The sequence below is a fragment of the Paraburkholderia caffeinitolerans genome, assembly GCF_902859945.1.
GTDB lineage: Bacteria > Pseudomonadota > Gammaproteobacteria > Burkholderiales > Burkholderiaceae > Paraburkholderia > Paraburkholderia caffeinitolerans.
The window spans coordinates 1-57,671 of sequence record NZ_CADIKL010000046.1; the positions used below are offsets into that span (position 1 = coordinate 1).

The 57,671-nt window shown below is 61.1% G+C and carries 53 protein-coding genes and 1 pseudogene (1 of these 54 running past the window's edge); 35 read left to right on the top strand and 19 right to left on the bottom strand.

The genetic code is table 11. From position 1 onward, the window contains the following. From HV773_RS30815 to HV773_RS30835, 5 genes are all read left to right on the top strand, one after another. Positions 1-474 (top strand): DUF2345 domain-containing protein (locus tag HV773_RS30815; RefSeq protein ID WP_175197821.1); only part of this gene is annotated, 474 nt, incomplete at its 5' end. Positions 475-547: 73 nt separating this feature from the next. Next, positions 548-2,683, top strand: coding sequence for a M23 family metallopeptidase (locus HV773_RS30820; protein ID WP_160113488.1), 2,136 nt, complete (start codon positions 548-550; stop codon positions 2,681-2,683). Further along, positions 2,683-3,252 carry a hypothetical protein gene (locus tag HV773_RS30825; RefSeq protein WP_129563916.1) on the top strand — a complete coding sequence of 190 codons (570 nt, stop codon included), beginning with the start codon at positions 2,683-2,685 and terminating at the stop codon, positions 3,250-3,252. The genes HV773_RS30820 and HV773_RS30825 overlap by 1 nt, the downstream gene beginning before the upstream one ends. Positions 3,253-3,326: 74 nt before the next feature. Then, on the top strand, positions 3,327-3,581 hold the full coding sequence (locus HV773_RS30830) for a PAAR domain-containing protein (protein ID WP_129563917.1): 255 nt from the start codon (positions 3,327-3,329) through the stop codon (positions 3,579-3,581). Positions 3,582-3,677: 96 nt separating this feature from the next. Further along, complete coding sequence (locus HV773_RS30835; protein ID WP_129563918.1) at positions 3,678-4,286, top strand: hypothetical protein; 609 nt, start codon at positions 3,678-3,680, stop codon at positions 4,284-4,286. 56 nt (positions 4,287-4,342) lie between these two features. On the opposite strand, the gene HV773_RS30840 is transcribed toward HV773_RS30835, so the two are convergent. Together HV773_RS30840 and HV773_RS30845 are read right to left on the bottom strand one after the other, a co-directional pair. Next, positions 4,343-5,389, bottom strand: coding sequence for an AraC family transcriptional regulator (locus tag HV773_RS30840; protein ID WP_129563919.1), 1,047 nt, complete (start codon positions 5,387-5,389; stop codon positions 4,343-4,345). 231 nt (positions 5,390-5,620) lie between these two features. Then, entirely contained in the window at positions 5,621-8,347 is a 2,727-nt protein-coding gene (locus tag HV773_RS30845) for a winged helix-turn-helix domain-containing protein (protein WP_129563920.1), read from the bottom strand. A gap of 334 nt (positions 8,348-8,681) precedes the next feature. Here HV773_RS30845 and HV773_RS30850 point away from each other — a divergent pair, with 334 nt between their 5' ends. From HV773_RS30850 to HV773_RS30890, 9 genes are all read left to right on the top strand, one after another. Then, a complete protein-coding gene (locus HV773_RS30850; RefSeq protein ID WP_129563921.1) occupies positions 8,682-9,662 on the top strand; it encodes a quinone oxidoreductase family protein in 981 nt (326 codons plus the stop codon). Positions 9,663-9,672: 10 nt separating this feature from the next. Then, positions 9,673-10,521 carry a TauD/TfdA dioxygenase family protein gene (locus tag HV773_RS30855; protein ID WP_129563922.1) on the top strand — a complete coding sequence of 283 codons (849 nt, stop codon included), beginning with the start codon at positions 9,673-9,675 and terminating at the stop codon, positions 10,519-10,521. Positions 10,522-10,541: 20 nt separating this feature from the next. Next, positions 10,542-11,153, top strand: a complete 612-nt coding sequence (locus HV773_RS30860; RefSeq protein WP_129563923.1) for an RBBP9/YdeN family alpha/beta hydrolase — start codon at positions 10,542-10,544, stop codon at positions 11,151-11,153. A 139-nt stretch (positions 11,154-11,292) separates the two neighbouring features. Next, complete coding sequence (locus HV773_RS30865; RefSeq protein ID WP_129563924.1) at positions 11,293-12,582, top strand: MFS transporter; 1,290 nt, start codon at positions 11,293-11,295, stop codon at positions 12,580-12,582. Between the two features lie 153 nt (positions 12,583-12,735). Further along, positions 12,736-13,860, top strand: a complete 1,125-nt coding sequence (locus tag HV773_RS30870; protein ID WP_129563925.1) for a porin — start codon at positions 12,736-12,738, stop codon at positions 13,858-13,860. A gap of 30 nt (positions 13,861-13,890) precedes the next feature. After that, on the top strand, positions 13,891-14,295 hold the full coding sequence (locus HV773_RS30875) for a BON domain-containing protein (protein WP_227875526.1): 405 nt from the start codon (positions 13,891-13,893) through the stop codon (positions 14,293-14,295). Positions 14,296-14,486: 191 nt separating this feature from the next. Next, positions 14,487-17,432 (top strand): molybdopterin oxidoreductase family protein, encoded by a 2,946-nt coding sequence (locus HV773_RS30880; RefSeq protein WP_129563926.1) that lies wholly within the window; start codon positions 14,487-14,489, stop codon positions 17,430-17,432. A gap of 15 nt (positions 17,433-17,447) precedes the next feature. Beyond that, the gene (locus HV773_RS30885) at positions 17,448-18,194 is read left to right on the top strand and encodes a 4Fe-4S dicluster domain-containing protein (protein WP_129563927.1); all 747 of its coding nucleotides are present in this window, start codon (positions 17,448-17,450) and stop codon (positions 18,192-18,194) included. 27 nt (positions 18,195-18,221) lie between these two features. Next, positions 18,222-19,175 carry a dimethyl sulfoxide reductase anchor subunit family protein gene (locus HV773_RS30890; RefSeq protein WP_129563928.1) on the top strand — a complete coding sequence of 318 codons (954 nt, stop codon included), beginning with the start codon at positions 18,222-18,224 and terminating at the stop codon, positions 19,173-19,175. A gap of 153 nt (positions 19,176-19,328) precedes the next feature. Here HV773_RS30890 and HV773_RS30895 read toward each other — a convergent pair whose 3' ends face one another. Then, positions 19,329-20,489, bottom strand: coding sequence for a PI-PLC domain-containing protein (locus HV773_RS30895; protein ID WP_129563929.1), 1,161 nt, complete (start codon positions 20,487-20,489; stop codon positions 19,329-19,331). 324 nt (positions 20,490-20,813) lie between these two features. On the opposite strand from HV773_RS30895, the gene HV773_RS30900 reads away from it, so the two are divergent. From HV773_RS30900 to HV773_RS30955, 12 genes and pseudogenes are all read left to right on the top strand, one after another. Further along, positions 20,814-21,932 (top strand): ABC transporter substrate-binding protein, encoded by a 1,119-nt coding sequence (locus tag HV773_RS30900; RefSeq protein ID WP_129563930.1) that lies wholly within the window; start codon positions 20,814-20,816, stop codon positions 21,930-21,932. Positions 21,933-21,952: 20 nt separating this feature from the next. Beyond that, positions 21,953-22,891: an ABC transporter permease gene (locus HV773_RS30905; RefSeq protein ID WP_129563931.1), complete on the top strand. Its 939-nt coding sequence runs from the start codon at positions 21,953-21,955 to the stop codon at positions 22,889-22,891. Next, entirely contained in the window at positions 22,888-23,679 is a 792-nt protein-coding gene (locus HV773_RS30910; protein WP_129563932.1) for an ABC transporter permease, read from the top strand. Before HV773_RS30905 ends, HV773_RS30910 begins: the two co-directional genes overlap by 4 nt. 19 nt (positions 23,680-23,698) lie before the next feature. Then, on the top strand, positions 23,699-24,769 hold the full coding sequence (locus HV773_RS30915) for an ABC transporter ATP-binding protein (RefSeq protein ID WP_129563933.1): 1,071 nt from the start codon (positions 23,699-23,701) through the stop codon (positions 24,767-24,769). Positions 24,770-24,896: 127 nt separating this feature from the next. Then, positions 24,897-25,036: pseudogene (locus HV773_RS30920) on the top strand (MurR/RpiR family transcriptional regulator); the annotation flags it as partial. Between the two features lie 5 nt (positions 25,037-25,041). Next, positions 25,042-25,608: a D-alanyl-D-alanine dipeptidase gene (ddpX, locus tag HV773_RS30925; RefSeq protein ID WP_129564458.1), complete on the top strand. Its 567-nt coding sequence runs from the start codon at positions 25,042-25,044 to the stop codon at positions 25,606-25,608. Positions 25,609-25,677: 69 nt separating this feature from the next. Continuing rightward, positions 25,678-27,285, top strand: coding sequence for an ABC transporter substrate-binding protein (locus HV773_RS30930; RefSeq protein ID WP_129563934.1), 1,608 nt, complete (start codon positions 25,678-25,680; stop codon positions 27,283-27,285). An 11-nt stretch (positions 27,286-27,296) separates the two neighbouring features. Next, positions 27,297-28,367 (top strand): ABC transporter permease, encoded by a 1,071-nt coding sequence (locus HV773_RS30935; RefSeq protein ID WP_129563935.1) that lies wholly within the window; start codon positions 27,297-27,299, stop codon positions 28,365-28,367. A gap of 58 nt (positions 28,368-28,425) precedes the next feature. Next, a complete protein-coding gene (gene nikC, locus HV773_RS30940) occupies positions 28,426-29,340 on the top strand; it encodes a nickel transporter permease (RefSeq protein WP_129563936.1) in 915 nt (304 codons plus the stop codon). Between the two features lie 25 nt (positions 29,341-29,365). Beyond that, positions 29,366-30,247 (top strand): ABC transporter ATP-binding protein, encoded by an 882-nt coding sequence (locus tag HV773_RS30945; protein ID WP_129564459.1) that lies wholly within the window; start codon positions 29,366-29,368, stop codon positions 30,245-30,247. Beyond that, positions 30,244-31,011, top strand: a complete 768-nt coding sequence (locus HV773_RS30950; protein ID WP_129563937.1) for an ABC transporter ATP-binding protein — start codon at positions 30,244-30,246, stop codon at positions 31,009-31,011. The genes HV773_RS30945 and HV773_RS30950 overlap by 4 nt, the downstream gene beginning before the upstream one ends. Positions 31,012-31,111: 100 nt before the next feature. After that, positions 31,112-32,362: an MFS transporter gene (locus HV773_RS30955; RefSeq protein WP_129563938.1), complete on the top strand. Its 1,251-nt coding sequence runs from the start codon at positions 31,112-31,114 to the stop codon at positions 32,360-32,362. Between the two features lie 10 nt (positions 32,363-32,372). Here HV773_RS30955 and HV773_RS30960 read toward each other — a convergent pair whose 3' ends face one another. Together HV773_RS30960 and HV773_RS30965 are read right to left on the bottom strand one after the other, a co-directional pair. After that, the gene (locus HV773_RS30960; RefSeq protein ID WP_129563939.1) at positions 32,373-33,281 is read right to left on the bottom strand and encodes a LysR family transcriptional regulator; all 909 of its coding nucleotides are present in this window, start codon (positions 33,279-33,281) and stop codon (positions 32,373-32,375) included. A gap of 145 nt (positions 33,282-33,426) precedes the next feature. After that, a complete protein-coding gene (locus HV773_RS30965; RefSeq protein WP_175197822.1) occupies positions 33,427-33,645 on the bottom strand; it encodes a hypothetical protein in 219 nt (72 codons plus the stop codon). Between the two features lie 257 nt (positions 33,646-33,902). Here HV773_RS30965 and HV773_RS30970 point away from each other — a divergent pair, with 257 nt between their 5' ends. The 3 genes from HV773_RS30970 to HV773_RS30980 all read left to right on the top strand — a co-directional run bounded on the left by HV773_RS30970 (position 33,903) and on the right by HV773_RS30980 (position 36,629). Beyond that, positions 33,903-34,886, top strand: coding sequence for a DUF1852 domain-containing protein (locus tag HV773_RS30970; protein WP_129563940.1), 984 nt, complete (start codon positions 33,903-33,905; stop codon positions 34,884-34,886). Between the two features lie 27 nt (positions 34,887-34,913). Then, complete coding sequence (locus tag HV773_RS30975; RefSeq protein ID WP_174220095.1) at positions 34,914-35,942, top strand: methionine synthase; 1,029 nt, start codon at positions 34,914-34,916, stop codon at positions 35,940-35,942. Between the two features lie 207 nt (positions 35,943-36,149). Then, positions 36,150-36,629, top strand: a complete 480-nt coding sequence (locus HV773_RS30980; RefSeq protein ID WP_246282531.1) for a flavin reductase family protein — start codon at positions 36,150-36,152, stop codon at positions 36,627-36,629. Positions 36,630-36,972: 343 nt separating this feature from the next. On the opposite strand, the gene HV773_RS30985 is transcribed toward HV773_RS30980, so the two are convergent. The 4 genes from HV773_RS30985 to HV773_RS31000 all read right to left on the bottom strand — a co-directional run bounded on the left by HV773_RS30985 (position 36,973) and on the right by HV773_RS31000 (position 41,469). Continuing rightward, positions 36,973-38,058, bottom strand: a complete 1,086-nt coding sequence (locus HV773_RS30985) for a porin (RefSeq protein ID WP_129563942.1) — start codon at positions 38,056-38,058, stop codon at positions 36,973-36,975. Positions 38,059-38,178: 120 nt separating this feature from the next. Then, on the bottom strand, positions 38,179-39,495 hold the full coding sequence (locus HV773_RS30990; RefSeq protein ID WP_129563943.1) for an MFS transporter: 1,317 nt from the start codon (positions 39,493-39,495) through the stop codon (positions 38,179-38,181). Further along, complete coding sequence (locus HV773_RS30995) at positions 39,492-40,664, bottom strand: M14 family metallopeptidase (protein WP_129563944.1); 1,173 nt, start codon at positions 40,662-40,664, stop codon at positions 39,492-39,494. Before HV773_RS30995 ends, HV773_RS30990 begins: the two co-directional genes overlap by 4 nt. Positions 40,665-40,680: 16 nt before the next feature. Next, positions 40,681-41,469: a gamma-glutamyl-gamma-aminobutyrate hydrolase family protein gene (locus HV773_RS31000; protein ID WP_129563945.1), complete on the bottom strand. Its 789-nt coding sequence runs from the start codon at positions 41,467-41,469 to the stop codon at positions 40,681-40,683. 112 nt (positions 41,470-41,581) lie between these two features. On the opposite strand from HV773_RS31000, the gene HV773_RS31005 reads away from it, so the two are divergent. After that, the gene (locus tag HV773_RS31005; protein WP_129563946.1) at positions 41,582-42,493 is read left to right on the top strand and encodes a LysR family transcriptional regulator; all 912 of its coding nucleotides are present in this window, start codon (positions 41,582-41,584) and stop codon (positions 42,491-42,493) included. 72 nt (positions 42,494-42,565) lie between these two features. On the opposite strand, the gene HV773_RS31010 is transcribed toward HV773_RS31005, so the two are convergent. The 5 genes from HV773_RS31010 to HV773_RS31030 form a co-directional block, all read right to left on the bottom strand. Continuing rightward, complete coding sequence (locus tag HV773_RS31010; protein WP_160113514.1) at positions 42,566-43,324, bottom strand: amino acid ABC transporter ATP-binding protein; 759 nt, start codon at positions 43,322-43,324, stop codon at positions 42,566-42,568. 14 nt (positions 43,325-43,338) lie between these two features. After that, positions 43,339-43,998, bottom strand: coding sequence for an amino acid ABC transporter permease (locus HV773_RS31015; RefSeq protein ID WP_129563948.1), 660 nt, complete (start codon positions 43,996-43,998; stop codon positions 43,339-43,341). A gap of 10 nt (positions 43,999-44,008) precedes the next feature. Beyond that, the gene (locus HV773_RS31020; RefSeq protein ID WP_129563949.1) at positions 44,009-44,662 is read right to left on the bottom strand and encodes an amino acid ABC transporter permease; all 654 of its coding nucleotides are present in this window, start codon (positions 44,660-44,662) and stop codon (positions 44,009-44,011) included. Positions 44,663-44,724: 62 nt separating this feature from the next. Next, positions 44,725-45,513 (bottom strand): transporter substrate-binding domain-containing protein, encoded by a 789-nt coding sequence (locus HV773_RS31025; protein ID WP_129563950.1) that lies wholly within the window; start codon positions 45,511-45,513, stop codon positions 44,725-44,727. A gap of 181 nt (positions 45,514-45,694) precedes the next feature. Then, entirely contained in the window at positions 45,695-48,742 is a 3,048-nt protein-coding gene (locus HV773_RS31030; RefSeq protein ID WP_129563951.1) for an aminotransferase class III-fold pyridoxal phosphate-dependent enzyme, read from the bottom strand. Between the two features lie 308 nt (positions 48,743-49,050). On the opposite strand from HV773_RS31030, the gene HV773_RS31035 reads away from it, so the two are divergent. Beyond that, entirely contained in the window at positions 49,051-49,491 is a 441-nt protein-coding gene (locus HV773_RS31035) for an Lrp/AsnC family transcriptional regulator (protein WP_129563952.1), read from the top strand. 88 nt (positions 49,492-49,579) lie between these two features. Here HV773_RS31035 and wrbA read toward each other — a convergent pair whose 3' ends face one another. The 4 genes from wrbA to HV773_RS31055 form a co-directional block, all read right to left on the bottom strand. Beyond that, a complete protein-coding gene (gene wrbA, locus HV773_RS31040) occupies positions 49,580-50,179 on the bottom strand; it encodes an NAD(P)H:quinone oxidoreductase (RefSeq protein WP_129563953.1) in 600 nt (199 codons plus the stop codon). A gap of 65 nt (positions 50,180-50,244) precedes the next feature. Continuing rightward, complete coding sequence (locus tag HV773_RS31045; protein ID WP_129563954.1) at positions 50,245-50,610, bottom strand: nuclear transport factor 2 family protein; 366 nt, start codon at positions 50,608-50,610, stop codon at positions 50,245-50,247. A gap of 75 nt (positions 50,611-50,685) precedes the next feature. Next, on the bottom strand, positions 50,686-51,108 hold the full coding sequence (locus HV773_RS31050) for a DoxX family protein (protein ID WP_129563955.1): 423 nt from the start codon (positions 51,106-51,108) through the stop codon (positions 50,686-50,688). Between the two features lie 51 nt (positions 51,109-51,159). Beyond that, complete coding sequence (locus HV773_RS31055) at positions 51,160-51,873, bottom strand: pirin family protein (RefSeq protein ID WP_129563956.1); 714 nt, start codon at positions 51,871-51,873, stop codon at positions 51,160-51,162. A 133-nt stretch (positions 51,874-52,006) separates the two neighbouring features. On the opposite strand from HV773_RS31055, the gene HV773_RS31060 reads away from it, so the two are divergent. The 4 genes from HV773_RS31060 (at position 52,007) to HV773_RS31075 (ending at position 56,781) form a co-directional block, all read left to right on the top strand. After that, positions 52,007-52,924, top strand: a complete 918-nt coding sequence (locus HV773_RS31060; protein WP_129563957.1) for a LysR substrate-binding domain-containing protein — start codon at positions 52,007-52,009, stop codon at positions 52,922-52,924. Positions 52,925-53,498: 574 nt separating this feature from the next. Further along, entirely contained in the window at positions 53,499-54,449 is a 951-nt protein-coding gene (locus HV773_RS31065) for a choline ABC transporter substrate-binding protein (RefSeq protein ID WP_129563958.1), read from the top strand. Positions 54,450-54,612: 163 nt separating this feature from the next. Then, on the top strand, positions 54,613-56,259 hold the full coding sequence (locus HV773_RS31070) for a trimethylamine N-oxide permease (protein WP_129563959.1): 1,647 nt from the start codon (positions 54,613-54,615) through the stop codon (positions 56,257-56,259). 204 nt (positions 56,260-56,463) lie between these two features. Next, entirely contained in the window at positions 56,464-56,781 is a 318-nt protein-coding gene (locus tag HV773_RS31075) for a helix-turn-helix domain-containing protein (protein WP_377730546.1), read from the top strand. 83 nt (positions 56,782-56,864) lie between these two features. On the opposite strand, the gene betA is transcribed toward HV773_RS31075, so the two are convergent. Then, a protein-coding gene (gene betA / locus HV773_RS31080; protein WP_227875436.1) for a choline dehydrogenase crosses the window boundary here: on the bottom strand, positions 56,865-57,671 show its end. Its footprint extends 945 nt past the window's final position; 807 of the gene's 1,752 nt are visible here — the last part of the coding sequence; its start codon lies beyond the right edge, outside the window; it ends in the stop codon at positions 56,865-56,867.

The window sequence follows — 57,671 nt, forward strand, 5'->3', positions numbered from 1 at the left end:
GCAAGCGCCGCAGGCATTGCCACGACGGCGAGCGACAGCACGCACATGGCAAGCCACTACGATCACGCCATTACGGCAGGACGCGACGTGAGCGTGTCGTCGGGGCGCTCGTTCTTTGCGTCAGTGCGCGGGGCGATCTCGATGTTTGCGTACCAGTTGGGCCTGAAGCTGATCGCGGCCAAGGGCAAGGTCGTGATCCAGGCGCAGAGCGACCAGATGGAACTCGATGCGCTCAAGGACCTCCTGGTGCGTAGTACGGACGGCAAGATCATCATCAACGCCGCGAAGGAGGTCTGGATCGGCGCGGGCGGCTCGTACATCCAGATTAATGGCAGCGGAATCACTAATGGCTCACCGGGGCCGATTCTGGAAAAGACTCCCAAGTGGAGTAAACCAGAGGCTGACGCGCAGGTGCGAAGCTTTCAGCCATTCGGCTCCGGTACGCCCGACGACGGCTACCTGCATTCACTTTGATTGACCTGCAAACTCCCTCATGCTTATCAGCCCACCCTTTCTTTCTCCGACACAGCCGCAGCAGAACGAAACCATGCCTATCGCAGTCGCAGGCAACACTATCGTACCGGACGGCGACGTGTGCGCCGCCAACATGCTCGAATGTGCCCCGGGCAATGGCGCTTATCCAGTGAGCTTCAATCTTGGCTGGCATGGTGGCGCGCATTTGATGGCACCCATGGTGGGCAATCAGCCCGCACCGGTACGCGCGATCGCTGACGGTAAAGTCGTATATCTGCGCAAGACGGACACGGCACACAAGACCACGCTTCAGTATTGCAACGTCCGTACCGACGACGGCTGCGTCGTGATTCGACATGACACGGAAATCGGTGAAGGAGATGATGCGAAGATCACGTACTACTCGGTATATCTCCATCTACAAACCGTCCAGCCGACGCTAGTCGTGGGCAAGAAAATCTACCGCAAGGACACGCTTGGCACACCTGGTCAGATCTACGGGCAATACCCCCAGATCCACTTCGAGATCGTTTGCAACGAAGCGAACCTGAAGAGAATCATCGGGCGCACTCCGGGTGCCGTCGGTGCGCAAGGCCGTAAGGATGCGGTTTATGGTGATCTCTGGTTCTTCATTCCGCGCGGTACGAAGTTCTTTGCGAACGAACCTCACCCGCACCGTGACGATGACAGCGCACCCGCTGTCGGAACGCTGCAACCTCAAGCTCCGATTGTCGCGGAGGGAACCAGTTGCGATCTGGTGGTCTGCATGCACTACGAAAAAGACTGCACACTGACGACCTATATACAGAATCATGATGGGAGCTGGTCCGCTGCTGGCTCAGCGCCTGTCGAGCGCGAAGCGGAATACAACCTGTACAAGCGTGCGACCGAACTCAACGGTCGTTATATCAGCGCGAGCCTCGGCAATATCACTGAGGGAATGGCAGTGCCGTCACCGAGTGCCATCTTCGAGATGATCCGGTTCGGGCGCTGCATTCATGACCAGTTGGACAACGATGCACGTTTCAACCACTGGCGCAAGGTGAAGACTCCAGACGGTGACGGATGGATCAACCTTTCGGCATCCAACGTGCGCACGTACAGCGATGCCGACTTTCCAGAGTGGGCGGGATGGAACTTTATCAACGACGACCCGACTCCCGACAGCCTGTGCGATTCACCAACGGTAAAGCGCTGGCTGGATGTGAATCACTCTGGGCATGTCACTCACACCGATGCCATTGAGGCACTAAGCCACGAGGCAGTACGCCACCGCATGGCGCACGCCATATGTAAATTTCCGTCTGAATGGGCGAAGAATGGACTAGAGGCGCGCTACAACTGGCTGAAGAGTCCGCACGAGGCGTTGACCAATCCGCTATCGGAAACTGCCTTCAACAATTTGATGGATCATGCGCGCGACCTGGCGTTTTGGGAGGACATTCTGGACCCCGATCTGCCACCGGCCAACGAGTGCTGGCATTTTCCGCCGACGATGCTAGTCCGCCAGTTCAGGCAATCTCGGTGGCTCTCTGCTGACGAGCTTGAACAGGTATACCCAAACACCTATGTACAAAAGTCAGGAGGCCAGCTGTATCAGGCAGCTAATACAGTGTCGAGCGAGATACGCAAGAAGTACAGGATCGCCTTGAATCGACTTATGGAAAAACATTCGATCACCAGGAACGTCATGCGTTTGTCCCATTTTCTTGGTCAGGGCGCTGAGGAATCACGCACGCTCGCGTGGATGGACGAACATAGAAGTGAAGCATCTTGCAACTCACTATATGCAAATCGGAACGGGAATGATCTTCCTGGAGATGGGTATAAATTCCGTGGTCGTGGGATGAAGCAGTTGACCGGGAAATTTAATTACGCGGAGTACTGGGTATATCGAGGGTGGCTAAGGAGACGTGATTTCACCCCATCGTGGTGGACTCTCCCTCATCCGACAAGGCCCAATATCGCGACACCGGACGTGTTGCTGAGTGTCTCTTTCAACACTGTTGACGCAGGTACGTGGTATTGGGAGGCGACGCCGATTCACGGACTACCTCATCTCCGTAGCACCATGAATCGCCACGCTGACTTGGGCATATCTACGTCACATATACAGATCGTTACTACGCAAATAAACGGTGGCCAAAATGGTCTGGAGAATCGAACATATCACACGCAACGTCTGTATAAATTATTCGGAGATCAATAATGCGCCTCGTAAAATTAATGGCTCTAACGATCATTGTTGGGTATTCGCTTATTGCTTCGGCATGGGGTGGTGACCATAAGGCAACCAAAACATATTCCGATGCGCACATCCAATTTTCTTACCCTGAAAATCGATATCTTAGGGTTAGCAGCGCCGAAACAGAACAGAGTGGATTTTACGCGTACTTTCTTCAATTAAAAAATGAAGATGAAGCAGATTTAATTACGGTATGCATGAAAGGCATAAAGGACTGTGGTACCAATATGGGTATGGTTCAGCCGTACTGGTACAGCGAAGACGGGACTCTAATGCTGTTCAGTGCGACGACGGCGGTTAAGACCAAGCGGAATGCGCAAGGCGAAATAGTCTTTGAGGCCTTTCCCGCATGTCCGGCGACAGACCACGAAGGCTCGTCGGCATACGGTGGTGATTGCTACGTGGTGGTTAAAGCAGAGAAAGATAGAACGTTGTCGATGACGTACTGGATAGGACCAACGTCGCTTCATCACTCGAAATCTGAAGCGGTCCGAGAGGCGATGGCTATCCTGAAATCTATCAGGACACGGTAAGGGTGCGATGAAATGGAATTTCGCCAACTACGTTTGGCAACCTGAATCACCACGCATTTGTAAAGGTAATCACAATGCCTGATTTCATCAGACTCGGTGACACCACCGATCATGGCGGTGAAGTTGTTACCGCCTCGAACAGCTTGAGTTACGGCGACATCCCTCTTGCGCGCAAAGGTGACCAATTGAGGTGTCCGCAGCATCTCGACGTATTGCCGAACATTATCGAGGAAGGCGACCCCGACATCACCGATGAAGACGGCGCGCCGGTCGCGAGGCATGGGCATCGCGGCACATGCGGCTGCCGGCTTATTTCCAGCATCAAGTGACATGTCCGGGCTGCGGGAGCGGCCTGGAAAGACTGAGGCTAACCAATGAACGATTAATTTACAGGAATCACGGACAGCGCAAGGCGTGCACAACTCATGCCATGGGCTCTTCAATCAGTGGATGGCGACCTTGTATATCTTCACGAGGGCAGTAAAGGGAGACGAGACCTTGTATATTTTCTGTCGCTATTTGATGCAATGCTGTTGGCAGTTTACCTTGTCGATCAGGGGATTAGCCTTGCAGTCCTTTTCTCGGATGAAGGTATCACGGATTGTGAATCAGCGCTTACGCCGAGTATGCATATTGCCTGGAAAGCGTTGAACGGACGGCTGGTGCTTAATGCAAGTGGTTTACCTGACGCTCTGTTTCGACCGACCGGACCACTCTCATATGACAAGTTCCACCTCAGACCCGATGAGGCGGCGATGAAGCTCTTCGAGCACGTCCGCGAACTTGCCGGCTTATACGCTTGGAGGGAAACCATTATTTCATTTAATGCCTCCAGCGCATACGAGTCATACGAACGCGTCCGCACAGCGTGGAGAAAAGTGCCCACGTGTCGGAAGGATGAAAACGATACCTTCGATCAGTTCGCAATCCTCGATCCGGAATCCGGCGAGTGGCATTTTGTTTCCCTGTCGTGGCTGGCGTCGAGTTTCAAAATCATAAAGAAAGGACCTGACAAACCGGGGGCGACCGAATGACGTGCCGTTAGTAACCGGTGCGGCTATCTGCGCCGCCATGTGCGCTTCCCCGGCGCTCAGTGCCTGTCCAGACCCAGCCTTTCCTCACCCGCCCCAAAATTCACCGCGCGCCACCGGCTAGGCGGCTGCCCGAATTCCACACTAAACCACCGCGAAAACGCACTCGGTTCAGAAAACCCCAGCCGGTCGCTGATATCGGATACCGAATGGCGCGGCTGCGCCAGATACCGCGCCGCCAGCGATGCACGCACTTCGTTCACGAGCGACGAGAACCGCTCGCCACGCTGTTCCAGTTGCCGCTGCAGCGTGCGCGGTGAGAGGCCGAGGCGTTCGCTCACGGGTTCGATCGTGCCCGCGCCGCGCGGCAGCAGCAGATGGATTGCGCGGCGCACGTTGTCGGTGAGCGAGGCCTCGCCATAACGCGGCTGCAAATCGAGCAGTTCCTGTGCGTAGCGCGCGAGCGACGCGTCGGCGAGCGGGCTTGCGCGGTCGAGATCCTGGCGGGCCAGCACGATGCCGTCGAACTCGCTGTCGAATTCGATTCGTGGTCCGAAGAAGCGCCGGTGCACTTCGAGCCGCTCGGGCGCCGCATGCGCGAAATGCACAGCACGCGGCGCATATTGCGGGCCGAGCATGGCGCGCACGAGACTCAGCACCGCGCCCACGGTCAATTCCACGATCTCCGGCCCCGGATCGGGGCGCGCGGTCACGAGCGCGACGTGCAGCACCGCCGTATCGTCGATTTCCTCCAGTTGAACCGACACCGAATCGCTCAGCAGATGCCGGTAGGGCTCGACGCGCGCGAGCGCTTCGCGCAGCGTGGGCTGATGTTGCAGCAGGAGACTGAGCGAGCCGAAGTCGGAGAGCCGCCACGCTTCGCCAATGCGAGCACCGAGCGTGCGGGACTCGGCGCGCCCCGCGCCGCCCGCGAGCGAAACCTCGAACACGCGTGCGAGGCTGGCCTCGGGAATGCGCAGGTCCGGTGTCGTGAGGCACGAAAGATCGAGCCCCGCTTCGCGCAGCGCACGCACCGGATCGATACCCGCCTGGCGGGCAATTTCCGAATACTTGGTCAGGGAGGCACTGCGAACCAGGATGGGCATGGGGTCACAAGAAAGCGGACAAAAACACGGCGGAACTTGCCGAGCGTAGCGGCGCACGCGCGCTTCGTCTGTGGGGAATAACCATGAGCGCTCGCCTGTCGTCACGCGTCAGGTCGTGGCGCACAAGGTCAAGCACGCGGGCGGTGCAATTCACACAATGGGTCCCCATGCCCGCGCTGTTACAGGCGCGGGTCCTTGCGCGGCGGGTTCGGTTCGATCGATTCAATCGTTTCACCCGCCGCTTTCCAGCAACCCCAGCAACTGAGCGCGCAGCACCGCATGCTTGCGCGAGCTTGCGCTCAGCTTGCCGAACAGGTTTTTCACATGCCACTTGGCGGTGACTTCGCCCACGCCGATTGCCTGCGCGATCTCCTTGTTGGAGAGATTGCGCGCGAGCAGTTCGAGCACCTCGCGCTCCTTGGGCGTGAGCACCATGCTCGGCACCGCGCGCGGCGCGGCTTGCGCGCGGCGGGGCGCGCCGCCAGGCTGAGTGGTTTGCGCGAGCGTCGCTGTTGCCGTGGCGAGCGCGGTGGGCTCGCCGCCGCCTTGCGTCGCTATTTCGCGGATCCAGTCGGCCAGCGCTGGGTGCGCATCGGCGAGGACACGCGCGAGACCGTAGGTGCTAGTCAGGCCGATCGCCTCGTGCAGCAGTGGCAAGCCATCTTCGCCATTGCCCTTGAGCGCGAGTGCACGCAGTCCCATGATCTCGATGCGCTCACGCCCGAGCTTCATGGTGTCGGCGAGCGTCTGCGCGCGGTTCAGGCACTCGAGCGCGCGTGGCCAGTCTTGCTGGGCAATCGCCGTGTACGCATGCGTCATCGCCTGGCGTCGGGCCACGTCGCGGCACCAGAGCGGGCCGCGCCACGTGGGTTCGGATGTTTGGGATTGTTCGACGAGCGCATCGAGTTGCGCGCTCAATGCACGGCAAGTTTCGGTGCGCCCTCGGCTGGCGTGGACACGCACGCGCTCCGCGAGGCTCGCGATCGACAGGCGAGGCAACTCGCGAGTGGTGCCGGCGGCGTGCATCGCGTCGAGCAGGTCGAGCGCGCGCCGCTCCACGCCCTGCGCCTGCGCCACGCGCGCCGCGCATACGTAGGCGATCAGCGCGGTCGCGGCGGTGCCGGAGCGTTCGAGTACGTCGAACCGGTTCGCGAGCAGGGCATCGGCTTCGTCCACGTAGTCGCGCTCGAAGAGTGCGGCCGCGAGCACCGCCGCGAGCATGCACGGCAGCGGATGGCGGCGGCCCAGTTCGGCTTCGGCGCTCGTGAGCGCGCGGCGCAGCACGGTCTCGGCGAGCACGGCCTGGCCTTCGTTCAGATAGCTCAGGCCGCTCATGAACTCGCCCCAATGCGCGGCGTAGCGGTGCGCCTTGCCGAAGTCGCCGCGCGGCGCGAGTTGCAGATGGCGGCGCGCGTTGGCGGGTTCACCCTGCAGTATCTCGGCCAGCGCGAGGCGGTTCGCGTGCGTCTGGAGCCGGCGCGGCTCGGCGAGCGGCGGCGGCTCGCGCCACGGTGCAAGCAGCGCGAGGAAGCGGTCGGGCTCGTCGGCGTAATAAGCGGCGATGCTCAGGATGAGCGCGCATTCGTAGCGCCGCTCGGGCGTGCAATCGGGCGCTTCGGCCATCGGCGCCACGAGTTGCCTCGCCTGGGCGTGGCGCTCGCTGAGCGCGAGCGCCCAGGCCGCCGCGAGGCGCAAGTCGGGCTGGCGGTCGAGTTCGTCGGCGGGCAGCAGTTCGAGCCATTCGAGCGCGGCGGCCAGGCGGCCCTGCATGACCGCGCCGTAAAGCGAGCGCCCCGCGAGTTCGTACGCCGCTTCGCGCTCGCCGGCCGCATGCGCGTGGCGCGCCGCCTCTTCGTGGATGCCGTGATCGGCGAGCCAGTGCATCGCGCGCCGGTGCAGGCCGGCAAGTTCGTCGGGCGGCAGCTCGGCCAGACGCGCGCCAAGCGCCGCGCGCGCAAGCATGTGCAGGCGGCACCAGTCGCTACCGTCGCTGGCCATGAAGATGGGCGTATCGCGCATGAGCCGCGCGAATTGCGCTGGGGCATCGGGGTTGTCGAGCAGCGCGCGGCACAGGTCGGGATGCAGCATGTCGACGAGCGCGAGCCGCGTGAGGAACGCAAGGTCCTCGGGCGCGAGCCGCGCGAGCAGGCTGCTCACCAGATGCTCGCCTTCGACGCCGGACTGCCCTTGCATGGCGTCGATGACGCCGCGCGGGTCGCCGCTCTTTTCCATCGCGGCGAGCGCGAGCTGCAGGCCGAGCGGCCAGCCGTCGGTGATCTCGTGCAGGCGCGCGCAACTGTCGGTGTCCACGCGCTCGCCAAAGCGCCGGCGCACGAGCGCAAGTGTTTCGTCGAGGCGAAAGCGCAGCGCCTCGGGGCCGAGGCAGACGCATTGCCCATAGGCGCTCAGGTCGTCGACAGCGGTTTCGAAGCCGCTGCGCGCGGCCACGACGATGCGCAAATTCGCCGGCGCGTTGTACAACAGATAAAGCAGCGCGGCGCTGCCCACTGGCGAGAGCCGCTCCGCTTCATCGACGATCAGCACGAGGTCGAGCGCGGCCTGTGCGACCTCGGCGAGCCAGGCGGTCAGGCCCTCGGTGGCGTCGGGCGTGGCGAAGGGGCTGTCGAGCAGCGTGTGCCCGAACTCGGGCTGCGCGCCGCCCACGCGCACGGCGAGCACGAGGCTATGCAAGAAGCGCTGCGGGTCGTCGTGCGTATCGGCGGACACCCACGCGACGGCCGTGCCGCGCGCGAGATGCTCGCGCCGCCATTGCGCGAGCAGCAGCGTTTTGCCGAAGCCCGGCGGCGCCTGCACGACGATCGCGGGCTGGTTGCGCAAGGGCTCGCTGTCGAGATTCAGCCGCTCGCGCGCGAGCAGATGGCGCGGCGCACGCGGCGGCGTGGTCTTGAGTGTGAGTTCGGAAAACGGGGGCGGTGCGCCGCGGTTCGCAAAGGTCATCGGATGAATCGGAATAGGCCGCGCGGCGCGCAATGTCGAGTGTCGGTCGGACGATTATATGCACGGCAGCGGCTTGACTGACAATTTGGTAACAGCGTGGTAACTGCACGGTATCCGCCGGTCGAGCGTGCGGCGACTCCCTCAGTGATAACCCGGTAAAGGGGCGATATGAGTAGGGCCAGGGTGGGCTCCCCCTCCTGGAAGGAGGGCGCGCGGCGCACCACGGCGTCCTACGATGGATTGAGTGACGATAGCTGTGTGTGCGCCAACTCGGGCGCCGCCAAAGCATATCGACCAGAACGAGCGGCAAGCAGGAATAACCAGGAGATAGAAGATGGCACATGCGATCAGGTTCCACGAGACGGGCGCACCGGAAGTGATGCGCTGGGAAGAAGTCAACGTGGGCGCGCCCGGTCCGGGCGAAGTGCGGCTGCGGCACGAAGCGGTCGGCCTGAATTTCGCGGACACGTATTTCCGCAGCGGTCTCTATCCGGTGCCGCTGCCTGCGGGCATGGGCGTGGAAGCTGCGGGCGTGGTGGAGGCGGTGGGCGCGGGCGTGACCAACGTCGTGCCCGGCGACCGCGTCACTTACACCGGCTTCATCAACACGCTGGGCGCATACAGTACCGAACGTCTGATTCCGGCCGCGCCGCTCATCAAGCTGCCCGATGCCATCGCCTGCGAAACGGCGGCGGCCATGACCATGCGCGGCCTCACTTCCGCTTACCTCATGCGCCGCATCTGGCCGCTGCAAGCGGGCGAGACGATTCTCGTGCACGCGGCGGCGGGCGGCGTGGGCCTGATTGTCTCCCAGTGGGCGAAGCTGCTCGGGCTGAAGGTGATCGGCACGGTGTCGACCGAGGAGAAGGCGGCGGTGGCGCGCGCGCACGGCTGCGATCATGTGATCCTCTATCGCAACGAAGACGTGGCGAAGCGTGTGCGCGAACTGACCGATGGCGTGGGCGTCTCGGTGGTCTACGACAGCGTTGGCCAGGACACCTTCGCGGCGTCGCTCGACTCGCTCAAGCGCCGTGGTCTGCTCGTCTGCGTGGGCACGGCTTCGGGCAAGGCGCCCGCGTTCGAGCCGCAGGTGCTCGCGATGAAGGGCTCGCTCTACGTCACGCGCCCCGCGCTGGCCGACTATATCTCCGACCCCGCCGAGAAGGCCGCGCTTGCCGATGAAATCTTCGGCCACGTCGCAGCCGGACGCATCAAGATCGAGATCAACCAGCGCTACGACTTGCAGGACGCCGTGCAGGCGCACCGCGATATCGAATCGCGCAAGACGACGGGTTCTTCCGTCTTCACGATCTGAGGCGGCCATCATGAGAATCGAGCAACTGACCTGCGCGATTGGCGCGGAACTGGTGGGTGTGCGTCTGGGCGATGCGGTGCGCGACGACGCGCTGTTCGCGGAGATCAAGGCCGCGCTGCTCAAGCACAAGGTGCTGTTCCTGCGCGACCAGCAACTCGAGCGCGCCGATCACGTGGCATTCGCCAGACGATTCGGCGAGCTTGAGGATCATCCGGTGGCGGGCAGCCATCCCGATCATCCGGGCCTCGTGCAGATCTACAAGACGCCCGATCACCCCAACGATCGCTATGAAAACGCGTGGCACACCGACGCCACGTGGCGCGCCGCGCCGCCGATGGGCGCGGTGCTGCACTGCGTGGAATGTCCGCCGGTGGGCGGCGACACGATGTGGGCCAACATGGCGCTCGCCTACGAGAACCTGCCGCAGCACGTCAAGGAACAAATCGCGGATCTGCGCGCGAGCCACAGCATCCAGGCGAGCTTCGGCGCCGTGATGCCGATCGAGAAACGCCTCGCGCTGAAGGCTCAGTACCCGGACGCCGAGCATCCGGTCGTGCGCACGCACCCGGAAACGGGCGAGAAGGTGCTGTTCGTGAACGGCTTCACCACGCACTTCGTGAACTACCACACGCCCGCGCGCGTGCGCTTCGGTCAGGACGGCAACCCGGGCGCGGGGCAACTGCTCCAGTACCTCATCAGCCAGGCGTATATCCCCGAGTACCAGGTGCGCTGGCGCTGGCAGCCGGGCAGCGTGGCGATCTGGGACAACCGCAGCACGCAGCATTACGCGGTCATGGACTACCCGCCGTGCCACCGCAAGATGGAGCGCGCGGGCATCATCGGCGACGTGCCGTATTGATTGGCTAAAACGGATTGATCATGGCCCGCTCCGAACCTGTCATCGTCATCGTCCCGGGGTTGCGCGACCACGTCGCGCAGCACTGGCAGACCCTGCTCGAAACGCGCCTGCGTGCGCAGAACCGCCCGGTGGCCGCCGTGCCGCCGATGGGCCGCGACGACCTCGATTGCGCAGCGCGCGTCGAGGCCATCGAAGCCGTGGTGGCGCGCATCGACGCGCCCGTGATCATCGTCGCGCATAGCGGCGGCTGCGTGATGGTCGCGCATTGGGCCCGGCGTTATCCGCGTGCGATCGCGGGGGCGCTGCTGGCGGCGCCGCCCGATTTCGAGGCGGCGATGCCCGAAGGCTACCCGACGCTCGAAGCACTCGACGCGAGCGGATGGCTGCCGGTGCCGCGCGCGCCGCTGCCGTTCCCGTCGATCGTGGCCGCGAGCCACAACGACCCGCTCGCCCGCTACGAACGCGTGCTAGAACTCGCACGCGCGTGGCGCAGCGAGCTGGTCGATCTCGGCAACGTCGGCCACCTGAATCCGGCCAGCGGATTCGGCGAATGGCCCGGCGCCGACGATCTGATCGCCGCGCTTATGCGGCGCGCGGAGCAAGACGCGCTGGAGACGTCGCGCCGCATTTGAGTCGTACCATGCGAGACAAAGCGGGCCGACACCGCTCTCGCAGCAGCACCCAATAAAAAAACACGCCAGATGTGTATGCCCGAGACGCGTTCCAGCGCCCGGGCGCCGTGATAAATATTCATGGAGACAAAAAGTGGGAATGCAAGCGACTGCCGTACTGGGAGACGCCGATGCGGGCGCACCCTCCGTATCCCGGGCCTATGCCTGGAGTGTTTTTGCGCTGACCTTCGGCCTGCTGCTCGCCGACTACATGTCGCGCCAGGTGCTCAACGCCGTTTTTCCGCTGCTCAAAGCCGAGTGGATGCTCAGTGACACACAGTTAGGATCGCTGAGCAGTATCGTCTCGGTGATGGTGGGCGTGCTGACCTTTCCGTTCTCGATTCTCGCCGACCGTTGGGGGCGCGTGCGCTGCCTGATTCTCATGGCCGTGCTGTGGAGCTTCGCCACGCTCGGCTGCGCGGTGTCGGCCAGCTACGGGCAGATGTTCGCGGCGCGCTTTCTCGTGGGCGTGGGCGAGGCGGCGTATGGCAGCGTCGGCCTCGCGGTCGTGCTCAGCGTGTTCCCCGCGCACCTGCGCGCCACGCTCTCGGGCTCGTTTCTCGCGGGCGGCTCATTTGGCTCCATGCTCGGGATGGCGCTGAGCGGCATCGTGGCCGCGCATTTCGGCTGGCGCTGGTCGTTCGCCACCATGGCGGTGTTCGGCCTCGTGCTCTCGGTGATCTATCGCATCGTGGTGACCGAACGGCGGCTCGCGCCAGAGCGCGCCCGCGTTGCCGCCCGCGCGGCGCGGCCCCGCTTCACGCCGCGCGGCCTCATGCAGGCGCTGTTCGTCTCGAAATCGATCGGCTTCGCGTATGTGGCCTGCGGCGTGCAACTGATCCTGCCGGGCGCGATGTTCGCGTGGCTGCCGAGCTATCTCGTGCGCACCTATGCCATGCGGCTTGACCGCGCGAGTGTGCTGGCCGCCGGCTTCGTGCTTTTGTCCGGCATCGGCATGATCGTGTGCGGGGTGCTGACCGACCGCGTCAGCCGTCTTAACGGGACCCGCAAATGGACCATGGCAATCGCGTACTGCGTGCTGGTGTTCGCGGCGTTGGCCACCGCGTTTCATCTGCCGCCGGGACCGTTGCAACTCGTGCTGATCGGCACCGGCATGTTCCTGGCCTCGGGCGTGTGCGGCCCGACCGGCGCACTGGTGGCCGAGCTCACGGCGCCTTCGATTCACGCCACGGCCATGGCGCTCTGGGCGCTCGCCAACAATCTGCTTGGACTGGCCGCTGGCCCGGTCATCGTGGGTTTGATTGCCGACCGCATGGGTCTGCATATGGCGCTGCAATGGATTCCGTTCGCGGCGCTCGCGTCGGCGCTGCTGTTCGCGCTCGGCAAGCGCCGCTATACGGCCGATCTCGCGCGGCAGCGCGAGGTGTGAATGCGGTGGCTGGATCAGCCACGGCATGTAGTAAGCAAAGCAGCACGAGAACAAGTAGAAAAGCCGTTAACAAAGAGGAAGACAGCGGGCCGCAAGCACCAACAAGCAGCGCGTAGTAACAAGCGGCCTTGACAATAGTTTGGAGGAGAGAGCATGAAACGGAAGTTGAGCGTCGTGGCCGCACTCGCGGTCGTGGGCGGCGCGGCACACGCGCAATCGTCGGTGACTCTGTATGGCGCTATCGATACCGGGTTGTTGTATCAGAGCACGTCGGCAGCATCGTTCGCGTCGAACGCCAAGAATCTGGGTCACGTGTTCGCGTTGAAGGACGCGGGCATCTATGCCAGCTTCTGGGGCATCAGGGGGACCGAGGACATTGGCGGCGGCTACAAGGTCAATTTCCGGCTTCAGGGCGTGTTCAACAGCACCACCGGCAAGCTCGGCCTCGCGGATACCGCGGGCGCCACGGCCGTCTTCAACCAGCAGACGACCATCGGCCTTTCAGGGCCGTTCGGCTCGATCGACGCGGGCCGGCAATACACCCCGATGATCTACGCGATGGCGGACACCGACGTCCGCAACGCGCAGTACTTCGGCAGTATTCTGAGCGCGTGGCTCGGGCTGAGCCAGGCGTCGGGGTGGCCCGGCACGAGTACCAACGTGCCGTATGGCGCGCTGTACGACAGCAACGCCATCGTCTATCAATCGCCGAAGTTCTATGGTGCTTCAGCGGCGCTCGAATACGCGCCGGGCGGTGTGCCGGGGCAAATCCAGGGCGGCACGCGCGAATCGGCCGTGCTCAAGTACTCGAACTATGGCCTGAATCTGGCCGCCGTCTATTACAACGGCCACGATACGAACCTGCCGGCCAACGCGCCGTCCACCGGGCTCAACAACAACCGGTTCTACTACCTGGGCGCCAAGTACACGTTCCATGCGCTTTCGGTGTCGGCTTCGTATGGCATCGGCAAGAATCCGGCGAACACGCAGCATGGCGACTATGAAATGATTTCAGGCGGCCTTGGCTACCAGTTCACGCCTTATTTCAAAGTGACTTCGGGGTTCTACTATCTGAAGGATCGCAACGTTTCAGCGAATCATTCGAGCGAATACGCGGTCGGTGCCGAATATGGCGTGTCCAAGCGCACCCTGCTCTACGCGCAGGTGGGCTATGTGGACAACCACGGCACGATGAACCAGGCAATCACCTATGGCGCGCCGGTTGCGCCTGGCGTCTCGACCACGGCGGCGATGCTCGGCATTCGCCACACTTTCTGATTTCGCAGTACGGCTAACGGGAGCGTTGCCATGAATAAAAAAGAAATTCTGCGTATGGGTGTGGCTGCTTCGGTTGCGGCTTTGCTGGCAGGCGGGGCTGTGGGCGTGCGCGCACAGGATGAGACGGCGGGGGCATCGGCGGCGACGGCTCCGTCCGCGGCAACGGCGGCACCTGCAGCATCAGCGGCCCCCACCGCCCGCGAGGTGAGAAAGGCCAATCGTGCGCTCAGCCGCAAGGTGTACGCCGCGCTGGCGAAGCACAAGGACATCGATGCCGGGAACATCAGCATCGTGGCGCGAGGCAGCGCCGTGACGCTCAACGGCACCGTCGAGGAACAGTCCCAGATCGACGCCGTGGCGGCCGTGGCGAAGGCCGTGCCCGGCGTGAAATCGGTGACCAACAAGCTCACGGTGCAGCGGCCTTTCGGGCAGTAAGAGCCAGCGGCCAGTGAGGGTCAGCGGGGGGCGGTTGGGGGCCAATGAAGCCCTCATTCCGCCCCCCGCGCGCAACCATAAGGCGAGCCGATAGAACAGATCGCCAATCACGACTTTTATTATGTTGTCCGGGTTTATACGATAAGAGGGCATTCACACAAAAAGCCGCCTTACCAGCACCCGGAGGAACGATGGAGCACAAGGCCCGCACCCAAAACGAGCAGCTCGAAGTGAAAACGACGACCTGCTACATGTGCGCCTGCCGCTGCGGTATCCGCGTTCATTTGCGCGACGGCGAGGTACGCTATATCGACGGCAACCCCGAGCACCCGCTCAACCAGGGCGTGATCTGCGCGAAGGGTTCGTCCGGCATCATGAAGCAGTATTCGCCCGCGCGGCTCACGCAGCCGCTCGTGCGCAAGCGCGGCGCCGAGCGCGGCACCGCGCAGTTCGAGCCGGTCTCGTGGGACGTGGCGTTCGACATGCTCGAAAAGCGCCTCGCCCACCTGCGCGCCACTGACCCTAAACAGTTCGCGCTCTTCACGGGCCGCGACCAGATGCAGGCGCTCACCGGCCTGTTTGCGAAACAGTTCGGCACGCCTAACTACGCGGCGCATGGCGGGTTCTGCTCGGCGAATATGGCAGCCGGCATGATCTATACGATGGGCGGCTCGTTCTGGGAGTTCGGCGGGCCCGATCTCGACAACGCGAAGCTGTTCTTCATGATCGGCACCGCCGAGGACCATCACTCGAATCCGCTGAAGATTGCGCTCTCGAAGTTCAAGCGAGCGGGTGGTCGCTTTATCGCCATCAATCCGGTGCGCACGGGCTACGCGGCGATTGCCGACGAATGGGTGCCCATTCGCCCCGGCACGGACGGCGCGCTCTTCATGGCGCTGATGCACGAACTGATCGAAGCGGGCGCTTATGATCACGAGTTCGTCGCGCGCTATACGAATGGCGCGGAACTGCTCGACATGCGCACGGATAGCGACACGTTCGGCCTCTTCATGCGCGACCCCGCGGTGGAGGAGCGCAACGCGCTCTTTCCGCAAAACCACATGTGGTGGGACCTGAACACGCAGCGCGCGGTCCCGCATCACACGCCCGGCGCGCAGCCCGCGCTCGAAGGCCGTTATACGCTCGAAGACGGCACGACTGTCGCGCCATCGTTTGCCCTGCTGCGCGAGCGCATGGCCGAGAGCACGCCCGAATGGGCCGCGGAGATCACCGGCATTCCCGCCGAGACGATCCGCCGCCTCGCGCGCGAAATGGCCGAGGTGGCGCGCGATCACAAGATCACGTTGCCGATCCAATGGACCGACGCCTGGGGCGAGACGCACGAAACCGTGACGGGCGTGCCGATCGCGTTTCACGCGATGCGCGGCCTCGCGGCGCACTCGAACGGCTTTCAGTCGATTCGCGGGCTGGCCGTGCTGATGTCGTTGATGGGCACGATCGACCGGCCGGGCGGCTTCCGCCACAAGTCGCCGTATCCGCGCGCGGTGCCGCCCTCGGCGAAACCGCCGAACAAGCCCGAAGACGTCAAGCCGAACACGCCGCTCGCCAACGGCCCGCTCGGCTGGCCCGCCGCGCCCGAGGACCTGTTCATCGACGAGAAGGGCGGCCCGGTGCGCATCGACAAGGCGTTCTCGTGGGAGTATCCGCTCGCCGTGCACGGCCTGATGCACAGCGTGATCACGAACGCCTGGCGCGGCGACCCGTACCCGATCGACACGCTGCTGATCTTCATGGCGAACATGGCGTGGAATTCGTCGATGAACACCGTGGAGGTGCGCAAGATGCTTGTGGACAAACACGAAAACGGCGAGTACAAGATTCCGTTCCTGGTCGTGTGCGATGCGTTCCAGTCGGAAATGACGGCGTTCGCCGATCTGATCCTGCCCGACACGACTTACCTCGAGCGTTATGACGCGATGTCGATGCTCGACCGTCCGATCTCGGAGTTCGATGGTCCGGTGGATTCCGTGCGCGTGCCGGTGGTACCGCCCACGGGTGAGTGCAAGCCGTTCCAGGAGGTGCTGGTCGAGCTCGCGAGCCGCCTGAAGCTGCCGGCCTTCATGACGCCGGAGGGTACGCGCAAGTATCGCGATTACCCCGACTTCATCGTCAATCACCAGACCGCGCCGGGTTCGGGCGTGGGCTTCCTGATCGGCTGGCGCGGCAAGGACGGCAAGGACGCGCTAGTGGGCGAGCCCAATCCGCGCCAGTGGGAAGAGTACGCGAAGAACAACTGCGTCTATCACTACACGCTGCCCGAGACACTGCAATACATGCGCAATTGCAATGGGCCGTATCTGGACTTCGCGGTGGAGAAGGGCTTCCGCAAATTTAACGAGCCTATCGTCATCGCGCTTTACTCGGACGTGATGCAGAAGTTCCGTCTCGCGGCCCAGGGCAAGACCAAGGGACGCCAGCCGCCCGACCATTTGCGCGCGCGCGTGGAGCAGTATTTCGATCCGCTGCCGTTCTATCACGCACCGCTCGAGCACGCGTCCACCGATCACGCGAAGTACCCGCTCGCGGCGCTCACGCAGCGGCCGATGGCGATGTATCACTCGTGGGATTCGCAAAACGCGTGGCTGCGCCAGATTCATGGGGAGAACTATCTGTACATGAATCCGGGCACAGCCGCCGCGCAGGGTATCGAGGATGGCGGGTGGATCTACGTGGAATCGCAGTGGGGCAAGGTGCGCTGCATGGCGCGCTATAGCGAAGCGGTGGAGCCCGGCACGGTGTGGACGTGGAATGCGATCGGCAAAGCGGCGGGCGCGTGGAATCTCGGCCCGGACGCGAACGAATCGCAGCGCGGCTTCCTGCTCAATCACCTGATTTCGGACGAGATTCCCGACGCTTCAACAGCGGCGCAGGGCACGGGGCGCGTTTCCAATTCCGATCCCATCACGGGGCAGGCCGCGTGGTACGACGTGCGCGTGCGCATCTATCCCGCCGAGCACGACGCCGATCACACGCTGCCGCAGTTCGCGCCGATGCAGCCGCTGCCCGGCGTGACCGGCACGGGGCCTGGAGGCGTGCTCAAGCGCGTCGTGCAGACCTACTTCGCGGGACGCGGCGAATTCGCCAAGCGGCTGCGCAAGACCACGCAAGATAATTGAACCGAGGAACCCGCTATGACACAGATGGCGCTCGTAATCGACCTGAACGTGTGCGTGGGCTGCCACGCGTGCGTGACGAGCTGCAAGGAGTGGAACACCTCGGGGGAGGCCGGCAGTCTTTCGGATAGCCGCCCCTACGACGCCGATCCCTCCGGCACGTTCTTCAACCGCGTGCAGACCTTCGAGGCCGGCACCTACCCGCTGGCCGACACGATTCATTTCCCGAAGTCGTGCCTGCACTGCGAAGATCCGCCCTGCGTGCCGGTCTGTCCGACCGGGGCCAGCTACAAGCGCAAGGAAGACGGCCTGGTGCTGGTCGACTACGACCGCTGCATCGGCTGCAAGTACTGCTCGTGGGCTTGCCCCTACGGCGCACGCGAACTGGACGAAGAACGCAAGGAGATGACCAAGTGCACGCTGTGCTCGGACCGCATCAATAACGAGGCGCTGCCCGAGCGCGACCGCAAGCCTGCATGCGTGCTCGCGTGCCCGACGTCGGCGCGCTTGTTCGGCGACATTCACGACCCGGATTCCGTGGTGTCGAAGGCGATTCGCGAGCGCGGCGGCTATCAGCTGATGCCCGAGTGGGGCACGAAGCCCTCGAATCACTATTTGCCGCGCCAGACGATGTCGTCGTGCGGCAGCGGATCGTGCTCGTGCAAGGGCGAAGCTGGCGATGGCGCGTCGCCTTCGATCGAATCGCAGGTCGAACGCGGTGAGCTGAATCTCGCATCGATCGCGACCCGCTCGCAGGCGCATTAACCCCATCCACGCCAGAAAGGAACCAATATGAATCCGGCATTTTCCGTGGTGTTTCTCACCACCTTGATCGGCGCGGCGCAGGGGCTCGTGATTGCGCTCGTGGGCGTGGAGGCGGCGGGGCAGCTTGGCCTCGGCGATGGCGCGGCCGTGCCGCAACTCTTCTATGTGGTGGGCGCGGCGCTGTCGTGCGTGCTTGGCGCGGCGGGGCTGTTGGCGTCGTTCTTCCACCTCGGGCATCCCGAGCGCGCGTGGCGCGCCATCGCGATGTGGCGCACGTCGTGGCTCTCGCGCGAATGTTTGTGTCTGCCGCTGTTCCTCGCCTGCACGTTCGCCTATGGCATGGCGCATGTATTTGGCTTGCCGTATACGCTCGCGATAGGCGCCGTTGCCGTGGTGGCGAGCGGGCTGCTGTTCGTCTGCACGGGCATGATCTACGCGTGCCTGCGCTTCCTCCAGGAATGGGCGACGCCGCTCACGCTCGTCAACTTCGCGCTGCTCGGCTGCGCATCGGGCTTCACGCTGGCGACGGCGAGCGCCGCGTGGCTCGCGCCCGCATTGGTCGGTCCGCTCGCGGTACTGGCTTGTGTGCTGACGCTGTGCGGCTGCGCCTCGCGCGTTGCCTCGCTCGTGCGCAATGCGCGGCTGCGGCCCAAATCGACAGTGCAGAGCGCGACCGGCATCCGCAGCGCGCGCGTCGAGCAGAAGTCGCGCGGCTTCACGGCGGGTGCGTTCAACCTGCGCGAGTTCTTCCACGGCAAGACGCCGGCCACGCTCAAGCGGATCAAGTGGACGTTTCTGGTGGCTGCGTTCGCCGTGCCGTTCGTGCTCGTGGCATTTGGTGCGAACGTGCGGCCGGTGGGGGCTTCATTGACGCTGCTGTGCGCCGCCGTGGTGATTCAGTATGCGGGGCTCGTGGCCGAGCGGTGGTTCTTCTTCGCGGAAGCGCGGCACCCGCAGAATCTTTATTATCGGCAGGCTTGATTGGCCGGTATTGGCGTAGGGCGCCTGAGCCAGGGCGAAGCAGTTTGAGCAGAGGCGCCGTCGGCATAGCACAGTCGCCTTCGGGCGGCGGCGTCTGCTCGGGGGATCGCGGGATGTCTTTTATCATCACCAGCTCACCGGTCCTGCCATATTTCAGAACAGACCGGGCCGCTGCTGGCGCCGGGCGCCGCCCTGGCCCTGCGCCAGCTTGCGCGCCTGCTCGATCTTGCGTGCGGTCTGAGTGAGCTCCGTGCTCGCCTTCGTGTTCAATTCGAAGATGAACTTGCCCTTGTCGATATCGGCGAAATCGATCATGACGATGTTGGGCATGAAGACCTTTAGCGCGATACCGTTCGCGTAGTCGGTCGACGAGACGTAGGTTGGCAGCCGCGATTCGATCGCCTCGCCGAAGCCGGCCATCCAGAGATCGGTGAGCCCGGTCGGACGGTTGTCCGGCCCCCACATGGTCGAGTCACGCTCGCGAATGCTCCGCTTCAGGCCGGTGGTCGTCCAGTACATCATCCCCATCACTTCGGGGGCGGCGTTGCGCGCGCCGGTCAGCATCAGCCCACTCTGCTTTTCGATGTTGGACGCGATCTTGCCCATGTCGCTGTCGCCGTTGAGCGCGTTCGTGCCGCCCTTGCCGACGTATTGCAGGCCGTCGTAGGTGCTGCTGTAGCCGATGCCGTTTTCGAGGCGCTCGCAACCCCAGATCCCGGTCGACGAAAGGTAGCCCTTGCTGGCGACTTCTCTGATGCCTTTCGAGGTGAAGAGCACGACGACATGCTTCTTTAGCTGGTCGAGCGTCTTCTCGTTGAGGCTGCCCGTGCCCGTGAAGAGCGCGTTGCCGAGTTCCCGCACGCAGATCTCCGCGATGATGGTCCAGTTCGTGCACTTGTCGAACTTCAGGAGCAGGAATTCGCTGCTGTTGTATTTGACGAAATCCTTCGCCTGTTCCAGCATCTCCACGAGCCGCATGCCGAACGCGCCGTCCACCGGCAGCTTGGTGGTGGTGACGTCGGCCTTCCTGCCGCCCAGGTCGAAGACGGTCTTGTTCTTCTTATCCTTCTGCTGCATCAGCAGCGGGTCGGCATGGAAGGCCTTCAGTATCACCGGCGCGGCGGACAGCGTCGAATTCTTGGTTGCCGCAATCCGCAGGTCGAACAGGCGCACGCCAGCCTTGGCCTGCTCGAAGATATCGCGGTCCTGGGTCTGGACGTTGGCGTCGCCGCTCGTGATGCCCGCGTCGTGGCTGCCGGCGAAGACAATATCGCAGAGCCGCTTGCTGCCGCCCAGCTTGTAGTAAGTGATCATGGCCGTCGTACCTCCGATAGAGAGTGTGCGTATTCCACGCAAACCGAAACTCGTTTCATGAGTAAGCGAACGCTGCGGACCTGGCGATGCGGGTCTGAGCTTTTTCTACTCCGACTCTTCCTTGCTGGTCAAACCCTTTCGGCGTTTGCGCATCGACTCACTGGCCGAAAACGGAAACGGACGTTAAAAAACATTAGGCCGAATGCAATAATTAAAGCGTGTGTTTTATTGCCTGGGCAGCTTGCAAAATTCTGGATTTAAATCTAGCCTGCATCAGCAACCGGCGGACCTCATCAACGCACTACCTTCCTTTCGGGAACACCGATGACGATGAAGCGTATCTGGGCAGGCCGAGTCCTTTCGATCTCCGCAACGGCTGGATTGGCTGCGGGCGGCATTAACCCTGCATCGGCTGCGCCGCCGGACGCGCTCGTGGCCGCCGCCAAACAGGAAGGGCAGTTGACCACGATCGCCCTGCCGCATGACTGGTGCGGGTACGGCGCGCTGATCGCCGCCTTCCAGAAGAAGTACGGGATCCACGTCAACGAACTCAACCCTGACGCAGGCTCGGGGGACGAGATCGAAGCGATCAAGGCGAACAAAGGCAACAAGGGACCACAAGCGCCCGACGTGATCGATGTCGGCCTGTCGTTCGGACCGTCCGCGAAAAAAGAAGGCCTGTTGCAGCCTTACAAGGTATCGACGTGGGACTCGATCCCGGCGGCTTCCAAGGATGCGCAAGGCTACTGGTACGGCGACTACTACGGCGTGCTCGCGTTCGAAGTCAACGCGGACATGATCGACAAGGTACCAGCCGATTGGGGCGATCTGCTCAAATCGGACTACCGCAATGCGGTCTCGCTAGCCGGTGACCCGCGCTCGGCGAATCAGGCCATTCAGGCCGTTTATGCCGCGGGTCTTTCGCAAAGCAAAGGCGATGCAACGAAGGCCGACCAGATGGGCCTCAAGTTCTTCGCCGATCTGAACAAGAGCGGCAACTTCGTGCCGGTGATCGGCAAGGCCGCGTCGCTGGCGCAGGGCACGACGCCGATTGTCGTGCGTTGGGACTACAACGCGCTTGCCGATCGGGACACGCTCAAAGGCAATCCGAAGGTACAAGTCATTGTGCCGAAGACCGGCGTGGTGGCGGGCGTCTATGTGCAGGCGATCAGTGCCTATGCGCCTCATCCGAATGCCGCGAAACTGTGGATGGAATTCCTCTACTCCGACGAAGGGCAGCTCGGTTGGCTTGCCGGTTATTGTCATCCGATGCGCTACAACGAACTCGTCGCGCAGAAGAAGGTGCCGGCTGCGCTGCTCGCGAAGCTGCCGCCTGCATCGGCCTACCATAACGCGGTCTTTCCGACGCTCGATCAGCAGAACGCCACGAAGGATGTCGTGACCAAAGGCTGGGATCAGGTCGTTGGCGCGAACGTGAAGTAGGCACGCGCGAGACCGCCGGGATGAGCGCATCTCCGCAGCCAGACGCCTCGGGCCCGGACTTGCTGACGCCTGCCGGGCCCGCGCCGAAATCCGGTCCCGTGCGCGACAGCAGCGGTGCAAGTTGGCTGACCTATGCCGGCGTCGCGCCGTTTTTCGTGTTTGCGCTGCTGTTTCTTTTGTTGCCCACCGTTTTTCTGATGATCGGCGCGTTTCAGGATGCGCAGGGGCACTTCACGCTGGTGAATATTCGCGAGCTGTTTCAACCGGCCGTACTCGAGGCCTACTGGATCAGCGTGAAGGTGAGCGTCGCATCCGCGACCGGCGGGGCCATCATCGGCGCGCTGCTCGCGTGGGCCGCGGTGCACGGTCGGTTACCCGCGTGGATCCGCCCTACGCTCATGACCTTTTCTGGCGTTGCGTCCAACTTCGCGGGGGTGCCGCTCGCCTTCGCGTTCATCAGTACGTTGGGGCGCGTGGGTCTCGTGACTGTGCTCGCACGGAAATATCTCGGCTTCAATCTCTATTCCACCGGGTTCAGCATTCTGAGCTTCCTCGGACTGACCATTACGTACCTGTATTTCCAGATTCCGTTGATGGTGCTCATCATCACGCCGGCGCTCGATGGCCTGAAACGCGAGTGGCGCGAAGCGTGCGACTGCCTCGGCGGCACGGCGGGCCAATACTGGCGCTACGTCGGTTTTCCGGTCCTCTGGCCGAGCTTTCTGGGTGCGGCCCTGCTGCTGTTCGCCAACGCGTTCGGCGCGGTCGCCACGGCTTACGCGTTGACCGGCAGTTCCCTCAACATCGTTCCGATCCTGCTGTTTGCGCAGATTCGCGGCGACGTGCTGCATAACCAGAATCTCGGTTACGCCCTCGCGCTCGGCATGATCGTTGTCACGGGCCTGTCGAACGGCGGCTATATCTGGTTGCGCGCACGAGCCGAAAGGGGACGCCGATGAAATCTCAATCGCGCGCGGGCGCCTGGATCACTGTGGCCATCGGCACACTGTATTTTTTGATTCCGCTCGCCGCGACCTTCGAGTTCAGTCTGCGGATGCGTCGCGGCGCATACAGCTTCGATGCGTACCGCGTTGTCCTGGGCGACCCCCATTTTCAGGCTTCGTTCGGCTATTCGGTGTTGATGGGGTTGCTCACTATCGTGATCGGCGTGCTGCTTGTCGTGCCGACGGCGTATTGGGTGCAACTGCGTTTGCCGAAGCTTCGGCCGGTCGTGGAGTTCATCACCTTGCTGCCGCTCGTGATACCGGCCATCGTGATCGTCTTCGGCTACCTGCGCATCTATAACAGCAGTTCGATTTTGCCGTTCACGGGTAACGAACGCGCGACCGATCTGCTACTCGTATTCGGTTACGTCACGCTATCGCTGCCTTATATGTACCGCGCCGTCGATGCGGGTATGCGCGCCGTCGATGTACGCTCGCTGACCGAGGCCGCCGAGTGTCTCGGCGCGGGCTGGACGACGATCCTTTTCCGCGTGATTTTCCCGAACGTGCGCTCGGGGATCTTATCGGGCGCGTTCCTGACGTTCGCCGTAGTGATCGGCGAATTCACGATCGCGAGCCTGCTGGATCGCCCGGCGTTCGGACCGTATTTGCAACTGATCGGCGCGAACCGCGCTTACGAGCCCTCGGCGCTGGCGATCATCGCCTTCATTGTCACGTGGGCATCGATGGGATTGATCCAGGTGTTCGGCTCGGCGCGCGCGCTGGCCGGCCATAAAACTTGAGCCGGCGAGGCCGCGACCCATGGCATTTCTCGAGATCGACAATCTCCACAAGGCGTTTGGGGCAAATGTTGCGGTGCATCAGTTCGACATGAACATCGCGCAAGGTGAATTCATCACCTTTCTCGGCCCGTCGGGCTGCGGTAAGACGACCGTGCTGCGCATGATCGCCGGATTCGAAACGCCCACGCGCGGCGCGATCCGCCTGAATGGTCGTGACGTCACGCGGGTGCGCACGCGCGATCGCGCCGTCGGCATGGTGTTCCAGTCCTATGCGCTGTTTCCGAACATGACGGTGGCGCAGAACATCGGCTTCGCGTTGAAGGTCGCAAAGCGTTCCGCGAAAGAGATGAGCGGGCGTGTTGCAGAGATGCTGGAGCTAATCAAGCTGCCGCATCTCGCCGAGCGTTATCCGTGGCAATTGTCCGGTGGGCAGCAACAGCGTGTGGCCTTGGCCCGTGCGCTCGCGAGTAAGCCTCAAGTGCTGCTTCTGGACGAACCGCTTTCTGCGCTCGACGCAAAAATTCGCGTCTCGCTGCGCGAAGATATACGGGCACTGCAGCGTGAACTTGGCATCACGTCGATCTTCGTCACGCACGATCAGGAAGAAGCGTTGTCGATGTCGGACCGCATTGTCGTAATGAACGACGGGCGTGTCGAGCAAGTGGGGGCGCCGCTCGATATATACAATTTTCCGCGTACCCGCTTTGTCGCGACGTTCGTGGGAACGCTCAATATCCTGGCCGGGCGTGTGATCGATCCTGCTACGGGGCGTATTGCCGTTGACGGGCAGGAACTGGTGACATCGCGGCCGCTCCCATCGGACGATGCCGGCAAGGAGCGTGTGCTGGCGTTGCGTCCCGAGGCCATTCTGCTGGAGCCGCCATCGAACGAGCGCAACTCGCTGGCGGCGACGGTTGAAGAGATCAGCTTCCTCGGTTCCGTGGTGCGTATTCGCGCGCGGGTCAGCAGCGCAATCGTTACCCTCGATGTCTTCAACGATCCGACCCGGATCCTGCCCGAACGCGGGCAGCCCGTTGCGCTTGGCTTTTCGCACGACAATCTGCTTGTGCTGGATGAGAACGTGCGCTGACACCGTTTGCTGACCGGTAGTCTGCCGCATGCTGAAATCCACACGCCCATCTCGTTCGTGATACATGTAAGAATACGAACTCAAGCGCAGCGCGTTAACGAGACAAAACCCGGCGACAGAACCTGGCGACAGAACTGCGCCGCTCACTTGCCCGTTCAACCTGCTGATTACGTCGGTTGTCGAATGGCTCGGCTCGGCTCGACTATCGACAAACGCGTCGCGCGCAACCGCGGATTGCAACGCGAACTCGATCAGTTCGACCTTTGACAATCATGACCGATACCTCGCACCTCATTCACATCACACCGGAAACGCACGGCGTCGAACTCGACCTCGTGTATGCGACCGATCGAAATTTCACCGGCAAGGCGATCTACAAGCAAGCGCACGCCTTGCTGCTCGCACCCGCTGAAGCCAGATTGCGCAAAGCCGTCGAACTTGCTGAAAGCGTCGGCATGAAGCTGCGCATTTTCGATGCCTACCGTCCGCCGCAAGCACAAAAAGTACTGTGGGATTTTCTGCCCGATCCCACGTATGTCGCGGAACTCGGCCGAGGCTCGAACCATAGCCGGGGTACGGCGCTCGATCTCACCCTGATCGACAGCAACGGTGAAGCGCTCGACATGGGCACGGGCTTCGATGCAATGATCAAGGAGTCCGAGCACTTCCATCGCGGATTGCCACAGCATGTGCAGCGCAATCGCCTGCTGCTGCTCGGCATCATGCATGCGGCAGGATTCACGCATATTCCCAGTGAGTGGTGGCATTACGAAATTCCGGGTTCGCGCTCACTGCCCGTTATTGACAATAGCGAAAGCGGCCCCCTGAAATTGATGTAATCGCGTTCTGGTTCTTTGCTGTCCGTTTGCCGGTTTCCCATCGCGTTTCCCTCTCGATACGGAGCGAGTATGAATCTGGTTTTGCGCAATGCGCTGGCGGCAGTCGCGGTCGTGTCCGCACTGACGCTTACGATGACGACAACACGTACTGCATTTGCGGCGACGCCGAAAGACATGCTGGTGATCGCCACCACGCTCGACGAATTCTCGACGCTCGATCCGGGCGAAGTCTATGAGCTCGTGCCGGAAGAGTATGTCGCGAATACCTATGACCGACTGGTGCGCGTCGATCTGAAAGACCCGGCGAAATTCAATGGCGATGTCGCGCAATCGTGGACGGTCAGCCCCGATGGACTCACGTTCACGTTCAAGATTCGCCCGGGTCTCAAGTTCCACTCGGGCCATCCGCTGACAGCAGATGATGTCGCGTGGTCGATCCAGCGCTGCGTACTGCTCGATAAAGGCGCGGCGGCCGTATTGCAAGGCATTGGCCTGACCAAAGCCAACGCGCTGCAAAACGTCAAGAAGATCGACGACTCGACCGTCAGCATTACGACCGACCAGAAATACGCGCCCACGTTCGTGCTGAACGTGCTGGGTGCGTGGCCCGCGTCGGTGGTCGACAAGCAGCTCCTGATGTCGCATCAGAAGAACAACGATTTCGGCAACGAATGGCTGCGCACGAACGAAGCGGGCTCTGGCGCGTATAAGCTCGTCAAATGGACGGCGAACGAGAGCATCATCCTGCAGAAGTACGACGGCTACCGGCTGCCGCTCGCGATGAAACGCATCGTGATGCGTCATGTGCCGGAAGCCGCGAGCCAGCGCCTGCTGCTCGAAAACGGCGACGCGGACGTCGCGCGCAATCTGAGCCCCGACGACCTCGCTGCGTTGACCAAGGCCAACAAGGTGCAGGTGATGTCGGTGCCGCAAGCGACGTTGCTCTATCTCGGCCTGAACGTGAAGAACCCGAATCTTGCGAAGCCGGAAGTGCAGGAAGCCATGAAATGGCTGATCGACTATGACGGCATTCAGAAGAACGTGACGAAGAGCACGTTCAAGATTCATCAAACGTTCTTGCCCGAAGGTTTCCTCGGCGCGTTGAATACCAATCCGTATCACCAGGACGTTGCCAAGGCCAAGGCGCTGCTCGCCAAAGCGGGCTTGCCCAATGGCTTCAACGTGACGATGGATGTGCGCAGCGCTTACCCGTACAACGAAATTGCGCAAGCCATACAAGCGAATCTCGCGCAAGGCGGCATCAAGGTCGAGATCATTCCGGGCGACAACAAGCAGACCCTCGCGAAATATCGTGCGCGTCAGCACGATATCTATATCGGCGAATGGTCGGCGGATTACATCGACCCGCACAGCAATGCGCAGGGCTACGCATGGAATCCGGACAACTCCGACAAGTCTGCGTACAAGATGCTCGCATGGCGTAATTCGTGGGACATTCCCGATCTGACGAAACAGACCAATGCGGCGCTCGCCGAATCGTCGACGACAAAGCGCGCGCAACTCTACCAGGCGATGCAGAAGGAAATGCTCGCAAAGTCGCCGTTCGTCATCATGTTCCAGCAGGTGTCGCAAGTGGCGATGCGTCCGGGCGTGTCGGGCCTCGAAGTCGGTCCAATCAACGATCTCGTGTCGTATGTGCATGTGAAGAAGCAGTAAGCGCGCGAGACATGTCGACAACGATCACGCCCATTGACCAGATACGCGCTGCGTCCGCGCGCAGCGCGACCGTGCGCTGGACGTTGCGCGTGCTGCGCTGGGCGCTCACGCTCGCCATCACGTTCACGGGCTTGCTGGCCGTGACCTTCGTGATCGGCCGCAAGGTGCCGATCGATCCCGTGCTCGCCATACTTGGCGATCGCGCGTCGGCGAGCGCTTATGCGGCCGCGCGCATTCAGCTTGGACTCGACAAGCCCCTTGCCGAGCAGTTTTTCATCTACGTGCGCGCGGTGCTGCACGGCGATCTGGGCGTATCGCTGCTGACGGCGAATCCGGTGCTCGACGACATCAAGCGCGTCTTCCCGGCCACATTGGAACTCGCGACACTGTCGACGATCATCGGCGTACTGGTCGGTGTGCCGCTCGGCGTGATTGCCGCGACACGGCACAACCGCTGGATCGATCACGTCGCGCGTTTCATCGGCCTGATCGGCAGTTCAGTGCCCGTGTTCTGGCTCGGTCTGATGGGGCTGCTGTTGTTCTATGCGAAGCTGCATTGGGTGTCGGGACCAGGGAGAATCGACCCCGTGTTCGATGGCATGGTCGATACGCACACGGGCAGCCTGTTGATCGATTCGCTGATCGCGGGGGAATGGGAGGTGTTTTTCAATGCACTGTCGCATATCGCATTGCCCGCTGCGATATTGGGCTACTACTCCGTTGCCTATCTGAGCCGGATGACGCGCTCGTTCATGCTCGAACAGTTGAACCAGGAGTACATCACGACGGCACGCGCAAAAGGCTTGTCCGAGCGGCGAGTCGTGTGGGTGCATGCATTCGGCAATATCGCGGTGCCGCTGCTGACGGTGATCGCCTTGTCGTATAGTTTTTTGCTCGAAGGCTCGGTGCTCACCGAAATCGTATTCGCGTGGCCGGGCATCGGTTCGTATCTAACTGGCGCGCTGCTCAACGCCGATATGAATGCCGTGCTCGGCAGCACGCTCGTGATCGGCATGACGTTCATCGCGTTGAACCTGCTGACGGATGCGCTCTATCGCGTGTTCGATCCGCGCGCCCGCTGATGCACCGGAGATTTGTCACGTGCGTCCACCGGTTGAAACTTCCACGCAGGACTTGCCGATGAACATGCCTCGCCCAACGTGGAGAGCCTGGCTGCTGACCGATACGCCAGCTTCGCGCAGGCAGGCGGCGCTCGGTCTTGCGTATCGTCGCTGGCGGCGTTTCTCGGGTAATCCGTTATCGGTGTTCGGTCTGTCGATCCTCGCCCTGCTCGTGATCGTCGCCGTCATCGGTCCCTGGATCGCGCCGCATGATCCGCTCCGGCAGGTGTTGTCCGACCGTCTGCTGCCGCCCGGTTCGGCCGCTCATTGGCTTGGCACCGATCAGCTCGGACGCGATATTCTTTCGCGCATCATTTACGGCTCGCGCCTGACGCTGTCGATTGCGATTCTGGTGGTCGTGGTCGTCGTGCCGATCGGCTTGATGATCGGCACCACGGCGGGCTTCTTCGGAGGCTGGGTCGATAATGTGCTGATGCGCGTGACGGACATCGCGCTAGCGTTCCCGAAGATCGTGCTCGCGCTCGCATTCGCCGCGGCACTGGGGCCGGGTGTGTTCAATGCGGTGATCGCTATTTCGATCACCGCGTGGCCCGCGTATGCGCGTCTTTCACGCGCCGAAACGTTGAGGCTCGTGCAAGCCGATTTCATACACGTCGCGCGGCTGCAAGGCGCGTCGAACCTGCGCATTCTGCTGCGCTATATCGTGCCGCTGTGTTCGTCGTCGGTGATCGTTCGCGCGACGCTTGATATGGCGGGCATCATTCTGACTGTCGCGGGCCTGGGTTTTCTGGGGCTCGGCGCACAACCGCCCAGTCCCGAATGGGGCTTCATGGTCGCGTCGGGCCGCAACGTGCTGCTCGACGCGTGGTGGGTGGCGACAATACCGGGCTTCGCGATTCTGCTCGTGAGCCTCGCATTCAATCTGCTCGGCGACGGCTTGCGCGACGTGTTCGATCCCCGCCATGGAGACTGACGTGGTAACTGACGTGGTGATTGACATGGGCACGAACGAAACGCGCTCGCCGCTCTGTGAGATCGACGATCTGCGCATCGCCTTTCGCACGCACGACGGCACGCTGAATGAAGCCGTGCGCGGTCTTTCGCTCACGCTAAGTAAAGGCGAGCGGCTCGGCATCGTCGGTGAATCGGGTTCGGGCAAGTCGCTGACGGGCCGCGCGCTGCTCGGACTTCTGCCGCCTGCCGCGCATTGCACCGCGAAAACGTTGCGCTTCGACGGAAACGATCTGCTGACCATGCGCGCCGACAGGCGCCGCCGTCTATGCGGCCAGCAAATGGGCATGATCCTGCAAGATCCGAAGTTCTCGCTGAACCCGGTGATGACTGTCGCGCAGCAAATGCGCGAGGCGTTCGCCCTGCATGATCCGAAGCTCAACCGGCGTGCGATGCGTGAGAAGATCATCGCGGCCCTCGAAGCGGTGCATATCCGCAACCCTGCGCGCGTCGCGGATTCTTATCCGCATGAGCTTTCCGGCGGCATGGGACAGCGCGTGATGATCGCGATGATGGTATCGACGGGACCCCGCCTGCTGATCGCCGATGAGCCGACCAGTGCGCTCGACGTGCTCGTATCGATGCAGGTGCTCGCCGTACTCGACGAGATGATCGCCAAACACGATACCGGCCTCATTTTTATCAGCCATGACTTGCAGCTCGTGATGTCGTTCTGCGATCGGGTGGTGGTGATGTATGCGGGGCGTGTCGTCGAAACCTGCGCGGCGCGCGATCTCGTGCATGCGCAACATCCTTATACGCGCGGATTGCTTGCGGCGAATCCGCCGCTTGCCAATCCACCTGCCGAATTGCCGGTTCTGTCGCGCGATCCTGCATGGCTCAACGACACACAAGGAGCGTGCGCATGATCGACGTCGATGCGTTGACGGTGCGCTTCAAGACGGCCGCGGGCGCGATCGATGCCGTCCGCGATGCGAGCTTTCATGTCGCGCAAGGCGAAGTATTCGGGCTTGTTGGCGAGTCGGGTTCCGGCAAGTCGACCATTCTTCGTGCCTTGAGCGGATTGACGCCTATCGCGCAAGGCACGGTGCGCATCGCGCAGCAGGGCGGCGTCGCGCAAAAGCGCGCGGTGCAAATGGTGTTTCAAGACCCATACGGATCGCTGCATCCACGCTTCACTGTCGATCAGACATTGCGCGAACCGTTGCGTATCAACGGCATCGGCCAACATGAAGAACGTATCGTCAATGCGCTACGTGAAGTCGGGCTCAATGCGTCGTTTCGATTTCGCTATCCGCATCAGCTATCGGGTGGGCAGCGGCAACGCGTGGCGATTGCGCGCGCGCTGATCGTCGAGCCGCGTGTGTTGCTGCTCGACGAGCCTACGTCGGCGCTCGATGTCTCCGTGCAAGCTGAGATACTGAACTTGCTCAAGCGCCTGCATCGCGAGCGCAATCTGACGATGATTCTTGTCACCCACAATCTCGCTGTCGTGAGCTTTCTGTGCTCGCGTGTTGCGATCATGCGCAATGGCGAGATCGTCGAAGAACTCGATGTGGAGAAAATCAGAGCGCAGCAGGTCGATAACGACTATTCGCGCAGCTTGTTGCTCGCGACGAATGGCTATCAGCGCAAGGCTGTCGACGCGTTGGGTATCGACACGGCGCTTTAAAGGAACGCGCGTCTGCGATGGCCCACGATATTGGGTTTTGCCCTATATTCGAAAGCTTCAGCAATTAGCTCAACTCGATTGAGCGTGTCCTGGAGACGAGATGTCGCATTCCACCCATCTGCCGGATTCGCGCTACGCCATATTCCGGCTGGTAGTGGCGCTCCTCATCATGACGATGGGGAGCAGCAGCATGTATGTCGTCTCCGTTCTGCTCCCAGCGGTGCAGGCGGAGTTCGGGGTACCCCGTGCTCAGGCGTCGCTTCCATACACCTTTCTGATGCTTGGCTTCGGACTCGGTGGCGTCATAATGGGAAGGATGGCCGACCGTTTCGGTGTGAGGTGGCCGCTGCTCGTAGGCGCGATATCTCTCGGACTGGGCTTTACGGCTAGCGGGTTCTCGACGGGCATTCTCAGCTTCACAGTAATACAGGCGTTGCTCGTTGGGGCGATGGGGAGCGCGACAACTTTTGGACCGCTTATCGCAGACACAATGTTGTGGTTTGCTCGCCGGCGGGGTATCGCAGTCGCCGTTTGCGCCAGCGGTAACTATCTTTCTGGCGCAATCTGGCCTCCCATCGTCGAGGTGCTGGTAGAGCGCCATGGGTGGCGCCACACATACATGGAATTAGGCGTTTTCTGTGGCGTCACGATGTTCGCTCTTGCACTCTTGATGCGAGGCAAACCGCCTGCCACGGCGGTCGAGGTTCCCCATCAGGCGCATAGGCCAAAGCTGGTTTCCGATCGGCCCTTCGGACTGAGTCCCGGGATGGTGCAAGGAATGCTATGCGTGGCGGGTGTCGCATGCTGTGTGGCGATGGCCATGCCACAGGTGCATATCGTCGCCTATTGCGGCGACCTCGGATATGGCGTCGCTCGTGGCGCTCAGATGCTATCTGTCATGCTGGGGTTCGGTATCGTAAGCCGGCTTGTCTCCGGACTGATTTGCGACCGAATTGGTGGTCTGCGGACCCTTCTGCTCGGAACGGCGCTTCAGTGTGTGGCGTTGCTGCTCTTCCTCCCCTTCGACGGGCTGGTGTCGCTTTACGTCATATCCGCGCTTTTCGGATTGTTCCAGGGCGGCATCGTCCCCTCGTACGCGATAGTCGTTCGCGAATATTTTCCTGCATCCGAAGCGGGCGCAAGAGTCGGCGCCGTAATGATGAGCACGCTATTGGGGATGGCGCTGGGGGGATGGATGTCGGGTAAGGTGTTTGACCTCACCGGAAGCTATCAGGCCGCATTTCTCAATGGAATCGGCTGGAATCTTCTCAACATGACCATTGTGGCAACGCTGCTATTTCGGGCACGCCGTAGTCTCCGTGCCGTCACAGCATCACGGGTGGCCCGCTAAACGACAATAGTCAGCGCCGTACGCGCGGCGTTTGCCAGTTCGACTCGCGCGCGAACTCGACGAATAAATTCAGGTAATCGACCACGGCATCGTCTTCGCGCGTGCCCAGGAAAATCTGCTTGGCAATGCCCTGTTTCCCAAGCTTGACGATGGCGAGTGGCATGCGGTCCGCGTATTCTTCCGCGAGCCATTTGGGCAGTGCCGCCACGCCACGATGACTGGCGACCATCTGCAGCATGATGTCGGTCGTCTCGATCGTTTTGTGCCGCCGCGGAATGATGCCGGCGGGGCGCAGAAACTGGTTGTAGATGTCGAGTCGGTCGGTTTCCACGGGATAGGTAATGAGCGTTTCGTCGACTAGTTGTTCCGGTTTCACATAGCGCTCGCCAGCCAGCGGATGATTTTCCGCGACCACCAGCACCTGCTCGTAGTCGAACACCGGTTCGAAACGCAGGCCGGGGCGGTTGAGCGGATCGGGCGTCACCAGCACGTCGATGTCGTAGCCGATCAGCGCGCCGATTCCGCCAAACTGGAAGCGCTGCTTCACATCCACGTCCACATCGGGAAATCGGGCGAGATACGGTGAAACGACCTTGAGCAGCCACTGATAGCACGGCGCGCATTCCATGCCGATGCGCAGCGTGCCGCGCTCGCCCGCCGCGTACTGCTTCATGCGCTCTTCGGCGAGTTCGAACTGGGGCAGAAGCCGCTCGGCGAGTGAGAGCAAATACTGACCGGCTTGCGTAGGGCGCAGGCTGCGTCCCTCCCGGTGCCAGATCGGGGTGCCGAGTTGCTGTTCGATCTTTTTGACCGTGTGGCTCAATGCGGATTGCGTGAGGAAAAGCGACTCAGCGGCTGCGGTGAGTGAGCCCTGACGGGCCACTTCACGAACGATGACGAGATGAACGCGCTCGAGCATGGAAATGGATAAGCGAGAAAAGAATGAAGAAATCTAATGAACGGACGAGATAATGCCATTTTTCTTCATCGAAGATAAGCTCTATGATCGCTCCCGCTGCTGAGCTTTCTCTGAGGGAAGGTCCAATTTCAGCAGGTTTCGCCCGCTAGTCCGCCGGGCGAGTGTGGAAGCACTGGCAATGCCGCTCACTACGTCCTAGCCGCTCCAGAAGCGTCCAGTCGTTGAGTTCAAGCAGGTCGCTCTCTACCAGCGCGCCGTGTGCTACGGCGATCTCAACGGCTTTCGAGATCATCGCGCCTGCAGCCACCTTGGTATGGTGATAGTAGACGCGCTCGGTGAGGTAATAGCGCAGCCTAAACGCCAATGATCTCCGAACGTGAGTCGGGGCGATCCATGCCCCGCATGCCCCGCAAGGCATTCGCCAAGCTCACTCCATGACTTAGCCGCCAGGCTTGCTTTCTGCCTGGCTGAGCGCTGAGGCAGTCAGCTCCCGCGCCATGAAAATGACTAATGGGTGCATGAAATCAATTCATTTTTATTCATGAGTGGCTTTGCGTAAAATTCTGAAAATGCAAGAAGTAAATACAGCTTCTACATCAGAAATTAGGTTGCCAGATCGCGATGAGTAAAGATTTTACATTTGCTATTAAGAGAATTTGTTTCGACGAAGAATATTGTCCTTCAGACAATACGCGTATCACAACCAACTTTGCTAACCTGGCTAGAGGAACGAGCCGCCAGGAGAATTTACGCAACACCTTCAGGATGATTGACAATCGGTTCAATGCTCTGGCCCATTGGGATAACCCTAAAGGCGATCGTTATACTGTCAATCTTGAAATCATCTCCGTTGAGATGAATATGGGTGGGAAAAACTGCGACAACGTCCTCCCTTTGATTGAAATATTGAAAACGAATATTGTCGATCGAAAAACTGGCGAACGTATTGAGGGCATCGTAGGGAATAATTTCTCCTCCTACGTGCGGGATTATGACTTTAGTGTTCTCCTACTGGAACACAATAAGAATCAGCCCGAATTCACCACGCCAGATGACTTTGGATCTCTGCATGGGAAGCTGTATAAGTCGTTCGTGAACTCGGACACGTACAAAGCTAATTTCCAAAAGCAGCCGGTTATCTGTCTAAGTGTTTCCAGTAGCAAGATCTATCATCGGACTGCAAATAAGCATCCTGTATTGGGCGTTGAATACCTGCAAGACGAGTATTCTTTAACTGATGAATATTTTCAGAAAATGGGGTTGAAGGTTCGCTATTTCATGCCTCCGAATAGCGTTGCGCCTTTGGCTTTTTATTTTTCCGGCGATTTGCTTGGTGATTACAGCAATCTTGAGCTTGTCGGCACCATCAGCACGATGGATACATTCCAGAAAATTTACCGGCCGGAGATTTACAATGCGAATTCTGCGGCAGGGGAGTCCTATCAACCGAGTTTGAAGCACCAGGATTTTTCGTTAACTCGAATTGTTTATGATCGAGAAGAACGTAGCCGACTGGCTATTGAGCAGGGAAAGTTTGTTGAAGAGCAATTTATCAAACCATACCAGGCCGTTCTTGAGCAGTGGTCCGCTAGCTACGCTCCTTGATTAATCAGAAACACAAGGTCATCTATTGTGAAGAAATTGTTACCCACTTCAACTGCCGGTAGCTTGCCTAAACCCTCGTGGCTCGCACAACCCGAGACACTCTGGTCACCTTGGGAATTGCAAGGTGAGCAATTAGTTGAGGGCAAACAAGATGCTTTGCGTTTGTCATTACAAGAACAACAGCACGCAGGCATTGATATCGTCAGTGACGGCGAACAAACGCGTCAGCATTTTGTGACTACGTTCATTGAACACCTCAGCGGCGTCGATTTCGAAAACCGTAAGACCGTTAGAATTCGTGATCGCTATGATGCGAGCGTACCGACTGTCGTTGATGCTGTTGCCCGCCAAAAACCGGTTTTTGTTGAAGATGCCAAGTTCTTGCGTCAGCAAACGAAGCAACCGATCAAATGGGCGCTGCCCGGTCCGATGACGATGATCGATACGCTCTATGACGATCACTATAAAAGCCGCGAAAAACTGGCCTGGGAATTCGCCAAAATCCTGAATCAGGAAGCCAGGGAGCTGGAAGCTGCCGGGGTCGATATTATTCAGTTTGATGAACCCGCATTCAATGTCTTCTTTGATGAGGTGAATGAGTGGGGCGTTGCCACGCTGGAAAGGGCCATCGAAGGGCTTAAGTGCGAAACGGCTGTCCATATTTGCTATGGCTACGGCATCAAGGCCAATACCGACTGGAAGAAGACGCTGGGGTCGGAGTGGCGGCAGTATGAAGAGGCTTTCCCCAAGCTGCAAAAGTCCAGTATCGGCATGGTCTCGCTGGAATGCCACAACTCTCACGTTCCGATGGATCTCATCGAGCTTATTCGCGGCAAGAAAGTGATGGTGGGGGCCATTGACGTGGCTAGCGATACCATTGAAACGCCCGAGGAAGTCGCCAATACTCTGCGAAAAGCACTCCAGTTTGTCGATGCCGATAAGCTATATCCTTGCACCAACTGCGGCATGGCCCCCTTGTCTCGTGCAATAGCGAAAGGCAAGCTGGAAGCTTTGAGTGCAGGCGCAGAAATCGTTCGAAAAGAACTCTCGAACTAGTTTTGAGCTAACGTCGGAAGCGATGCTCGGGAAGATTGAGACGGTGTGGATTTTAGGGAGATTCTTAAAAGGACTCCCTGAATCGGTTGATTGAACTACGCCGCCCAGGTTGCCCGAGTATCCAGATAAAGCAAAGACTTAACCATCTTGAGCTGCACCCCGTATTTAGTCCCTATTATGTCACTTTCTAGTATTGCTATCGAGCCATTGAGCTTTCGCGAAGCGCTCGGGCACTACGCCTCCGGTATCACGGTGATTACATCACACGTTGATGACGAGCCGATTGGCTTCACTTGCCAGTCGTTCTATAGCGTGTCGATGAGCCCGCCACTGGTGTCATTCAGCGTAATGTCCAGTTCGGCCAGCTACCCAAAAATTCGCCAGGCAGGTCGATTCGTGGTCAATATCCTGTCAGATGATCAAGTCACAATTTCCGACCAGTTCGCTCGGCGAGGCACGGACAAGTGGCACGGAGTCGAATGGCAGGAATCGCCGCTGGGTAATCCGATCATTGCCGGCAGCCTTCACTGGCTTGATTGCGAAATTTACGCCGAGCACGCCGCAGGTGATCACCTGATCGTGATTGGTGAAGTGAAAGCGTTAAACCTGCAAGACGCTGCTGCTACGCAACCATTGCTGTATTTCAAAGGGCAATATCGCAACATCGCCGCGCATAGCGCGGTTTGAGCGTTGACCTCCGCCGGGCGCTCGCGCAATTGTCCCTCTTCTATGCCGTCCGCGTGCGGCTGGCTACTATCGCAGTCGTTGCTCTGCACTATCACCAAGAGGCTGCGGCAACGACGTCCCTCTCATTTACACGGTATCGAACTGTCTTGAGTTCATTGAAACAGGCGCTGAACGAAGGACGCTTCGTCTGCGTGCTTGATGCGCCATTCGTTGAGTCAAACCTGAACGCCCCTATCACGTGAGTTAGCGGCCGTCGCTAAGCAAATTTCAGCCCCAACGGTTGGGGCCGCCGCTGGAGAGGGGCGAGGACCGTCGGGCTCTCTCGAACAGACACTTCACGCGATCAGAAGAAGTAACGAAGGCCGACACGGGAAACGAATTGCTTGTCTGTCGATGACGGCCCCATTGCCGCAATCGAAGCCACCGTACCATTCGCTCCGCCAGCCTTCTGGCCCGCGAGTTCGAGATAGACACTGGTTCTCTTCGAGAGCAGGTAGGCAGCAGCCAGGTTGAGCGAATACCAGTGGGAACTTTCAAGCTTGTCGTAGGCGACATGCGCAGAAAGATCGACGTCCGGCAGCGGAAAATAATCGCCGCCAAGATGCACGACCTGGTCGGTCGCCGACTGACCATTCAGCTCAAGCCTCGTGTTCGTGTAGATCGCGGAAGCGCGCCAGTTGCCGAACGTATACATGCCTGCCGCTCCGAGGATGCGCTGGTTGTCCACCAGCAGCACGGTCGTCGGCGTCAGGCTCCGGCCGAGCAACTCGGGCGCGCCCGTCGCTCCAGCCTGTATTTGCACCTTGTTGATGTCCGTGACCACCAGCCCGGCCATGAATGGGCCGTACGTATACTGAAGATTTGCACTGTATGCGCGACCGACATTGGTCGACGAGGCGCCTGCGTTCTGCCCGAACGCATACATCGCGCCGAAACTCAGTCCACCGAAGCTCGCGCTGTTGAACTGCACGGCGTTGTTGAGCCGCTCGCCCGATGCACGATCAAGATCGGCATTCTGGAAGAGCATGATCCCGGTGTTCAGATACGGAACCATGTACCGTTCGAGTTGCAGCGTGTAGTCGTACTGGCGACCGAGATAGACATCACCGATGCCGGCTTTCCCAAGGCCGACGTACGCCTGCTTGCCGAAGATCAGACCTTGTCCCATTGCGCCGCTGTTCAGGGAGAATCCGTTCTCCAGTTTGAAGACCGAGTGCAAACCGCCACCAAGATCCTCGGTTCCTGTGAAGCCAAGCGCATTTGCCTTGTTGATGCCATCCTGCATTTTGACGACCGACTTGCCGCCGACGTTGTTGATATAGCTAATGCCGTTGTCGACGCTACCGTAGATCGTTACTGAAGATTGAGCGAACGTGCTGGCGCAAATTGACTGGAGCATCAGCATTGCAGCGATGTGGTGTCTCTTCATTTGTATTATCGAATTTCAATGATTCTTGAAAAAGCGCGACGCCGCAGGCCGGCCTCACGCTCGCCTGATTACTTCTGCGCAAAAGGGATAAAAAGGGAAGGCCGCCTTGCGGCCTGTACATCAATTGCCGATGCGGCGATTGCGGGTCTCGGGCAGCAGGAATGTCGCGAGGAGGCTGACGATGCTGGTTGCCACCACGTAGTAAGCGGGAGCCAGCGTGCTATGGGTCACTGAGATGATCCAGGTCACCACAAGCTGCGTGGTTCCGCCAAAGAAGGCTGTGCCCACGCCATAGGTAATCGCGATGCCTGTACTCCGATAATGCGCCGGCAGGAGCTCCGGAATGGCAACCAGGCCCGCGGTGGCGCTGGCCGCCGTAAGCGATGCCAGCACGGCGGTCCCGGCCAGAAGGCTCATCGCTCCCGGTGCGGCATTGAGCCACCAGAACATCGGTACGATCACAATGGCCAGCGCGACTCGCGGCGCAATCATGGCGAACTTTCGGCCCACGGCATCGCAAACAACGCCGCCAATCAGACCGAAAACAAACGTCAGCGCTCCGCCAACCAGTACGCTCATCTGCGCGAGCGTGGCGGGTAACTTCAGCACCTGGATGGCATAGGTCGTCATGTAATTGCCGACCTGCGAAGACACCGCACCGGCGAGCAGAATCAGGGCCCCGAGGACGATGTAGCGCAGCGTGCCGGAACCACGGCTTGCGTCACGCTGGACGGTTGATCGCTTCGAATCCTGCTCGAGCGTTTCCGGAATGTTCCGGCGAATGTACATCGCAACAGGGACCAGCAGGAGGCTGAACATGAAGGGAATCCGCCATCCCCAGCTAGCGAGTTGCGCCGTGCTGAGCAGCAGCGAGACCGTTACGCCGATCACGCCACCCGCCGTGACAGCCATGCCCTGGCTGGCAAGCTGCCAGCTCGCGTAGAATCCACGCCGATTGGAAGGTGCGGCTTCGATAAGGAGTGCCGTCGAAGGGCCGACTTCGCCACCGAGTGCAAAGCCCTGCACCAGGCGGCACATCACCACGATTACGGGCGCCGCCACACCGATTGTCGAATAGCCCGGCGTCGCGGCAAGACCCAGGGTGCCCACGGTAATCAGGACAACGGTAAGAATCATTGCCGGCTTGCGCCCCGCGCGGTCCGCATATCTGCCGATCACGACCGCACCGAGCGGGCGCATCAGAAAGCCGACGCCGAACGTCGCCAGCGAAGCCAGCAGGCTGCCGAATTCTCCTTCAGCCGGAAAGAAGGCCTTACCGATATAAACCGCAAAAAATGCGTAGATGACGAAGTCGAAGAACTCGAGCGCATTGCCGGCTACCGCCCCTGCCACGGCCGAGCGACTGAGCGTTGGCGGTTTGTGGCACACCGCCTCGCCGTCGCTCAAGCGGGCTTCAAGCGTACTTGGGGTAGTCATCTCAGGTCTCCTATGTTGTTTTGCTCGACGGCACCGCGCGCGAGCGGCTCATGATTGCCGAGCTCTGGCAGCAAGCCCCTTTGCAGACCGTTGAGTGCCTGCAGATAAACCTCACGCCCTTGCACCCAGACCGCAAGTTTCCAATCGTCGTGCTCCGGGTAGAACGCTCGTTTGAGTGCTGCCTTGATCGTGTTGCGCTTTGCGTTGTCGGTGCAACCATAGCGATGCAGCCAATGTTCCGCGCGCATCGCGTGCACGACTTCGTCCATGGCGTAGGTGCCGAATTCGAGACATACGTTCGTCTGCGCCGCATCTGGGCACTCCTCTGAGAGCGCTGCCTGAATGGGGCCACTGAGCGGAATGCTCACCGACGTTCCGGTGGCTACCGAAGTCATGTTGTCCCCCCACCACTGTCGCGAGCGGGCCAGCGTGACGGGATTGTCCGGCGCCGCGAAAATGCGTTCCCCCACGCCATAGGGGCCAAGTCCGGTGTGGATATCGATCGAGCCGATATGCCGGCTCCCCACGGCATATTTGCGCAGGATGCTGCGGAACGTCGAGTTGCTCCAGGTGGGCGCCACGCCGCCGAAGTGCAGGCCATCTTCGAACGCGTACTGGCCGAGCGCTACAGCACGCTGGAAGCCACGCACGCCGACGCGCTCGCGATATGCATTCAGCAAGATCTCGTTTGCGTTTTGTGGTGGCCAGTCACGCGGCAGTAGCAAGTCGTGAATTTCCGCGTAGCCGGCGTTGTCCGGGAGAGTCGTTGAGAAGTCCACAAAATTTCGATTCAAATCGACGTTTTCCTGGGTCGCCCGGCGCGTGTGCGAAAAGCCGTACGGATTGACGGCGTGCACGTGCAGAACTGCCGCGCTCCGCGCATCGAACGGAGCCTTCGCGCCAGGATCGAGCTCAAGGAGACCTGTTTGGATCGCAGAGCCGCAGTAGCCTTCCACGCCATGGCATCCGCTGATCACGATCAGAAGGTTGGACGCGTCGCTCGGCCCATCCAGCACCACGTCGGTTGCCAGCCTTTCCCCGTCTGCGCCGCGTAACGGCAATTCGTATGAGTCGACGCTCAGGCCGCGTCGGGATGCTGCGCCGAGGAACTTTTCACGAGCCTCGGCGTAGCTGCTGCTAAACAGCTTGCTGATGTTTTGTTGTGCCACGATGGGTCGGAACGATTCAGGCAGGGATGGGGGATCGCAGGCGTTGCGCTTGCCGGATTCGGCAGGCGTCGCCAAACGAGGTAAAGATCGCGCGCGCTAGCGGACTGTCGTCGACGCGCATTTCTGGGTGCCATTGAACGCCCAGCGTAAATTGCGCGGCCGACTCGACCGATATCGCTTCGACCAGGTCATCTGGCGCCCTCGCTTCGACGCGCAGCCCCGCACCCAGCCTGTCCACACCTTGATGGTGCAGAGAGTTGACCATGGCAGTGGCGCGGCCGGCCAATTGCTCGAGGCGCCCTCCAGGGACGATCGCGATCTCGTGACGATCCTCGTACCAGTGCTCCACCGGTCGGTCGTGGTCGCCTTCCCGATGATCGAGACGGCCGGGCTGATCATGAACCGCCCGCTCGAGCGTCCCGCCGAAAGCGACGTTGAGTTCCTGAAAACCGCGACAGATGCCAAGGAAGGGCACGCCCGCTTCGAGAACCTTTGGCAGCAGCGAAAGGGCAACGTCGTCGCGGGCGAAGTCGACATGGACGGACGCGGGCAACGGCGGCGCGCCATAGCGCTCTGCCGCGATGTTGGAAGGACTGCCAGTGAGGAGAAAGCCATCGATCGAGTTGATCAGCGTTTCAGCATCCACGCCTTCCGCGTGCGCCGGGACGACGATGGGAAATACGTTCGCAACCCGGGCAAGGGCATGCACGTAGCCTTCGAGTACGCCATGCGCCGCGTGCTTTTGGCGCTCGAAGCGATCGGCCACGATGGCAACGACGGGTTTAAGGGAATTCGAGTAATTCATTTCTGCCGCAAGACTCCAGGGAGGTTAGAAGCAGTCTAGGTGGCTGATTTAATGATGTAAATTGCATAATTAATTGAGTTATCATGCAAGTACTGCAAGTGAAGGCTCAAGTATGAACAGTCGCCAACTTCGCCATTTTCTGGCCCTTTTACAGGAGGGCTCGCTGAGCGCTGCGGCAACCAGTGTTTTCCTCAGTCAGCCCGCGCTGTCACGAAGCGTGCGCGCGTTGGAGGAATCACTTGGGGTGCCCCTTTTTGATCGCAGTGAGCGACGGCTCAAGCCCACCGTCTATGCCTGGGCGTTTGCGGAACGGGCGCGGCGCATTGTTTTCGAAGAGCAGGAAGGCATACGGGCTCTCGAATTGATGCGTTCGGGTGACGCAGGCACGTTGTCGTACGGAATGGGTGCGTCGCTAGCAAGCGTCTTGCTCAAGCCGATGATGCTCGAACTGCTAGGGGCTTCGCCGCAGCTGAAGCAGCGTTCTGTCGTTGAATCGTCGGACCGGTTAATGCAGCTCTTGCTGGAAGAGCAGCTCGATTTCTTCGTCGGTGACATCAGGGTCGCCGCTTGTCATCCCGATACGGTCATCGAGCCGATTTATCGCTGCAGCTTTGGCTGGTACGCACGCACGGCGCATCCACTGGCAACGCTGCCAAAGGTCACGATAGACGATTTAAAGAGATTCCCGCTGATTGCGACTGGCTATCTGGAGGAGTCGCTCGCGCGCCGCTTCTTGGAGTTGTACGGGCTCGCCGAGCCGTTTGTCGATCACTTCGCCATGGTCGTGGGCGATATGCCCGCCGTGCAGGACGTTGTCACGTCAACCGATGCAGTGCTGCCATCGACAGACTTTGCGATGCTCGCCAGTCAGCGCGCAGGGCGTGTTGTCACGCTCCATGTCATGCCATTGCTCGACATGGAGCTTACGCTTGGGATCGTTCGCCTCAAAGGGCGGACGCTTATTCCGGCAGCCGAGCGGGCATTCGCCATCGTGCGGGAGCGCCTGACACAGGCTCACGGTTAAGCGGGTTTTTCGAAGGTACGGTCCGAAATCAGTCGCCCTTACTCTGGCACCCTCCGATCGGCGAGGCGCACCTCATCGCCTCGCCGATACCGCAAGATGGTTCTTCAAAAACGCACGTGTCCGGTCCTGCCGAGGATCGCAAAGCAATTGATCCGGCGGCCCTTCCTCAACCACCACCCCACGATCCATAAACATGATCTTGTCGGCAACCTCGCCGGCAAAGCGCATTTCATGCGTGACGATCAGCATGGTCATATTCTCAGCGGCCAGTTGCTTCATAACCGCATTCACCTCGTCAACCAGCTCCGGGTCCAGCGCCGAAGTCGCTTCGTCGAACAGCATGACTTTGGGTTGCATCGCCAATGATCGCGTAATGGCGACACGCTGCTTTTGCCCTCCAGACAATTGCGAAGGGTAGGCATCGATTTTATTGGCGAGCCCTACCTTCGAGAGCAATTTCAGCGCAAGCTCACGAGCGGCGTCCTTGTTCATGCCCTTGAGCTTGACTGGACCCAGAATGATATTTTCCAGCACGGTCAAATGCGGAAACAGATTGAAGTGCTGAAACACCATGCCCATCTGCTGCCGCACCGCGTTGATATGCTTTTCGAACGCGCGGCCCGTTAGCGGTTGATTCACCTGCAGGCCGTCGAGCCACACCTCGCCCTGATTCAGGGTCTCCAGATGGTTGATCGAGCGAAGCAGCGTGCTTTTTCCCGACCCGCTCGGCCCGATGATCGCGACGATCTGGCCACGCGAAACGGAAAGATCGATTCCCTTCAGGACTTCCACCGCGCCATACGCTTTACGGGCGTCCTTCACTTCAACCATGGGTTGCAATGCGCTCATCGCGTCACCTCGATATTTTTTTCCACTCGCCGCAGCCCGGATTCCATCGCCAGATTGCACAGGTAATAAAGCACGGCGACGCTTAGATAAAATTCAAACGGACTGAACGTGTCGCTAATGGCGTGTTGCGCGCTATTGACGAGTTCGGCAATGCCGAGAACCGAAACCAGCGACGAATCCTTCAACAGGACAATCATGTTGTTGCCGATGGGCGCAATGGTTTTGCGAACCGCTTGCGGAATCACGATATGGAGCAGCGTGCGTCCACGGCCAAAACCGATCGAGCGTGCGGCCTCGGTCTGGCCATGATCGACCGACACGATGCCCGCGCGGATCACGTCCGCGTTATACGCCGCAAAATGCAGGCTGAGCCCGATGATGCCGGCGCCAAAAGCGGGAATGTCGATGCCAATTTGCGCGAGCCCGAAGTAAATCAGAAAGAGCTGGAGCAAAAGCGGCGTGCCCATGAACAGCCAGATGAAAAGGCGCACCGGATAGCGCACGAAGCCGGGCGCGTACAGCACGGCAAGCGCGAACACAATGCCGAAAACCAGGCTCAGGAACGACGACATGACGGTGAGGATCACCGTCCACATCAGGCCCTTGAGAAGCAGCCCGGTGTAGGGAAAGACGATACTGAAATCGAGTGGTGACATCCGTGCTTCCTCAGCGGGGTGCGAAGCGTTTGTCGAGCAGATCGACGACCCGCGCCACGACGTAGATGATGATCATGTACAGGACGGCCGCAATCGCGAAGATTTCGAATGGCTTGTAGGTGGAGCCGATATAGCGTTGCGCGGTATAGGTCAGCTCGACCACGGACACGGTTGAAACCAGTGCCGATCCCTTGATGAGCCCGATCGTGTTGACGCCGAGCGGCCGTATCATCAGCCGGGCCGCCTGAGGCAAGACGATGAACCACATCGTTTGCGCGCGCGACAGCCCGATCGAGCGCGCGGCTTCGATGTGTCCGCGCTCGACATTCACGATCGCGCCGCGAATGGACTCCGACATGTAAGCGGCAATGTTCAGGCCCAGCGCGATATACCCGGCGGTGAAGGGATCGAGGTTCAACCCGATCTGCGTGCCGCCGAAATAGAGAATGAAGAGCTGAACCAGATTGGGCGTGCCGCGAAAGATGCTGACGTACGTGGTGGAAAGCGTGCGCAGGACCCGGTTATCCGAAAGGCGTCCGGCCACCAGCACGACGGCCACGACGAGCCCAATCAACAGCGCAAGCGCCGAAATCTGCACGGTTACCCAGGCCGCCTCCAGAAAAAACGGCAGGGTTCGTAGCATCAAGGTCATTGCAAGATCCATGAAAATCTCCAGGGGCGCACTCGACCGGCCCGCAGCGGCGGGGGCCGGTCATGCAAGAACGCTCAGCGAATATCGCTGCCGATCCACTTCTTGGAGATTTTTTCGTAGGTACCGTCGGCCTTCATGTCGTCGAGCGCCTTTTGCAACGCCACCTTGAACTCGGGATTGCCCTTGCGGACTGCGATGCCGATGCTGTCCGGTGCGGCTTGCGCACTGGTGATCGTGAGCATCCTGACCTTCTGGCCGGTTTCCTTCACCGCGACCATGACCGGCACGCTGTCCATGACGATGGCGTCGATACGGCCGCTCTGAAGCTCCATCAACATCTCGGGCAGGCCCTTGTAGGTGCGCACGGTCCAGCCGTCCTGGGCCTGCGCCCACTTGTCGTTGGTGTCGCCGAGAATCACGCCGACGGTCTTGCCCTTGAGTTGATCGATTTTCTGAACGGGAGAATTCGCGGAGACCACGGCAACGCGTTCGACGTGGTAGTACGGGCCCACGAAGTCCACGGCTTTTTCGCGCGCGGGAGTGATCGTCATCGAGGCAACCACGATGTCGTATTTCTTCGCCAGCAGGCCGCCGATGATGCCGTCGAAAGGCGCCGTCACAATGACGGGCTTGAGCTTCAATCGGTTGGCGAGTTCCTCGCCGATCGAGGCGTCAAAGCCGACGATCTCGTTCTTGTCGTTGGCGAAGCTGAACGGCGGGTATTGGCCGCTCATCGCGATGCGAAGCTCGCCGGTGCTCTTCAGTGTCTGGAGTTCGTCGGCCACGGCGGCGGAGTGAACGGAAAACGACAGCGCGACAGCCGTCGTTGCCATCGAGATCAGGCGCTTGAGATTGAGAATCATGGAAGTCGTCTCCTCCAGTATTGATTGTTTGTCTATGCCAAGCCTGTAAGTCGTGAAAATCTTGACATAGTTCTAGTGGGCGGACACCCGGCAATGTGTCCGCAGATCGGAATTTGCGTCGGAACTGACCGGCATATTGCCGGTTCGGCTGCCGCCCGGCGGTAGCCACAGATCACCTTCGTTAGCGCAGCGCGGCTTCGATGCTGTCGCCGAGCACACTGAGCAAATGGTCCGCGTTGGCGCGGCTGAAGATCATCGACGGGCGCATTTTCAGCACGTTGTCGAAGGGGCCTTCCGTGCCCATCAGCACGCCGCGCTCGCGTGCGCCGTCGCAGATCTGCTTCGCGAGGGCCGTCGCGGGTTCGCGGGTCTTGCGGTCCAGCACCAGTTCGATGCCGAGGAACAGGCCTTGCCCGCGCACGTCGCCGATGACTTCGTAGCGCTGTTGCATGGCGCGGAAGCCATCGAGCAGGTAGTTCCCGACTTCGAGCGCGTTGCGCTGCAGACCGTCGCGTTCAATCACATCGAGCACGGCGAGACCCGCGGCGCACGACACCGGATTGCCCGCAAAGGTGTTGAAGTATTCCATGCCATTGTTGAAGCTGTCAGCCACCTCGCGCGTGGTGACGAGCGCGGCCATCGGATGACCGTTGCCGATGGGCTTGCCCATGGTGACGATATCGGGCACCACGCCTTGCATTTCGAAGGCCCACCAGTGGCTGCCGACACGGCCGAAGCCGACCTGCACTTCGTCGGCGACGCACAGGCCGCCGGCGGCGCGCACCATCGCGTAGACCTCTTGCAGATAACCATCGGGCAAGAAAATCTGCCCCGCCACGCTGGGAATGGATTCGGCCAGAAACAGCGCGGGCTTGCGGCCCAGCTTTTTCATTGCGTCGATCTGTTCGGCGACGCTCTGCGCGAAACGCTTGCCATGCTCTTCGAGCGGCCAGTCCGCTGGCGCGCGGTAGCTGTCGGGAATATCGGCCTGGAATACGTGGTCAGGTTTGCCCTTGCCGCCCTTGCTTTTGTACTTGTACGGGCTCAGATCGATCAGCTCCTGGGTGTTGCCGTGATAGGCCCAGTCGAGCACCAGCGCATCGCGGTTGCCGGTATGGTTGCGCGCCATGCGCAGCATCAAGCTGTTCGCTTCGCTGCCCGAGCACGCGAACGAGGCCACCGAAAGCCCTGCGGGCAGCGTGGCGGTCAGGCGCTCCGCGTAAGTAACGATCGTGTCGTGCAGATAGCGCGTGTTGGTATTGAGGATCGCGGCTTGCCGCGTGATGGCCTCCACAACATCGGGATGCGCATGGCCGAGATGGCAGACATTGTTGAAGCAGTCGAGATAGGCGCGGCCGCGATGATCGATCAACCAGACGCCGTCGCCGCGCACGAACTTGATCGGCTCCGCATACGAAATCGATAGATTGGGCAGCAGCACGGCCTTGCGGCGCTCGACGAGTTCGGCGCGCGTGCGTCCCGTCTGTTTGAATGCCTCGGGCGGAATGCCGGCCAGCGCGGCAACATCGGGAAAGATATCGGCCCAGACATCGAGGTAGGCAGTCTCGCCCACGCCCAGCACTTCGGTGGCCGACAAGCTCACGTCCGTCGACACCTGGAAATGCAGATGCGGGGTCCAGCCGCCGTTCTCGTCGCTTCTGCCCATGTGGCCGACGAGATCGCCCGCGGCCAGCTTCTGGCCCGTCTTCAGGCGCGCGAGCGCTTCGTGTCCCATGTGCCCCCAGAGCGTGACGAAAGGCGGGCAGCCTTGCGGCTCGTGCAGGAGCGTGATCAGCCCGCCGTAGTCCTGCGGCTCGGGCGCGATCTGAACGCTGCGCACCGTGGCGTCGAGCGGCGTGTAGACCGCGGTGCCGGCCGGCATGAACAGATCGACACCCAGATGATGGACGCGATGCTGGCCGCTGATGAATCGCGATTCGAACGCCGCATTGCGGTAGACCGTGCGCTTTTCGCCCCACGGTCCCACGCCTAGCTGAATATGATGGCGCTCGCAGAAGTCCTTCCACCACGCGGTGGATTGGTCGGGACGCTGCGCGGCCGAGTCGATCGTCATCTCGTGCGAGGCATCGCCGTACGGAACGAGGGCCTTGGTCAAGGTGGCCGGATGCGGACGCACGATCGGGGCGAAGTGTCGGGTGTTGGCGGCAATCCAGCGGCGCGTGGCTCCCGCGCCTTCCACTGCGTCGAACCCGCAAGCCTTGCGCAGAATGGCCGTGGCGAAGCGCGGATTCATCGCGTCGAGCCGGTGCAGCAGCCGCCACGCGGGCGCCTCGCTGATCGCGAGATAGGGGTTGTCTTGCGTGCGGTCGTGGCGCGATGCCGAGAAGGTCACGCTGATCACGAGCCGCATGGCGATGAGATCGAACAGAACATCGACCTCTTCCGGCAGAAGCGGATACTGCTCGTGAAACCCGGCCACCAGCGCGCCCGCTGCGCCGATCGGATCTTCGGTGTCGAGGATCGAGTAGGCGCATGCAATCGCCACGTCCGCAATCAGCACCGTATGCACGGCGTCGCCGAAGTCGATCAATCCGGCGATTTTGCTGTGATCGGCTTCGTCGACCAGCACGTTCCAGTCGTTGGCATCGTTATGGACGACCTGGGCGCGCAGGCGCGGCAGCTTTGGCGCTACGTGGTTTTCGAAGCGCGCGATAAAGCGTTCGAGCATCGAGCGCTTCTCGTCATCGCGCACGAAGTGCAAACGCGTGCGTGCCCGGGCTGCGTGCCGGACGTCCCAATCCAGATTGCGCAACGCACCGGGATGGATGAACCCCTGCAAGGCGCGATCGAGATCGCCCATCGCACGGCCGAGATTGCGCAACAGGTCGAAGCTGCGCTCGACCGTGGCCAGCGGCGTGCCCGGAATCCATTTCGCGAGCCGCACGGCGTGCTCTTCGCCGGTCGAAGACATCGTCGACGCCAGCAGTTTGCCGGACAGGCTCGGCTTCAGGTACGGGACGAGCATGCTCGAACCGGCCTCGTTGAGGTGGTGCAGCAGCGCCGTCTGGAGTTCGCTCTCGACCTTCGGTTCGCTGGCGTTCACGACCTTCAGAATCCAGTCCGCGCCAGTTCCCGTTTTCAGACGGAAGTTCCGGTCCCGCTCGCCATCGAGCAAGGAAGCTGTTGCTGTCACGCCGAAAATTTCTTGGCTGAGCTTTTCGGCGTCGGCGACAGTGTAGTGAGGTGCGGGACGAGAGAGATCGGTCATATCGTGCTTCCAGCGTGGATTGGCAAAAGGCGCGTTTAGAACGGTGATAATCAGGAATCCGTATTTAAAGTCATGCGCAGACTCGGAAGTCGTGGGAAGACGCCCGGGCAAAGCGGACCGGTCGGCGAGTCAGGCCGAGGCCAACGGCTTGCCGGGAAGCGCCCCGGCCGGGCCGGCGCTATGTTGAACGCGCATCCTGACCGTATGTTGGCATGCGATGGGTTTTACGACATCATGTATGTTGCCGGAATGCCCGGCAGAATGTCGGAATGAACCGGCATGTATTCGGTGGACAGGAAAGGTGCCTGATGCGTGAGCTTGATGCAACTGATCGTGAGATTCTGACTGTCCTCTCCAAGGACGCCCGCATTGCATTGAAGGCATTGGCGGCCCGCATCGGGCTGTCGCGCAGCGCCACGAGCGAGCGCGTCGCCAATCTCGAGAGGAGCGGTGTGATACGGGGCTATCGCGCGGACATCGGCGAGATCAACCCCAATGTGATTCGCGCGATTCTGATGGTGAGCCTCAAGCGGACCCCGGCGAATCAACTGCTCGACATGCTGGCGGAGCAGCCGGAAGTCAGGCGCGTGTCGTCGGTCAGTGGCGAACTGGATCTGATCGTGGAGATCGAGGCGGGCAATATCGACGGCCTCAATCGTGTCCGTGACTGGGTCGCGAACTATGAGACGGTTGATGACCTGACGACGTCGATTGTCTTGCGGCGCGATATCGACCGGGAAATGCGCTGATTCTTGTGGTCGTTTTTGATTGCGCGCGCATGCCGGGTGGTGGGGGAACGGGCCGGTCAGGCAGACTGACCGGCCTTTTGCATTCCGGTTAGCCGAACAGCTTGTTTGCCGTTTTGGCGATCAACTCGCCTTGATGCCGCGCCCCGGCAAGCTCGATTTCAGTCGGCTGGCGCTGGCCTTGTCCGCCGGCAATGGTCGTCGCGCCATAGGGTGCGCCGCCGACAATCTCATCCAACGTCATCTGCCCCTGGTGGCTGTACGGCAGGCCCACGATCGTCATGCCGAAGTGCAGCAGGTTGGTGATGACCGAAAACAGCGTGGTTTCCTGCCCGCCGTGCTGGGAGGCCGTCGACGTGAACGCGCCGCCCACCTTGCCATTGAGCGCGCCGCTCATCCACAGGCCGCCCGCCTGATCGAGGAACGCCGCCATTTGCGAAGAGATGCGGCCGAAACGCGTGGGCGTGCCCACGACGATCGCATCGTAGTTGGCGAGTTCGGCGACGGTCGCCACCGGCGCCTGCTGATCGAGCTTGAAATACGCGCCCTTGGCGATTTCTTCGGGCACGGTTTCCGGCACGCGCTTGATGTCGACCGTTGCGCCGGCCGAGCGCGCGCCTTCGGCTATGGCGCCGGCGAGCGTTTCGATGTGCCCATACGATGAGTAATACAGCACCAGGACTTTGGACATTTGCCACTCCTTTTGCATGGTTGCGGCGAAACCGCGGTGGGAAAGCGAGGGAAGCAGTAATGCTGCTACGTCGGCGTTGAATCCAGAAAGACGTAGAGTGCCTCAATTTTGCCGTCGCGGACCGTGACGACGTCCACGCCCGTGTACTCGGGCGCCCCGCCGCGCGGACCGGAGCCCCAGGCGAGGCGGCCTGCGCTCGCGAGCGCCTGGGCCTTGCTGTGCGGCGTGTAGGCAAAATGCGGGTGGGTGGCGCGAAGTTCGCCGGCGAACTGGTCGAGCGCATCATGTCCGACGAACGAGCCCGCCGGCGTGTGGATCACACAGTCTTCGGTATAGAGCGCCTCGATGGCCGCGCGGCGACGTTTAGCGTCACCCTCGCCAAAGACTTCCTGAAGATTGCGATAAAGCAGTTCATGAATGCGTTCGCTCATGACGTTTCCTTTACGGTTTCCATCGATCGAAGCAGCCGGCGGGCCGGGACACGGTCAACCGGCCCGCGCGGCTTCTCAACTGGCTCGAAGCGTTGCCGTGCGCGGGGCCGGGCGTGCGAGCCGCGCGTCCAGACTGAATGCGCCCGCGCCGAAGTAGACGATCTGCAGCAAGCCGCCCGCCATCATCACGTTCTTCAGGAAGTGAATCATCTGGTTCTGGTCGGCGAAGTGGTGGTGGAAGGCGAGGGCAGTTGCCAGCGAGAACAGCGCCATCACCAGCGCCACGCCGCGCGCGCGATAACCCGAGATCAGCAGCAGTCCGCCACCCACTTCAACGATCACGGCGATGAGATACGCAAGCGGTGGAACCGGCAGCCCGACCGCCGCGATATAGCCGACGGTGGCGGAGTACGCAGCGAGTTTGCCGAGCCCGCTCATCAGGAACGGCGCGCCGATCAAAACACGCCCCAGCAAGGGAAGAAACTTATAGCTATCCATGACACTCTCCAAAAATTTAAACCACCTGGTGAGCAATGAAGAAAGGAAATCTCAGCGGGTGGCCACCATCACCAACTCAGAATCTTCGATAACGGTTATGTCGAGCGCTGCCGTGTTCGCGATCGCGACGCCGTCCAGCGCGTTCATGCTTTCGCCGTTCACCTCGATGCGTCCCGATGCAACGACGAGATAGGCCTGATGCGCGGCGGGCAACACATGCCGCACGCGCTCGCCCGCTTTCAGCGTCGCGCCAAAGAGACGTGCGTCCGCACGGATCGGCAGTGCGCCTTCATCGTTGGGAAAGCCGCTCGCGAGCACGGCGAAACGGCCCGATCGATCGTGTTTCGGAAACGACCTGGTGTCCCACGCGGGTTGGCCGCCGGCTTTGCGCGGCTGCAGCCAAATCTGATAGAGCTTGAGCGGCCGGTCGCCCTGATTGACTTCAGAGTGGCGGATGCCGGTGCCCGCGCTCATGACCTGGACGTCGCCTGCGCGAATCGTCCCTTCCGAGCCGAGCGTGTCCCGATGACCGAGCACGCCCTGGCGCACATAGGTCACGATTTCCACGTCGCGGTGCCCATGCTCCGGAAAACCGCCGCCGACCGCAATTTCGTCGTCGTTCCAGACGATCAGCGGGCCGAGCGCGCGATGTGCGGCGTTGCCATCCGGACTCACCGGTAGGCCGGCCCCGGCGAAATGGTATTTCGCGCGCAGCCAGCCGTAGTCGGCTGCGTCCAGCGATGCCCAGCGTCGATGTTCAAGCATGGCGGCTTCCTTGTTCGTGCGCCTCAGATGAGGCTTGCGATGGAGGAATGCTATACGCGCAAAGATCGCGTGCATATGTCCGCTTTAGCAAGCTATCATTGCTCTTGAAGCAACGAATTGGCGAGGAGTGGGGATGCCGACGAGCCAGATCACCGACCTCAACGACCTTCGGCTATTCGTGCTGGTGGTCGAGCATGGAAGCTTCACGGCTGCCGCGCGCAGTCTCGGGGTGCAGACCTCGAAGCTCAGCCGGCGCATTCGCGCACTCGAAGAGGAACTGGGTATTCGTCTGCTCAATCGCACGAGCCGCAGCCTGTCGCTCACGGAGACGGGGCGGCAGTTTCATCAGCATTGCGTGGCGATGGTGGCGGAGTCGAAGGCCGCAAAGGACATCGTCGAGCAGACCCGGACGCAGCCTCAAGGCACGGTGCGCATCAGTTGCCCGGTGGCGTTGCTGGACTCGGGCATTGCGGCAATGCTCTCGCGCTACATCGAAGACAACCCGCAGGTCCAGGTGCTGCTCGACGCAACCAACCGGCGCGTGGACGTGGTCGAGGAAGGACTGGACTTCGCGATTCGGGTCCGGCCGGCGCCGCTGGAAAACACGGACCTCGCGGTCCGGCAACTGGGTTTGTCGGCTCATATTCTGGTTGCCGCGCCTGAATTGGCGGCGCGCTATCCGGCGCCCGAGTCGATCGAAGCGCTGAAGACCTGGCCGACGCTCTCGATGGCGAACAGCAGCGAGAAGTACGTCTGGAACTTGGTGGATGCCGGAGGGCGGGCGATTGCGTGGGCGCATCGTCCACGGCTGGCGACGGACGATCTAGCTACGCTGCGGGTCGCGGCGAGAAATGGCGTGGGCGTGGCGATGCTGCCGCGCGAGCAGGTGACCGGCGACATTCAGGCTCGACGTCTGTTGCATCTGTTGCCCGAGCTTTCGACGACACCGGGGCTCGTGCACGCCATCTTCCCCACGCGGCGAGGCATGGTGCCCGCCGTTCGTCACTTGCTGGATGCGCTGGTGGCGGGATTCGAGGCGTTGGGCGCGTAGTTTGGCCGCCGGCGTAACCGCGTGGACCCGTGTTGGCGTGCATCGGATTATCTGCGATCCGAAGCTATATAAATCGGAATCCTGAATAATAAAAGCCGACTGTAATTGACTGTCGACGGGAGCGTTCCCAGCCCTGCAGACCTCTATTCGCCTTCAATGTAAATCAATCGAAAGCAGAGGAAATAACCCGTTATGCGATTGCAGTGTTGCTGAAAGCAACGCTGCAATTTCGCTCATGCATTTCGGGTCAACCCCGACTCCGCCGTATTTCGATTGATCGTTCAATCAACTTAAAACCCTGCCACACGGCGTTCACAGCCCCCAGTTGTCGCATCTGCGCAAGACCTCGTCGCAATTGCTACGTTGATCCGCTTTTTGCCGAACGACTATTGACCGTGGGATGCACGCCTTCGTTTTCTTTCTTCCCGTAAGCCCCATCACAGTGGGTATCGGGCCAAGGAAGCGGGGGCGGGCACGCAGCTTGCACCGGGCCACACGCAGTCCGTCCGCGAGTTTGCCGCCATCCCTTCCATGCGGAACCGATCGACGCTGTGCAAATCTCGAGGAGACGAAGATGAGCCGATTCCAGACCCTGCAGGCCTGTGCGCTGTTGTTCGCCGCAGCCGCCTGTTCCAGCACCTATGCGGCGGATCCCGCCGAATGCAAGGCGGTGCGCTTCGCCGACGTTGGCTGGACCGACATTGCGGCGACCACCGGTGTGGCGTCCACCATACTCGCCGGGCTCGGTTATGAGCCTACCAAGACCATCGCTTCGGTGCCGATCACGTTCGCGGGCCTGAAGAGCAAGCAGATCGACGTGTTCCTCGGCTACTGGTCGCCGACCATGGACCCGATGATCGCGCCATTCACGAAATCAGGCTCGATCAAGGTGCTGCCGACGCCTAACCTCACCGGCGCCAAATACACGCTCGCGGTGCCCGACTACGTGTACCAGGCCGGCCTCCATTCGTTCCAGGACATCGCGAAGTTCGCGGACAAATTGCAGGGCCGGATCTACGGCATCGAGCCGGGCAACGACGGCAACCAGTTGATTCAGAAGATGATCACCGGGAACCAGTACGGCCTTGGCAAATTCAAGCTCGTGGAGTCGAGCGAGGCGGGCATGCTCGTGCAGGTGAACCGCGCCGTGCGCGACAAGCAGTGGATCGTGTTCCTCGGCTGGGAGCCGCATCCGATGAACGTGCAGATGAAGATCGATTACCTCACGGGTGGCGACGACGTATTCGGGCCCGATTACGGCGCGGCCAAGGTGCTGACCGCGGAACCGCCCGATTACAGCACGCGCTGCCCGAACGTCGCGAAGTTCGTTTCCAACCTGCAGTTCACGACGGCCATCGAGAACCATTTGATGGTGCCTATCGCGGCCAAGGAGGACCCGAACAAGGCCGCTGCCGACTGGCTCAAGACCAATCCGCAGATGCTCGACAAATGGCTCGCCGGGGTTACGACCCTCGACGGCAAGCCGGGTCTGCCCGCCGTGCGCGCGTATCTGGGCGCGCACTAACCTGACTTTCAGGCACGCCGCCGCCGTTCGCACCCTCTTGCGAATGGCCGGGGCGCAGGGCGTCAAGGGCGAACCGTGCAATTGCACGCCCTTGGCGATCCCTGAAGGCCCCAATTGGCGCGGGAATTTTGTTTAGTTAGCGTAAGACCTCAGGAGGAATTGGATGGAGCAGGCTGGAATACGTGCGCGGGGTGCCGACGAAGTTGGCGCACGAAGCGACCACAGCCACGCATTGCAGCGTGGCCTCACATGGAAAGACGCATTTTGGGTCACAAGCGGCGTACCGGCGGGTGTGCTGTTCACAATCGGCGGCGTATGCGCGACCATCGGCCAGCCCGCATGGGCCATCTGGATCGCATCGATCACGATGGGCCTCGTGCAAAGCGCCACTTATGCCGAGATTTCCGGCCTGTTCCCGCATAAATCGGGCGGCGCTTCGGTGTACGGAGCGATCGGCTGGGTCCGCTACAGCAAGACGATTGCGCCGGTTTCAGTGTGGTGCAACTGGCTCGCCTGGTCGCCCATGCTCGCGCTCGGCTGCGGCCTCGCCGCGAATTACGCGCTCTCCACGTTGTTCGCTCCCAATGCGGCCATTCTGCAATGGCACTGGACGCTCGCGAACCTCGACTTCATCAAGCCCGGCCTCACGCTGCGCATCAACGCGACTTTTATGATTGCGGCGGCGTTCCTGCTCATCACGTTCCGGCTTCAGCATAGTGGAGCATCGAAGGCCGCGAAAACGCAGAAGATTCTGGGCATTGCCTCGCTTACGCCGCTTTTGATCGTGGGCCTCGTGCCGTTCGTGACCGGCGACGTGCCCGCCACACATCTTTTCCCGCTGCTGCCGCTCGGCCACGACGCGCAGGGCAATCTGAGCGCCTCGGTGTTCGGCGCATGGAACGGCAAGGGCGTGGTGATGGCGCTGGGCGCCATGTTCATGGCTGGCTGGGCCTCGTACGGCTTCGAGACCGCCGTGTGCTACACGCGCGAATTCCGCGACCCGCGCCGCGACACCGCACGCGCGATCTTCTGGTCGGGCGCGCTGTGCCTCGTGGTGATGACGCTCGTGCCGCTCGCCTTCCAGGGCTCGCTCGGCATGCAGGCCATGCTCGATCCGCGCATTGGCGACGGCACCGGCGTGGGCATGGCAATGGCGTCCATCGTGGGCGGCGGCGCATGGGTCGGCAACGCAGTGGTGGTGATGCTGATGCTCTCGATCCTGCTGATCGTGATGACTTCGATGATGGGGTCCTCGCGCACGCTCTACCAGGCATCGGTGGACGGCTGGCTGCCGCGCTACCTCTCGCGCGTGAACGAACACGGCGCGCCGACCGCCGCGATGTGGACCGATCTGGGCTTCAACCTCGTGCTGCTGGCGATGTCCGACTACATGACGGTGCTGTCCATCTCGAACGTCTGCTACATGCTGTTCGTGTTTCTCAACCTGCAATCGGGCTGGATTCATCGCATGGATCGTCCGACCTGGGACCGTCCGTTCCGCTGCCCGACCTGGCTGCTGGGGCTGGGCGCGCTGTGTGGCTACGCGAATCTCGTGTTCGTGGGTGCGGGTGCGAATCTGCAAGGAGAGAATACGCTGCGCGATGGCTTGATCGCGATGCTGCTGATCGTGCCGGTGTTTGCATATCGCCATTATTGGCAGGATCGCGGCAAATTTCCGGCGGGCAGTGCGCTCGATATGGAAGTGGAGATTCCCGCACGCGGCAAGTGGCGAGATATGTTGCCTTATGCTGCGTTGATTGGCGCCGCGTTGACGATTGCGGTTTCGCATTATTTTGCTGCGAGGGCGTAGCGGGGCGGGTTTAATTTTCAGGTGGTTGGTTTTGCGGCGTCACGCGGGCATCGGGAGTTGCGGTGCTGCGTGACGCTGTTTTGTTTTGGGGCGTGTTATTTGCCCTATTCCTGCGCAGGCTCATTGTTCCGCCGCCGCCGTCCAGCAAACTTCTCGTATTCGGAAAACGCTTGAAGGAGGTTTTGGACAATGGCTAAGGCGAGAGTGAAGCGCGAACTCGAGGATCGGTACGATCCTGTCCCGCATACGAAAGCAGATATTGAGCGGATGATGCAGCACTCGGCGTTCAGGGCTGCGTATGAAGCATTGGATGAAGAGTTCACCGCGCTTGACGCGCTGCTCACCGCCCGCAAGGAAGCGGGTCTCACGCAGGCGCAGGTCGCGGAGCGCATGGGCACCACCACGTCCGTGGTATCCCGCCTGGAATCGTCGCTCGCGAGCGAAAAGCATTCGCCCTCGCTGGCGACGCTGCGAAAATACGCAGCGGCATGCGGAAAATCCCTGAGGATTTCGCTCGTATAAATGCATGCGGACCGGAATCGCCGTGCTTCGATTCCGGTCCGCCAGGGATACTCAATTATTCAGGTATCGATGGAATGGCGAGATTACGATACGCTGTGCGCCTTCCGTTTTGCTGCGCTCTGCACCGCTTTCATTTCCTTGCCCCCCGTTGACCGCAACGGCAAATCCCCACCCCTCGCCGGTGCGCCATTCGCCACGTAATACGGCGCCGTCGACCGCGCAAGCGGATTCCTGCCACGAATCCGGTCAGCAATCTTCTCCGCAAGCATGATCGTCGGCGCGTTCAAATTGCCCGTGGTAATGAGCGGCATGATCGACGCATCCACCACGCGCAGTCCATCGATGCCGTGCACGCGGCCTTCCGCATCCACCACTGCCATGTCGTCATAACCCATCTTGCACGAGCACGACGGATGAAATGCCGTCTCGGCACGCCCGCGCACGAAGGCGTCGATCTGCGCGTCGGTCTTGAGCTCCGCGCCGGGGTTCAACTCGCGCCCACGATAACGATCGAGCGCCGGCTGAGCGATGATCTCGCGCGTGATGCGAATCGCGTCGCGGAATTCGCGCCAGTCGAGCTCTTCGGACATGTAGTTAAAGAGAATCGACGGATGCTCATTCGGATCGCGCGAGCGCAGTTTCACGCGGCCGCGGCTCGGCGAGCGCATCGAGCCGACGTGCGCCTGAAAGCCGTGCATCTTGATCGCATTGCTGCCGTTGTAATTGATCGCAACGGGCAGGAAGTGATACTGGATGTTGGGCCACGGATCGTCGTCGCGCGTGCGGATGAAGCCGCCCGCCTCGAAATGGTTGCTCGCGCCCATGCCGGTGCCGCGCAGCATCCATTCGAGACCGATGGCAGGCTGGTTGCGCTTGAGCAGTGCGGGGTA

What these genes read in the sequence shown, in the direction of transcription:
- HV773_RS30820 (WP_160113488.1), top strand. Translation starts at nt 548, where the DNA reads ATGCCTATCGCAGTCGCAGGCAACACTATCGTACCGGACGGCGACGTG.
- HV773_RS30825 (WP_129563916.1), top strand. Translation starts at nt 2,683, where the DNA reads ATGCGCCTCGTAAAATTAATGGCTCTAACGATCATTGTTGGGTATTCG.
- HV773_RS30830 (WP_129563917.1), top strand. Translation starts at nt 3,327, where the DNA reads ATGCCTGATTTCATCAGACTCGGTGACACCACCGATCATGGCGGTGAA.
- HV773_RS30835 (WP_129563918.1), top strand. Translation starts at nt 3,678, where the DNA reads ATGCCATGGGCTCTTCAATCAGTGGATGGCGACCTTGTATATCTTCAC.
- HV773_RS30840 (WP_129563919.1), bottom strand. Translation starts at nt 5,389, where the DNA reads ATGCCCATCCTGGTTCGCAGTGCCTCCCTGACCAAGTATTCGGAAATT.
- HV773_RS30845 (WP_129563920.1), bottom strand. Translation starts at nt 8,347, where the DNA reads ATGACCTTTGCGAACCGCGGCGCACCGCCCCCGTTTTCCGAACTCACA.
- HV773_RS30850 (WP_129563921.1), top strand. Translation starts at nt 8,682, where the DNA reads ATGGCACATGCGATCAGGTTCCACGAGACGGGCGCACCGGAAGTGATG.
- HV773_RS30855 (WP_129563922.1), top strand. Translation starts at nt 9,673, where the DNA reads ATGAGAATCGAGCAACTGACCTGCGCGATTGGCGCGGAACTGGTGGGT.
- HV773_RS30860 (WP_129563923.1), top strand. Translation starts at nt 10,542, where the DNA reads ATGGCCCGCTCCGAACCTGTCATCGTCATCGTCCCGGGGTTGCGCGAC.
- HV773_RS30865 (WP_129563924.1), top strand. Translation starts at nt 11,293, where the DNA reads ATGCAAGCGACTGCCGTACTGGGAGACGCCGATGCGGGCGCACCCTCC.
- HV773_RS30870 (WP_129563925.1), top strand. Translation starts at nt 12,736, where the DNA reads ATGAAACGGAAGTTGAGCGTCGTGGCCGCACTCGCGGTCGTGGGCGGC.
- HV773_RS30875 (WP_227875526.1), top strand. Translation starts at nt 13,891, where the DNA reads ATGAATAAAAAAGAAATTCTGCGTATGGGTGTGGCTGCTTCGGTTGCG.
- HV773_RS30880 (WP_129563926.1), top strand. Translation starts at nt 14,487, where the DNA reads ATGGAGCACAAGGCCCGCACCCAAAACGAGCAGCTCGAAGTGAAAACG.
- HV773_RS30885 (WP_129563927.1), top strand. Translation starts at nt 17,448, where the DNA reads ATGACACAGATGGCGCTCGTAATCGACCTGAACGTGTGCGTGGGCTGC.
- HV773_RS30890 (WP_129563928.1), top strand. Translation starts at nt 18,222, where the DNA reads ATGAATCCGGCATTTTCCGTGGTGTTTCTCACCACCTTGATCGGCGCG.
- HV773_RS30895 (WP_129563929.1), bottom strand. Translation starts at nt 20,489, where the DNA reads ATGATCACTTACTACAAGCTGGGCGGCAGCAAGCGGCTCTGCGATATT.
- HV773_RS30900 (WP_129563930.1), top strand. Translation starts at nt 20,814, where the DNA reads ATGACGATGAAGCGTATCTGGGCAGGCCGAGTCCTTTCGATCTCCGCA.
- HV773_RS30905 (WP_129563931.1), top strand. Translation starts at nt 21,953, where the DNA reads ATGAGCGCATCTCCGCAGCCAGACGCCTCGGGCCCGGACTTGCTGACG.
- HV773_RS30910 (WP_129563932.1), top strand. Translation starts at nt 22,888, where the DNA reads ATGAAATCTCAATCGCGCGCGGGCGCCTGGATCACTGTGGCCATCGGC.
- HV773_RS30915 (WP_129563933.1), top strand. Translation starts at nt 23,699, where the DNA reads ATGGCATTTCTCGAGATCGACAATCTCCACAAGGCGTTTGGGGCAAAT.
- ddpX (WP_129564458.1), top strand. Translation starts at nt 25,042, where the DNA reads ATGACCGATACCTCGCACCTCATTCACATCACACCGGAAACGCACGGC.
- HV773_RS30930 (WP_129563934.1), top strand. Translation starts at nt 25,678, where the DNA reads ATGAATCTGGTTTTGCGCAATGCGCTGGCGGCAGTCGCGGTCGTGTCC.
- HV773_RS30935 (WP_129563935.1), top strand. Translation starts at nt 27,297, where the DNA reads ATGTCGACAACGATCACGCCCATTGACCAGATACGCGCTGCGTCCGCG.
- nikC (WP_129563936.1), top strand. Translation starts at nt 28,426, where the DNA reads ATGAACATGCCTCGCCCAACGTGGAGAGCCTGGCTGCTGACCGATACG.
- HV773_RS30945 (WP_129564459.1), top strand. Translation starts at nt 29,366, where the DNA reads ATGGGCACGAACGAAACGCGCTCGCCGCTCTGTGAGATCGACGATCTG.
- HV773_RS30950 (WP_129563937.1), top strand. Translation starts at nt 30,244, where the DNA reads ATGATCGACGTCGATGCGTTGACGGTGCGCTTCAAGACGGCCGCGGGC.
- HV773_RS30955 (WP_129563938.1), top strand. Translation starts at nt 31,112, where the DNA reads ATGTCGCATTCCACCCATCTGCCGGATTCGCGCTACGCCATATTCCGG.
- HV773_RS30960 (WP_129563939.1), bottom strand. Translation starts at nt 33,281, where the DNA reads ATGCTCGAGCGCGTTCATCTCGTCATCGTTCGTGAAGTGGCCCGTCAG.
- HV773_RS30970 (WP_129563940.1), top strand. Translation starts at nt 33,903, where the DNA reads ATGAGTAAAGATTTTACATTTGCTATTAAGAGAATTTGTTTCGACGAA.
- HV773_RS30985 (WP_129563942.1), bottom strand. Translation starts at nt 38,058, where the DNA reads ATGAAGAGACACCACATCGCTGCAATGCTGATGCTCCAGTCAATTTGC.
- HV773_RS30990 (WP_129563943.1), bottom strand. Translation starts at nt 39,495, where the DNA reads ATGACTACCCCAAGTACGCTTGAAGCCCGCTTGAGCGACGGCGAGGCG.
- HV773_RS31000 (WP_129563945.1), bottom strand. Translation starts at nt 41,469, where the DNA reads ATGAATTACTCGAATTCCCTTAAACCCGTCGTTGCCATCGTGGCCGAT.
- HV773_RS31005 (WP_129563946.1), top strand. Translation starts at nt 41,582, where the DNA reads ATGAACAGTCGCCAACTTCGCCATTTTCTGGCCCTTTTACAGGAGGGC.
- HV773_RS31010 (WP_160113514.1), bottom strand. Translation starts at nt 43,324, where the DNA reads ATGGTTGAAGTGAAGGACGCCCGTAAAGCGTATGGCGCGGTGGAAGTC.
- HV773_RS31015 (WP_129563948.1), bottom strand. Translation starts at nt 43,998, where the DNA reads ATGTCACCACTCGATTTCAGTATCGTCTTTCCCTACACCGGGCTGCTT.
- HV773_RS31020 (WP_129563949.1), bottom strand. Translation starts at nt 44,662, where the DNA reads ATGGATCTTGCAATGACCTTGATGCTACGAACCCTGCCGTTTTTTCTG.
- HV773_RS31025 (WP_129563950.1), bottom strand. Translation starts at nt 45,513, where the DNA reads ATGATTCTCAATCTCAAGCGCCTGATCTCGATGGCAACGACGGCTGTC.
- HV773_RS31030 (WP_129563951.1), bottom strand. Translation starts at nt 48,742, where the DNA reads ATGACCGATCTCTCTCGTCCCGCACCTCACTACACTGTCGCCGACGCC.
- HV773_RS31035 (WP_129563952.1), top strand. Translation starts at nt 49,051, where the DNA reads ATGCGTGAGCTTGATGCAACTGATCGTGAGATTCTGACTGTCCTCTCC.
- wrbA (WP_129563953.1), bottom strand. Translation starts at nt 50,179, where the DNA reads ATGTCCAAAGTCCTGGTGCTGTATTACTCATCGTATGGGCACATCGAA.
- HV773_RS31045 (WP_129563954.1), bottom strand. Translation starts at nt 50,610, where the DNA reads ATGAGCGAACGCATTCATGAACTGCTTTATCGCAATCTTCAGGAAGTC.
- HV773_RS31050 (WP_129563955.1), bottom strand. Translation starts at nt 51,108, where the DNA reads ATGGATAGCTATAAGTTTCTTCCCTTGCTGGGGCGTGTTTTGATCGGC.
- HV773_RS31055 (WP_129563956.1), bottom strand. Translation starts at nt 51,873, where the DNA reads ATGCTTGAACATCGACGCTGGGCATCGCTGGACGCAGCCGACTACGGC.
- HV773_RS31060 (WP_129563957.1), top strand. Translation starts at nt 52,007, where the DNA reads ATGCCGACGAGCCAGATCACCGACCTCAACGACCTTCGGCTATTCGTG.
- HV773_RS31065 (WP_129563958.1), top strand. Translation starts at nt 53,499, where the DNA reads ATGAGCCGATTCCAGACCCTGCAGGCCTGTGCGCTGTTGTTCGCCGCA.
- HV773_RS31070 (WP_129563959.1), top strand. Translation starts at nt 54,613, where the DNA reads ATGGAGCAGGCTGGAATACGTGCGCGGGGTGCCGACGAAGTTGGCGCA.